General features: G+C 73.5%; 45 protein-coding genes, 1 tRNA gene, 1 rRNA gene and 1 pseudogene (1 of these 48 running past the window's edge). 20 read left to right on the top strand and 28 right to left on the bottom strand.

Features of this window, described 5'->3' with window-relative positions:
- On the bottom strand, positions 1–353 hold the start of the coding sequence (locus tag AB0D01_RS00240) for a class III extradiol dioxygenase subunit B-like domain-containing protein (RefSeq protein ID WP_363052494.1). 367 nt of this gene lie to the left of the window's left edge; the window shows 353 of its 720 coding nt (coding positions 1–353); it begins with the start codon at positions 351–353; its stop codon lies off the left edge, out of view.
- 33 nt (positions 354–386) lie between these two features.
- Positions 387–1,904, bottom strand: coding sequence for a tRNA (N6-isopentenyl adenosine(37)-C2)-methylthiotransferase MiaB (miaB, locus tag AB0D01_RS00235; protein WP_363052492.1), 1,518 nt, complete (start codon positions 1,902–1,904; stop codon positions 387–389).
- A gap of 134 nt (positions 1,905–2,038) precedes the next feature.
- Between miaB and AB0D01_RS00230 the strand changes: the two genes are divergently transcribed.
- Positions 2,039–3,034 (top strand): TAXI family TRAP transporter solute-binding subunit, encoded by a 996-nt coding sequence (locus tag AB0D01_RS00230; RefSeq protein ID WP_363052490.1) that lies wholly within the window; start codon positions 2,039–2,041, stop codon positions 3,032–3,034.
- Here the strand turns inward: AB0D01_RS00230 and AB0D01_RS00225 are convergent.
- The gene (locus tag AB0D01_RS00225; protein WP_363053035.1) at positions 3,024–3,968 is read right to left on the bottom strand and encodes an ROK family protein; all 945 of its coding nucleotides are present in this window, start codon (positions 3,966–3,968) and stop codon (positions 3,024–3,026) included. The genes AB0D01_RS00230 and AB0D01_RS00225 overlap by 11 nt on opposite strands.
- 99 nt (positions 3,969–4,067) lie before the next feature.
- On the bottom strand, positions 4,068–5,255 hold the full coding sequence (locus AB0D01_RS00220; protein ID WP_363052488.1) for a LacI family DNA-binding transcriptional regulator: 1,188 nt from the start codon (positions 5,253–5,255) through the stop codon (positions 4,068–4,070).
- Positions 5,256–5,575: 320 nt separating this feature from the next.
- On the opposite strand from AB0D01_RS00220, the gene AB0D01_RS00215 reads away from it, so the two are divergent.
- Both AB0D01_RS00215 and AB0D01_RS00210 read left to right on the top strand, forming a co-directional pair.
- Positions 5,576–6,835 carry a glycosyl hydrolase gene (locus AB0D01_RS00215; protein WP_363052486.1) on the top strand — a complete coding sequence of 420 codons (1,260 nt, stop codon included), beginning with the start codon at positions 5,576–5,578 and terminating at the stop codon, positions 6,833–6,835.
- Between the two features lie 96 nt (positions 6,836–6,931).
- The gene (locus AB0D01_RS00210; protein WP_363052484.1) at positions 6,932–9,160 is read left to right on the top strand and encodes an endo-beta-N-acetylglucosaminidase; all 2,229 of its coding nucleotides are present in this window, start codon (positions 6,932–6,934) and stop codon (positions 9,158–9,160) included.
- A 43-nt stretch (positions 9,161–9,203) separates the two neighbouring features.
- Here AB0D01_RS00210 and AB0D01_RS00205 read toward each other — a convergent pair whose 3' ends face one another.
- Together AB0D01_RS00205 and AB0D01_RS00200 are read right to left on the bottom strand one after the other, a co-directional pair.
- Complete coding sequence (locus tag AB0D01_RS00205; RefSeq protein ID WP_363052483.1) at positions 9,204–10,628, bottom strand: HAMP domain-containing sensor histidine kinase; 1,425 nt, start codon at positions 10,626–10,628, stop codon at positions 9,204–9,206.
- A gap of 12 nt (positions 10,629–10,640) precedes the next feature.
- Positions 10,641–11,369 carry a response regulator transcription factor gene (locus tag AB0D01_RS00200; RefSeq protein ID WP_363052481.1) on the bottom strand — a complete coding sequence of 243 codons (729 nt, stop codon included), beginning with the start codon at positions 11,367–11,369 and terminating at the stop codon, positions 10,641–10,643.
- Between the two features lie 297 nt (positions 11,370–11,666).
- Here AB0D01_RS00200 and AB0D01_RS00195 point away from each other — a divergent pair, with 297 nt between their 5' ends.
- The 8 genes from AB0D01_RS00195 (at position 11,667) to AB0D01_RS00160 (ending at position 18,094) form a co-directional block, all read left to right on the top strand.
- A complete protein-coding gene (locus AB0D01_RS00195) occupies positions 11,667–12,452 on the top strand; it encodes an amino acid ABC transporter ATP-binding protein (RefSeq protein ID WP_363052479.1) in 786 nt (261 codons plus the stop codon).
- A gap of 98 nt (positions 12,453–12,550) precedes the next feature.
- Positions 12,551–13,405 (top strand): glutamate ABC transporter substrate-binding protein, encoded by an 855-nt coding sequence (locus tag AB0D01_RS00190; RefSeq protein ID WP_363052477.1) that lies wholly within the window; start codon positions 12,551–12,553, stop codon positions 13,403–13,405.
- Positions 13,406–13,488: 83 nt separating this feature from the next.
- Positions 13,489–14,163 (top strand): amino acid ABC transporter permease, encoded by a 675-nt coding sequence (locus AB0D01_RS00185; RefSeq protein ID WP_363052475.1) that lies wholly within the window; start codon positions 13,489–13,491, stop codon positions 14,161–14,163.
- On the top strand, positions 14,160–15,047 hold the full coding sequence (locus tag AB0D01_RS00180; protein ID WP_363052473.1) for an amino acid ABC transporter permease: 888 nt from the start codon (positions 14,160–14,162) through the stop codon (positions 15,045–15,047). Before AB0D01_RS00185 ends, AB0D01_RS00180 begins: the two co-directional genes overlap by 4 nt.
- 238 nt (positions 15,048–15,285) lie before the next feature.
- The gene (locus tag AB0D01_RS00175) at positions 15,286–16,920 is read left to right on the top strand and encodes an FAD-dependent monooxygenase (RefSeq protein ID WP_363052471.1); all 1,635 of its coding nucleotides are present in this window, start codon (positions 15,286–15,288) and stop codon (positions 16,918–16,920) included.
- 32 nt (positions 16,921–16,952) lie between these two features.
- The gene (locus tag AB0D01_RS00170; RefSeq protein ID WP_311318651.1) at positions 16,953–17,039 is read left to right on the top strand and encodes a putative leader peptide; all 87 of its coding nucleotides are present in this window, start codon (positions 16,953–16,955) and stop codon (positions 17,037–17,039) included.
- A gap of 75 nt (positions 17,040–17,114) precedes the next feature.
- Positions 17,115–17,690, top strand: a complete 576-nt coding sequence (locus AB0D01_RS00165; RefSeq protein WP_363052469.1) for a cysteine dioxygenase — start codon at positions 17,115–17,117, stop codon at positions 17,688–17,690.
- Complete coding sequence (locus AB0D01_RS00160) at positions 17,687–18,094, top strand: rhodanese-like domain-containing protein (protein ID WP_363052467.1); 408 nt, start codon at positions 17,687–17,689, stop codon at positions 18,092–18,094. The genes AB0D01_RS00165 and AB0D01_RS00160 overlap by 4 nt, the downstream gene beginning before the upstream one ends.
- A gap of 56 nt (positions 18,095–18,150) precedes the next feature.
- On the opposite strand, the gene AB0D01_RS00155 is transcribed toward AB0D01_RS00160, so the two are convergent.
- The 3 genes from AB0D01_RS00155 to recA form a co-directional block, all read right to left on the bottom strand.
- The gene (locus tag AB0D01_RS00155; RefSeq protein WP_363052466.1) at positions 18,151–20,766 is read right to left on the bottom strand and encodes an ABC transporter permease; all 2,616 of its coding nucleotides are present in this window, start codon (positions 20,764–20,766) and stop codon (positions 18,151–18,153) included.
- A gap of 115 nt (positions 20,767–20,881) precedes the next feature.
- Positions 20,882–21,448 (bottom strand): recombination regulator RecX, encoded by a 567-nt coding sequence (gene recX / locus AB0D01_RS00150; RefSeq protein ID WP_363052465.1) that lies wholly within the window; start codon positions 21,446–21,448, stop codon positions 20,882–20,884.
- A 4-nt stretch (positions 21,449–21,452) separates the two neighbouring features.
- Positions 21,453–22,568, bottom strand: coding sequence for a recombinase RecA (gene recA / locus AB0D01_RS00145; protein WP_363052463.1), 1,116 nt, complete (start codon positions 22,566–22,568; stop codon positions 21,453–21,455).
- Positions 22,569–22,903: 335 nt separating this feature from the next.
- On the opposite strand from recA, the gene AB0D01_RS00140 reads away from it, so the two are divergent.
- On the top strand, positions 22,904–23,860 hold the full coding sequence (locus tag AB0D01_RS00140) for a helix-turn-helix domain-containing protein (protein WP_363052462.1): 957 nt from the start codon (positions 22,904–22,906) through the stop codon (positions 23,858–23,860).
- 68 nt (positions 23,861–23,928) lie between these two features.
- Here AB0D01_RS00140 and AB0D01_RS00135 read toward each other — a convergent pair whose 3' ends face one another.
- The gene (locus AB0D01_RS00135) at positions 23,929–24,837 is read right to left on the bottom strand and encodes a serine protease (RefSeq protein ID WP_363052460.1); all 909 of its coding nucleotides are present in this window, start codon (positions 24,835–24,837) and stop codon (positions 23,929–23,931) included.
- Between the two features lie 294 nt (positions 24,838–25,131).
- Here AB0D01_RS00135 and AB0D01_RS00130 point away from each other — a divergent pair, with 294 nt between their 5' ends.
- On the top strand, positions 25,132–25,557 hold the full coding sequence (locus AB0D01_RS00130) for a hypothetical protein (protein ID WP_363052458.1): 426 nt from the start codon (positions 25,132–25,134) through the stop codon (positions 25,555–25,557).
- An 86-nt stretch (positions 25,558–25,643) separates the two neighbouring features.
- Here AB0D01_RS00130 and AB0D01_RS00125 read toward each other — a convergent pair whose 3' ends face one another.
- Positions 25,644–26,198, bottom strand: coding sequence for an HPP family protein (locus AB0D01_RS00125; RefSeq protein ID WP_363052456.1), 555 nt, complete (start codon positions 26,196–26,198; stop codon positions 25,644–25,646).
- Between the two features lie 172 nt (positions 26,199–26,370).
- Here AB0D01_RS00125 and AB0D01_RS00120 point away from each other — a divergent pair, with 172 nt between their 5' ends.
- Positions 26,371–27,171: a Clp protease N-terminal domain-containing protein gene (locus AB0D01_RS00120; RefSeq protein ID WP_363052454.1), complete on the top strand. Its 801-nt coding sequence runs from the start codon at positions 26,371–26,373 to the stop codon at positions 27,169–27,171.
- Here the strand turns inward: AB0D01_RS00120 and AB0D01_RS00115 are convergent.
- Together AB0D01_RS00115 and AB0D01_RS00110 are read right to left on the bottom strand one after the other, a co-directional pair.
- On the bottom strand, positions 27,083–28,213 hold the full coding sequence (locus AB0D01_RS00115; RefSeq protein ID WP_363053034.1) for an AI-2E family transporter: 1,131 nt from the start codon (positions 28,211–28,213) through the stop codon (positions 27,083–27,085). The two genes, AB0D01_RS00120 and AB0D01_RS00115, sit on opposite strands and share 89 nt — an antisense overlap.
- A gap of 351 nt (positions 28,214–28,564) precedes the next feature.
- Positions 28,565–28,759, bottom strand: coding sequence for a DUF3046 domain-containing protein (locus tag AB0D01_RS00110; RefSeq protein WP_363052452.1), 195 nt, complete (start codon positions 28,757–28,759; stop codon positions 28,565–28,567).
- An 81-nt stretch (positions 28,760–28,840) separates the two neighbouring features.
- Here AB0D01_RS00110 and AB0D01_RS00105 point away from each other — a divergent pair, with 81 nt between their 5' ends.
- Positions 28,841–29,788, top strand: coding sequence for a hypothetical protein (locus tag AB0D01_RS00105; protein ID WP_363052450.1), 948 nt, complete (start codon positions 28,841–28,843; stop codon positions 29,786–29,788).
- On the opposite strand, the gene AB0D01_RS00100 is transcribed toward AB0D01_RS00105, so the two are convergent.
- From AB0D01_RS00100 to AB0D01_RS00090, 3 genes and pseudogenes are all read right to left on the bottom strand, one after another.
- On the bottom strand, positions 29,757–30,065 hold the full coding sequence (locus tag AB0D01_RS00100; protein WP_363052448.1) for an AzlD domain-containing protein: 309 nt from the start codon (positions 30,063–30,065) through the stop codon (positions 29,757–29,759). The genes AB0D01_RS00105 and AB0D01_RS00100 overlap by 32 nt on opposite strands.
- Positions 30,062–30,760: an AzlC family ABC transporter permease gene (locus AB0D01_RS00095; protein WP_363052446.1), complete on the bottom strand. Its 699-nt coding sequence runs from the start codon at positions 30,758–30,760 to the stop codon at positions 30,062–30,064. The genes AB0D01_RS00100 and AB0D01_RS00095 overlap by 4 nt, the downstream gene beginning before the upstream one ends.
- A gap of 210 nt (positions 30,761–30,970) precedes the next feature.
- Positions 30,971–31,808 (bottom strand): annotated as a pseudogene (locus tag AB0D01_RS00090) (AraC family transcriptional regulator).
- Positions 31,809–31,888: 80 nt separating this feature from the next.
- On the opposite strand from AB0D01_RS00090, the gene AB0D01_RS00085 reads away from it, so the two are divergent.
- The 4 genes from AB0D01_RS00085 (at position 31,889) to AB0D01_RS00070 (ending at position 39,184) form a co-directional block, all read left to right on the top strand.
- Complete coding sequence (locus AB0D01_RS00085; RefSeq protein ID WP_363052444.1) at positions 31,889–36,490, top strand: ATP-dependent helicase; 4,602 nt, start codon at positions 31,889–31,891, stop codon at positions 36,488–36,490.
- A gap of 165 nt (positions 36,491–36,655) precedes the next feature.
- Positions 36,656–37,369, top strand: a complete 714-nt coding sequence (locus AB0D01_RS00080; protein ID WP_363052443.1) for a hypothetical protein — start codon at positions 36,656–36,658, stop codon at positions 37,367–37,369.
- Between the two features lie 186 nt (positions 37,370–37,555).
- Entirely contained in the window at positions 37,556–38,377 is an 822-nt protein-coding gene (locus AB0D01_RS00075; RefSeq protein ID WP_363052441.1) for a DNA-formamidopyrimidine glycosylase family protein, read from the top strand.
- Positions 38,378–38,413: 36 nt separating this feature from the next.
- On the top strand, positions 38,414–39,184 hold the full coding sequence (locus AB0D01_RS00070) for an SDR family NAD(P)-dependent oxidoreductase (protein ID WP_363052440.1): 771 nt from the start codon (positions 38,414–38,416) through the stop codon (positions 39,182–39,184).
- On the opposite strand, the gene AB0D01_RS00065 is transcribed toward AB0D01_RS00070, so the two are convergent.
- From AB0D01_RS00065 to AB0D01_RS00025, 9 genes are all read right to left on the bottom strand, one after another.
- Positions 39,132–39,467 carry a hypothetical protein gene (locus AB0D01_RS00065; protein ID WP_363053033.1) on the bottom strand — a complete coding sequence of 112 codons (336 nt, stop codon included), beginning with the start codon at positions 39,465–39,467 and terminating at the stop codon, positions 39,132–39,134. The two genes, AB0D01_RS00070 and AB0D01_RS00065, sit on opposite strands and share 53 nt — an antisense overlap.
- Positions 39,468–39,656: 189 nt before the next feature.
- Positions 39,657–40,037 (bottom strand): helix-turn-helix transcriptional regulator, encoded by a 381-nt coding sequence (locus AB0D01_RS00060; protein ID WP_007266936.1) that lies wholly within the window; start codon positions 40,035–40,037, stop codon positions 39,657–39,659.
- A 109-nt stretch (positions 40,038–40,146) separates the two neighbouring features.
- Positions 40,147–40,653 carry a CinA family protein gene (locus AB0D01_RS00055; RefSeq protein ID WP_363053032.1) on the bottom strand — a complete coding sequence of 169 codons (507 nt, stop codon included), beginning with the start codon at positions 40,651–40,653 and terminating at the stop codon, positions 40,147–40,149.
- Positions 40,654–40,703: 50 nt separating this feature from the next.
- Positions 40,704–41,360 (bottom strand): CDP-diacylglycerol--glycerol-3-phosphate 3-phosphatidyltransferase, encoded by a 657-nt coding sequence (gene pgsA, locus AB0D01_RS00050; protein ID WP_363052438.1) that lies wholly within the window; start codon positions 41,358–41,360, stop codon positions 40,704–40,706.
- Entirely contained in the window at positions 41,357–42,856 is a 1,500-nt protein-coding gene (rimO, locus tag AB0D01_RS00045; protein WP_363052437.1) for a 30S ribosomal protein S12 methylthiotransferase RimO, read from the bottom strand. The genes pgsA and rimO overlap by 4 nt, the downstream gene beginning before the upstream one ends.
- Before the next feature lie 125 nt (positions 42,857–42,981).
- Complete coding sequence (locus AB0D01_RS00040) at positions 42,982–43,896, bottom strand: RodZ domain-containing protein (RefSeq protein ID WP_363052435.1); 915 nt, start codon at positions 43,894–43,896, stop codon at positions 42,982–42,984.
- A gap of 273 nt (positions 43,897–44,169) precedes the next feature.
- Entirely contained in the window at positions 44,170–47,010 is a 2,841-nt protein-coding gene (locus AB0D01_RS00035; protein WP_363052433.1) for a DNA translocase FtsK, read from the bottom strand.
- A gap of 193 nt (positions 47,011–47,203) precedes the next feature.
- Positions 47,204–47,884, bottom strand: coding sequence for a response regulator (locus AB0D01_RS00030; RefSeq protein WP_363052431.1), 681 nt, complete (start codon positions 47,882–47,884; stop codon positions 47,204–47,206).
- Positions 47,885–48,114: 230 nt separating this feature from the next.
- Positions 48,115–53,640 (bottom strand): HAMP domain-containing protein, encoded by a 5,526-nt coding sequence (locus tag AB0D01_RS00025; protein ID WP_363052429.1) that lies wholly within the window; start codon positions 53,638–53,640, stop codon positions 48,115–48,117.
- Between the two features lie 228 nt (positions 53,641–53,868).
- Between AB0D01_RS00025 and AB0D01_RS00020 the strand changes: the two genes are divergently transcribed.
- Positions 53,869–56,394: a SpoIIE family protein phosphatase gene (locus AB0D01_RS00020; protein WP_363052427.1), complete on the top strand. Its 2,526-nt coding sequence runs from the start codon at positions 53,869–53,871 to the stop codon at positions 56,392–56,394.
- An 18-nt stretch (positions 56,395–56,412) separates the two neighbouring features.
- Here the strand turns inward: AB0D01_RS00020 and AB0D01_RS00015 are convergent, their stop codons facing one another.
- The 3 genes from AB0D01_RS00015 to rrf form a co-directional block, all read right to left on the bottom strand.
- Positions 56,413–57,051, bottom strand: a complete 639-nt coding sequence (locus AB0D01_RS00015; RefSeq protein WP_363052425.1) for a hypothetical protein — start codon at positions 57,049–57,051, stop codon at positions 56,413–56,415.
- A gap of 96 nt (positions 57,052–57,147) precedes the next feature.
- A tRNA-Thr gene (locus AB0D01_RS00010) sits at positions 57,148–57,220 on the bottom strand.
- A gap of 5 nt (positions 57,221–57,225) precedes the next feature.
- Positions 57,226–57,342 (bottom strand): 5S ribosomal RNA (gene rrf / locus AB0D01_RS00005).
- Positions 57,343–57,479: the final 137 nt, after the last annotated feature.

The following is a 57,479-nucleotide window of genomic DNA, read 5'->3' as shown; positions in this document are numbered from 1 at the left end:
CCTTCGACGGGCGCGGCGCCCCAGCGGGCCCGGTCCAGCAGCCAGGCGCCCACGGCGAGCGCGGGGGGCAGCAGCCGGGGCCCTTCCTCGCCTTCGCCGAGGCGCACCTCGGGAGCTTGGCCGGGGCCGAGCCCGAAGGCGCGGAATCCACCCCGGGAGCCCTGCGGGTAGGGCCCGGCGTGGTCGTCCTCGGTGGCCCCCACGACGACCAGGAGGTCGGGTCGGGAGGCGGCGAGCACGGCGAGCGCGTCGGAGCAGGCGGTACGGGCGTCGTCCAGTTCGGCGGCGGCGCCCGCGGCGACCTCCGGCACGAGGAGCGGCGGGGTGGGGCAGACGGCGGCGGCTACGAGCATGATCCGCAGCCTAGTCGCCCCGCCGGTCGACGGTCAGTCGATCGCGCAGCCCGAGGTGGCGACGGGCAGCGGGGCCGGCACGCCGAGGGTCGGGATGCCGAGCAGGACGCCCTTGGGCTGCGCCGGGGCGGCGTTGCGCTTCTCCCAGGCGTCGCCGGCGCGGGTGCGGCGCACGGAGAGGGTCGGGCCCTCGGCGAGGAGGTGGTGCGGGGCGGCGTAGGTGATGTCGACGGTGACGACGTCACCGGGGCGGACGTCCTCGTCGGGCTTGGTGAAGTGCACCAGCCGGTTGTCGGGGGCGCGGCCGGAGAGGCGGGCGGTGGCGCCGTCCTTGCGGCCCTCGCCCTCGGCGACCATGACCTCCAGGGTGCGGCCGACCTGCTTCTTGTTCTCCTCCCAGGAGATCTCCTCCTGGAGGGCGACCAGGCGCATGTAGCGGTCCTGGACGACTTCCTTGGGGATCTGCCCGTCCATGTCGGCGGCGGGGGTGCCGGGGCGCTTGGAGTACTGGAAGGTGAAGGCGTTCGCGAAGCGGGCCTCGCGCACGGCGTGCATCGTCTGCTGGAAGTCCTCCTCGGTCTCGCCGGGGAAGCCCACGATGATGTCGGTGGAGATCGCGGCGTGCGGGATCGCGGCGCGGACCTTCTCGATGATGCCGAGGAAGCGCTCCTGGCGGTACGAGCGGCGCATCGCCTTCAGGATCGGGTCGGATCCGGACTGGAGCGGCATGTGCAGCTGCGGCATCACGTTCGGGGTCTCGGCCATGGCGGCGATGACGTCGTCGGTGAAGTCGCGCGGGTGCGGGGAGGTGAAGCGGACGCGCTCCAGGCCCTCGATCCGTCCGCAGGCGCGCAGCAGCTTGCTGAAGGCCTCGCGGTCGCCCAGGTCGGAGCCGTAGGCGTTGACGTTCTGGCCGAGCAGGGTGATCTCGGAGACGCCCTCGGCGACCAGGGCCTCGACCTCGGCGAGGATGTCGCCGGGCCGGCGGTCCTCCTCCTTGCCGCGCAGGGCGGGGACGATGCAGAAGGTGCAGGTGTTGTTGCAGCCGACGGAGATCGAGACCCAGGCGGCGTACGCGGACTCGCGGCGGGTCGGGAGCGTGGAGGGGAAGGCCTCCAGGGACTCGGCGATCTCGATCTGGGCCTCCTCCTGGACGCGGGCGCGCTCCAGCAGGACGGGCAGCTTGCCGATGTTGTGCGTGCCGAAGACCACGTCGACCCAGGGGGCCCGCTTGACGATGGTGTCGCGGTCCTTCTGGGCGAGGCAGCCGCCGACGGCGATCTGCATGCCGGGGCGCTTGGTCTTCATGGGGGCGAGGCGGCCGAGGTTGCCGTAGAGCTTGTTGTCGGCGTTCTCGCGGACGGCGCAGGTGTTGAAGACGACGACGTCGGCGTCACCGTCGGCGCCCTCGGGGGCGCGGACGTAGCCGGCGTCCTCCAGCAGACCGGAGAGTCGCTCGGAGTCGTGCACGTTCATCTGGCACCCGTAGGTGCGCACCTCGTAAGTTCCCTTGGGGTCCACTGCCGGGCTCCGGTCGCTGCTGCTGGTCATGCAACAAGGGTAGGCGGTAGCCGGGAGACCTCCGGCCGCGCGTACGGGTGCGGGGTCGTGGGCGGGGCCGTGCGCGGGTGCGGTGGGAGGTCCGTGCCGTGACAGGAGGCCGGAGGGGTGGCAGGATCGCGCGCATGTTCCGCATACCTCCCCGTTTCGGCCGGCGCCGCGTCCTCCAGGGCTTGGCCGCCGTGCTGGTGGTGCTCGCGGGGCTCCTGTGGTGGCTGAAGCCCTTCGGTGAGCGGGAGCTCACCGGTGACCTGACCTTCAGCACCGGTGTGCGTACGGGCGTCTACCACCGCTACGGCCAGCTGCTGGAGCAGGCGCTCGCCCAGGACATGCCGGAGGTCCGGGTCCGGCTGGAGACCAGCGAGGGCTCGCAGCAGAACCTCCAGCGGGTCGCGGCCGGTGAGGCGGATTTCACGGTGGCGACGGCGGACGCGGTCGGCAAGTACCGGGCCGACGGCAAGCCGGGCGCGGACCGGCTGCGCGGTTGCGCGCGGCTGTACGACGACTACGTGCAGCTGGTGGTGCCCGCCGGGTCCGCGGTGCAGTCGGCCCACGACCTGCGCGGCAAGCGGGTCGCGGTGGGTCAGGAGGGGTCGGGCGTCCGGTTGATCTCGGAGCGGCTGCTCAAGGCGGCCAAGCTGGACCCCGTACGGGACGTCACCGCGGTGGGCATCGGGATCGACACCATGCCGGCGGAGCTGGAGGCGGGCCGCATCGACGCCTTCTTCTGGTCCGGGGGGCTCCCGACGAACGCGGTGCGCGAGCTGTCGGAGCGCTTCGACATCCGGCTCGTCCAGCTCGGCGACCTGTTGGAGCGGCTCCAGGCCAGCGGCAGTCCGGCCCGCTACTACCGGGCCGCGGTGATGCCGCAGGACGCCTACGCGCGGGCCCGCAACACCTCGGCGGTGGCCACGGTGGCAGTTCCGAACCTGCTGGTCACGCGGGAGGACACCGGGGCGGAGCTGACGGAGCGGTTCACGCGGACGGTGATCCTGAGCCGGGACCGGATCGGGCACGAGGTGCACGCGGCGCAGCTGGTGGACCTGCGGACGGCGATCTACACCGATCCGCTGGACCTGCACGAGGGCGCGCGGCGCTACTACCGCTCGGTCAAGCCGTAGGGCCCGTCGGCCTCGGCCCGGCCTGCAGCATCATGGCGGCGGCGGCCGCGCCGATGAGTCCGGCGTCGGTGCCGAGGGCGGCCGGGACCACCTTGACGCCGCGGGCGAAGGACAGGGTGGCGTAGGCGGCCAGGTGCCGGCGGATCGGCCGGAAGAGGGTGTCCCCGCAGGCGGCGACCCCGCCGCCGATGACCGCCACGTCGGTCTCGACGAGGGTGGCGGTGGCCGCGATGGCGGCGGCCAGGGCGCGTCCCGCGCGGTCGAAGGCGGCCAGGGCGACCGGGTCGCCCGCCTCGGCGGCGGCCGCGACGCCGGCGGCCGTGGGGTCGGGGCCGGTCCAGTTCCGTTCGCGGGCCCAGCGGGCGATGGCGGTGCCGGAGGCCAGGGATTCGACGCAGCCGTGGCCCCCGCAGACGCAGGGGTCCCCGTCGACGGCGACGCTGATGTGACCGATGTGGCCCGCATTGCCGGTGGGGCCGGTGTGGAGGCGGCCTCCGATGATCAGGCCGCCGCCGACGCCGGTGGAGACGACCATGCACAGGGCGTTGTCGTGGCCGCGCGCCGCTCCGAGCCAGTGTTCGGCGGCCGTCATGGCGACCCCGTCGCCCGCGAGGACGGTGGGGATCCGGGCGCCGCGGGCGCTCAGTTCGGCGGCGACGCGGGCCTGGACGGGGAAGCCGCGCCAGGCGGCGATGTTGACGGGGCTGACCGTGCCCAGGGAGGTGTCGACGGGGCCGGCGCTGCCGATGCCGCAGCGTACGGCCCGCTCCCACAGGGGGTCCTCGGCGAGGTCGGCGATCACTTCGGTGACGGCCGCCATGACGCCCTCGGCGTCCGTGCCGCGCGGGGTGGGGCGGCGGGTGGCGGCGGTCAGGGTGCCGTCGGGGTGGACGAGCGCGCCCGCGATCTTCGTGCCGCCGATGTCGATCGCCACCGTCGGGCCGGTGGCCGCGGTCGCGACGGCTCCGGCGCGCGGCACGGGGAAGGCTGAGGTGGGAGTGGTCACGGTGGCGCTCCTGAAAGGGGTCGGATTTCAGTATGCGGCCGGGGGCGGGGCCGTACTCTCGCGGGGCTCCAGCCGGGGCGGCTCGCTCTCGCGGGTGCGGGGCGCTCCCCCGGCGAGGAGGGCGAGGAGCTCCTCGGCCGCGAGCCGGCCGAAGGCGGCCGTGTCGCGGACCAGGGCGGTCAGCCGCGGGTGGGTGACCCGGCACAGGGGCGAGTCGTCCCAGGCGACGACGGAGAGCCGGCCGGGCACGGGGATGCCGAGTTCGGCGGCCACCGCGCTGCCGGCGACGGCCATCACGTCGTTGTCGTAGATCAGGGCGGTGGGCGGCTCCGGTTCGGCGAGGACGCGGCGGGTGGCGGCGGCCCCCTCGGTGTCGGAGTAGTCGGTGGGGACCGAGCGCACCCGGGCGGCGGGCAGGCCGAGTCGGGCGGCCTCCTCGCGCAGCGAGGCGACGCGGCGGTCGGTGTGCGCGAGGCCGGGCAGGCCCGCGATGTGGGTGATGCGGCGGTGGCCGAGGGCATGGAGGTGTGCGAGTACGTCGGCCATGGCGCGGGCGTCGTCGGAGCGGACGGCGGAGAGCCCGCCGCCCGCGCCGGGCGCGGGCGGCGCGGGCGGGTCGGCCGCCCTTTCGGACCCGGGCGCCGTGACGAACGGCGGGGCGTCGGCGGACGCGGGCGCGGAGGCCGGGGCGGGGGCCGCGGCGGGCCCGGGAGCCGCGGCCGGCGCGGTTTCGCTGCCCGGTGGGGGTGCCTGGCCGCCGACCAGTACGGCGGGCAGCCCCAGACGGGCCAGCAGTTCCGGGCGCGGGTCGTTCGTACGCGGGTCCACGAGGAGGACCCCGTCGACGCGCCGCTCGGCCCACCACCGGCGGTGGACGACGCATTCGGCGTCGACGTCCTCGACCACCTGGAAGAGGAGGGCGATCCCGGCGGCCGCGAGCACCTCCTGGATCCCGGAGACCAGTCGCAGGAAGAAGGACTCGACGCCCAGGGTGTGCGCGGGCCGGGCCAGGACGAGCCCGACGGCACCCGAGCGTTCGCCGGACAGGGCGCGGGCGGCGCTGTTGGGGAGCCAGCCCAGTTCCTCGGCGACGCCGCGGATCCGGGCGCGGGTGGCCTCGGACACCCCCGGACGGCCGTTCAGCGCGAAGGACACCGCGCTCTCGGACACCCCGGCCCGGCGGGCGATGTCCTTGATAGTGGGTCTGCGGGCCATGCCTGCCTCATCCCTCGGTCCCTCGGTGCCGCGCACTGCGATGGGCAGACCGTACGCGACACCGGCCTGGAAGATGACCGGAATGCCGCTGCCCATTCACGCGTACGCCCTGGTCGGACCGGTTCACTAAACCGCATTAGTCCACCCGGTGTGACCATAAGGGACCCCCGCCCCGACCGGACTGAAGCGCATAAGTGCCGGTGGACCGCCCACGGTCCCTCGGCCCTCGATTTCGAACGGCGAGGGCCCTGTTGACTCCCCCTCGGAAGAGCGGCAGTTTATGGGCACCCGGTGAATTCCACTGAACTCCAGGACCTTTCATGCCCCGTGCCGCCCGCACCCTCCGATTCGGCGTGAATTACACCCCGAGCCGGGGCTGGTTCCACCACTGGCTGGACTTCGACCTCGACGAGGTGCGGGCCGACCTCGACTCGATCGCCGCGCTCGGCCTCGACCACGTCCGGGTGTTCCCGTTGTGGCCGCTGTTCCAGCCCAACCGGACGCTGATCCGGCCGCGCGCCGTCGAGCAGTTGGTCGCGCTCGCCGACGCCGCCGCCGAACGCGGCCTCGACGTGGCCGTCGACGGGCTCCAGGGGCACCTGTCGAGCTTCGACTTCCTCCCCTCCTGGATCACGACCTGGCACCGGCGCGACCTCTACACCGATCCGGACGTGGTGGCCGCGCAGGAGGAGTACCTGCGCACGCTGGCCGCCGCCCTCGCCGACCGGCCCCACTTCCTCGGCATGACCGTCGGCAACGAGATCAACCAGTTCTCCGGCCCTCCCCACCCCGACCCGTACCGCGTCTCCCCGGCCGGCGCGGCGCGCTGGCTGGAGCGGATGCTCGCCGCCTGCGAGAAGGGCGCTCCGGGCCGGCTGCACGTGCACGCCGAGTACGACGCCGCCTGGTACCGCGACGACCACCCCTTCACCCCCGCCCAGGCGGCGCGCTCGGGCGCGGCCACCGCCGTGCACTCATGGGTGTTCAACGGCACCGCCCAGCGCCACGGCCGGAGCGGGACGGCCACCGAGCACCACGCCGCGTACCTGATCGAGCTGTCCAAGGCCTGGGCCACGGATCCCCACCGCCCGGTGTGGCTCCAGGAGGTCGGGGCGCCCGCGCCGCTGATCGGGCCCGAGCACGCGGCGCGGTTCACCGAGGCCACCGTCGCCTGCGCGCTGGACTGCGCGGACGTGTGGGGGGTGACCTGGTGGTGCTCGCACGACGTGTCCCGCGAGCTGGCGGACTTCCCCGAGCTGGAGTACGGGCTCGGGCTGCTCACCAACGCCCGCCGGGTCAAGCCCGCCGGCGCCGTCCTGGCCGGAATCGCCGACTCCTGGCGGCATCGGGAGCACCGGCCCGCCGTACGGACCACCGCGCTCGCCCTCGACGTCGGCGGGGCCGAGGAGGCCCCGGGGCGGTCGGTGTGCGCGCCGGGCGGGGCGTTCTTCGAGGCGTGGGCCGCGCTGACGGAGCGCGGGGAGCGCCCGGCCGTGGTCCTGGAGGAGCTGGCCGGGGACGCGGCCCATCTGTCCGCGCGCGGCATCACCGAGGTCCTGCGCGTGCACGACGTCCCGTGAACCCGTGCCGACGCGACCGCCCCGACGGGACCCGGCACGACCCGACCCTGCGCGACCCGACCCGAGGCCATCCCGACCCCCGCGTGAGGAGCCCGCATGTCCGAGACCGGCGCAGGCGCCGATCCCCGTACGCCCGCCCCGCACCCGTCCCCGTCCCCGCACCCGTCCCCGTCACCGTCACCGTCACCGTCACCGATACCCGAACCGCTCCGGCCGGGCCGGCGGGCGGTGCTGACCGCCGGGGTCGCCGGGGCCGGGGCGGTCCTGCTCCCGCCCGCGCCGGCGAGGGCCGCGCCGCCGGGCCCCGGCCCGTCCGGCGGGGCGTCGGGCGGCCCGGCCACGAGGGGCCCGGCGGGCGCCGCGGCCCCGTCCGGCCTCGCCCCGTACGCCTCCTACTGGTTCCCGGACTCGCTCCCACACGGCGAGCCCGGGCCCGGCATCGTGTGGCGCTCCCTGAAGGCCTGGACCCCGGGTGCGGATCCGGACCTGGCCCACAACACCGCGACCGTGCCCCTCGCGCCCCGGTTCACGCCCGTCCCGCCGAACCGCGACGCCCGCGCGGACCGGGCGCGCGTCTCGGCGCTCGTCTCCTTCGGGCCGACCTCCGCCAACCCCTCGCAGGGTTCGGCGACCGCCGACCACTACGCCCTGACGCACTGGGCGTACCTCGACGAGCTGGTGTTCTGGGGCGGGTCCTCCGGTGAGGGCATCGTCCTCGCGCCGAACGCCCCGGTCGTCGACGCCGCCCACCGACACGGGGTGCCGGTCCTCGGCAACGTCTTCCTGCCGCCCGTCGCCTACGGGGGTGACCTGCGCTGGACCCGGGATCTCGTGCAGCGGGACCCGGCGGGCGGCTTCCCGCTCGCGGAGCGCCTCGTCGAGGTGGCGCGGACGTACGGGTTCGACGGGTGGTTCGTCAACGCGGAGACGGACGGCGGCGACAGCGCCCTGGCGCGCGACATGCGGGAGTTCCTGAAGGCGCTGCGGCTGCTGGGAGCCCCGCACGGGTTGCGCGTGACCTGGTACGACGCCATGAACAGCACCGGGCGGGTCGGCTGGCAGGGCGCCCTCAACGCGCTCAACCAGGAGTTCTTCGAGGACCGGGCGGGCCCGGTCGCGGACACCCTGTTCGTCGACTTCCGCTGGTCGGCGGCCTCGCTCGACTCCTCCGGCGCGCTCGCCGAGCGGCTGGGCCGCTCCCGGTACGCGCTGTGGGCGGCGGTCGACCTGGAGTCCGCCGGCTGGGACTCCCCGGTGCGCTGGGACGCGATCGTCCCGCGCGGGCGGGAGCACGTCGTCAGCCTCGGCTTCTACCGGCCCGAGTGGACCCGCAACCACCTCGCCGACCGCTCCCCCGGCGCCTTCCACCGCGCCGACGACCGGCTCTGGACGGGCGAGTCGCTCGACCCGGCGCGGCCCGCGCCCGGGGCCCGTTGGCGGGCGCCCGCGACGGTGGTGGCCGACCGGTCCACGGTCGGGTCCCTGCCCTTCGGCTGTTCCTTCAACACCGGGCACGGGCTGCGCTGGTACGACGGCGGCCGGGTGGTCTCGGAGGCGCCGTGGAACCACCTCGGGCTCCAGGACCGGCTCCCGGGCCGGCGCTGGGCGGTGGAGAGCGCCGGTTCGCGCCCGGAGGTCACCCTGGACTTCGCGGACGCGTGGCGCGGTGGTTCGAGCCTGCTGGTGTCCGGGGCCCTGACCGCCCCGGCGACGGTGGCGCTGCACGCGACGCGGCTGCCGCTGACCCGTGCCACGGTCGCGGAACTGGTCCACCGGCCCGGGTCGCGGCCGGGGCCCGGCTGCGTCGAGCTGGGGGTCGCGACGAGCGAGCCCGCCGCCCCGGGCGAGCCGGTGGCGTACGCGTGGTTCGCCGCGCCGCCGGGCGGTGGCTCCGGCTGGCGGACCTCGCGGATCCCGCTCGCGCCGCTGGCCGGGAGGACGGCGTACGCGCTCGCCGTACGGATCACCGCGCCCGGGAAGGAGCCGGTGTCCTGGCGGCTCGGGGCCCTGACGGTACGCGACACCACCGCCGGACGGCGCCCGGCCCCGCCCCCGCACCTGGAGGTGGGCGCCCACGCCCGGCGGGACGAGGAGGTCGAGCTGAGGCTGTCGTGGGGGCGCGCGCCGGGCCCGGTGCGCCACTACGAGCTCCACCGCGTGCTCCCCGACGGCGCCCGCCGCTTCCTCGGCGGCACCTGCGGTACGGCGCTGTACCTGCCCTCCGTGCGCCGCGCGGGCCGGGAGCAGGTGACGGTCTTCGAGCTGCGGGCGGTCGACGAGGTCTACGCCGCCTCCGCCCCGGCCCGCACCACGTTCCGCTGGTAGCCGGGGCCGCCGGCCACGTGCGCCCGGCCGCGTCGGCCGGCGGTCAGCCCTGGGCGGTGTCGGCCTGCGGGTCGGTGCGGGGCACGGCCACGGTCACGCGCAGCCCGTGCGGCGGGTTCGTCTCGTAGGAGAGGGATCCGCCGCCGGCGGCGAGCAGGGCGCGGGAGATGGACAGGCCGAGCCCGGAGCCCTTGATGTTCTGGTGGCGTCCGCTGCGCCAGAACCGGTCGCCGACCCGGTGGAGTTCCTCCTCGGTGAGGCCGGGTCCGCGGTCGGCGACGACGACGAGGGCGCTGCGTCCGGCCGCCGACACGGAGACCTCGACCTCCTCGCCGGCCGGGGTGAACTTCAGGGCGTTGTCGATGACGGCGTCGAGGGCGCTGGACAGGGCGATGGGGTCGGCCCAGCCGGTGACGGCGGAGCGGCCGGACCCGGTGAGGCGTACGCCCTTCTCCTCGGCGTACGGGCGCCAGGCGTCGACCCGTTCCCCGGCGAGGGCGCCGATGTCGGTGAGGCTGATCTCGGCGGAGGCGTGTTCGGCCAGCGCCAGGTCGAGGAGGTCGTCGAGGACCTGGGCGAGGCGTTTGCCCTCGGTGCGCACCGAGGCGATCTCCTCGTTGCCCTCGGGGAGTTCGAGGGCGAGGAGTTCGATGCGCAGGAGCAGTGCGGCGAGCGGGTTGCGCAGTTGGTGGGAGGCGTCGGCGACGAACGCCCGCTGCTGTTCCAGTACCTCTTCGACGTTGTCGGCCATCTCGTTGAACGAACGGGCCAGGCGTCGCAGTTCCGGGGGGCCTCCGGAGGCGGCGACGCGGGAGTTCATGCGGCCGGTGGCGATGCCGTGGGCGGCGGCGTCCAGGGTGCCGACGGGCTTGAGGACCCAGCTGGTCAGGCGCAGGGCGGCGCCGAAGGCGAGCAGCATGGCGGCGGCCAGCCCGCCGGCGATGATCAGCCAGCCGCGCAGGATGCGTTCGCGCATCAGGTCGGTGGGTGATTCGGTGGCGACGACGGCGACGACGTCGCCGTCCAGGACGACGGGGGAGGCGACGAGGAGCTTGCCGTGGGTCTGCCAGGGCCAGACCTGGCCGGGGTCGTGGCTGCGCCGGCCGGCGAGGGCCTCCTGGTAGGCCCGGTGGCCCTCGCCGGACTCGGGCAGCTGCCACCAGCCGGGGGCGCGGGCCATGGCGTTCTCGTCGCGGCCGAAGATGCCGACGCGGATGCCGTACAGCTCCTGGTAGCGGGCGAGTTCGAGTTGGAGGGTGGCGAGGCGTTCGTCGGCTCCGGTGGCGCCGGAGCCCTCGGCGTCGATGACGAACTGGGCGAGGGCGGCGAAGCGGGCGCTGTCGTCGATGCGGTCGACGACGACCCTCTGTTGTTGGGCGGCGGCCAGGCTGACGGCGAGCGGGAAGCCCAGCGCGAGCAGGACCCCCGCCATCAGGATGACGAGGAGGGGGAGCAGCCGGGCGCGCACGGCGGGTCCCCGCTAGGGCGCGGCCGGGGTGACGAGCCGGTAGCCCACCCCGCGGACGGTCTCGACGAGGGCGGGCATGCCCAGCTTGGAGCGCAGTGAGGCGACGTGCACCTCCAGGGTGCGGCCGGTGCCCTCCCAGCTGGTGCGCCAGACCTCGCTGATGATCTGTTCGCGGCGGAAGACGACGCCGGGCCGCTGGGCGAGCAGGGCCAGCAGGTCGAACTCCTTGCGGGTGAGCTGGACGTCCTTGCCGTGCACGCTGACGCGGCGGGTGGGCAGCTCGATGTCGACGGGGCCGAGCCGTACGAGGGCGGGGGCCGTGGCGGTGGCGCCGGAGCCGGGGCCGGTGGTCTCGTCGGCGGCGGGCCCGGTGCGCCGGGCGACGGCGTGGATGCGGGCGAGGAGCTCGCCGGTGTCGTAGGGCTTGACGACGTAGTCGTCGGCGCCCATGTTCAGGCCGTGGATGCGCGAGCGGACGTCGCCGCGGGCCGTGACCATGATCACGGGGGTGCTGGTGCGCTTGCGGATCTTGCCGCAGACCTCGTACCCGTCCTGGTCGGGCAGGCCGAGGTCGAGCAGGATCACGCCGAAGGGGGTGACCTGGGGGGTGTCGGCCGGCAGGAGCGCCTGGAGGGCCTCCTCGCCGTTGCGGGCGTGCGTCACCCGGAAGCCGTGCCGGGCGAGGATCGCGGACAGGGCGGCGGCGACGTGGTCGTCGTCCTCGACGAGCAGCAGTCTCACAGCGGTCCCCTTTCCTGTTCTCGGCGCCGGGACGGGGCGTGGCCCACGGAGCACGACCCACGACGGGCCACCCTGCATCCACGCCCATGGAGAGTGTCACGTCAAGGGGGTTCCGGCCCGGTCGGTCTTCCGTTATGCACCCGGTACGCGTACATCGTGCACCAGTCGGGGACCGCGCACGGAGCGTATACGGCCGAGGCCGTTTCGTTATGCTCAATTCTCCCTCAGATGTGGTGACGGTGTGCGCGCGTCGTCACTACTGTCCTCCCAACCGACGGAGGACGGAGCAAGAAGCCGATGAGCGGAGTATCAGTGACCAAGGACGTGCAGGACGCGGCCGGTGCCGCGGACGGCCTGGTCGTACTGAGCAACGTCAACAAGCACTTCGGCGCGCTGCACGTGCTTCAGGACATCGATCTGAGCATTGCCCGCGGTGAGGTCGTCGTTGTGATCGGTCCCTCGGGATCGGGCAAGTCCACGCTGTGCCGGACGATCAACCGTCTGGAGACGATCGACTCGGGCAGCATCACGCTGGACGGGAAGCCGCTGCCGGCGGAGGGCAAGGAACTGGCCCGGCTGCGTGCCGACGTGGGCATGGTCTTCCAGTCCTTCAACCTGTTCGCGCACAAGACGGTGCTGCAGAACGTGATGCTGGGTCAGCTCAAGGTCCGCAAGACGGACCCGGCGACGGCCACGGAGAAGGCGAAGTCGCTGCTGGACCGGGTGGGTGTCGGCTCGCAGGCCGACAAGTACCCGGCGCAGCTGTCCGGTGGCCAGCAGCAGCGCGTGGCGATCGCCCGCGCGTTGGCGATGGACCCGAAGGTGATGCTCTTCGACGAGCCCACCTCGGCGCTGGACCCGGAGATGATCAACGAGGTGCTGGAGGTCATGCAGCAGCTCGCGGCCGAGGGCATGACGATGGTCGTCGTCACGCACGAGATGGGCTTCGCCCGCTCGGCGGCCAACCGCGTCGTCTTCATGGCCGACGGCAAGATCGTCGAACAGGCCACTCCCGAGCAGTTCTTCAGCAACCCGCGCAGTGACCGCGCCAAGGACTTCCTTTCGAAGATCCTGCACCACTGACGCTCTCGTCTGGTAGTGATCCGGTCGACAGAGCACGCCGTCGCGCACGACGGGCCCCGCTCGTCGTTCAACAACGTCTCACCCGAGGGAAGTTCACCATGAAGGTTTCCAAGGTCGGTGCGGCCGTCGCCGCGGCCGTCGTCCTCGCCATGACCGCGACCGCCTGTGGCGGCGGCAGCGACAAGGCCGCCTCCGACGCCGGCCCGTCGGGCGGCGGCGGCAAGGACAAGGTCGTCATCGGCATCAAGTTCGACCAGCCCGGCCTGGGCCTGAAGACGCCGGACGGCAAGTACACGGGCTTCGACGTCGACGTGGCCACGTACGTGGCCAAGGAGCTCGGCTACCAGCCGGACCAGATCGAGTGGAAGCAGGCCGTCAGCGCCGAGCGCGAGAACCTGATCGCCAACGGTGACGTGAAGTTCATCGTCGCCACCTACTCGATCAACGACAAGCGCAAGGCGAAGGTCGACTTCGCCGGCCCGTACTTCCTGGCCCACCAGGACCTGCTGGTCCGCGCGGACGACTCGAGCATCACCAAGGTCGAGGACCTCAACAAGAAGAAGCTCTGCTCCGTCACCGGCTCCACCTCGGCGCAGAACATCAAGAAGGACCTGGCCAAGGAAGCCGACCTCCAGGAGCTCCCGGGCTACTCCGAGTGCCTGACCGGCCTGGAGAACAAGTCCATCGACGCCCTGACCACGGACAACTCCATCCTGGCCGGCTACGCGGCGCAGGAGAAGAACAAGGGCAAGTTCAAGCTCGTCGGCCTGAACATGAGCAACGAGAACTACGGCATCGGTCTGAAGAAGGGCGACAAGGACCTTCAGACCAAGATCAACGCCGCGCTCAAGAAGATGGTCTCGGACGGCTCGTGGGAAGCGGCCGTGAAGAAGAACCTGGGCCCGGCCGACTACAAGAACGAGCCTGCCCCGCAGATCACCGAAGGCAGCTGATTTCCCGGTGAGGTGCGCCGCCCCCCGCCCACCGCGGGCGGCGGCGCACCTCACCGGCCATCCTGGGGAGAGCGCAGGGCATCGTGTTCGATTTTCTTGATTCCGGGCAGTACGACGTGCTCGGAGCCTTCTGGGTGACGGTTCAGCTCACCCTCTACTCGGCGGTCGGGTCGCTCATATGGGGCACCGTCCTGGCCGGGATGCGGGTCAGCCCGGTCCCGCTGATGCGGGGCTTCGGCACCGCCTACGTCAACCTGGTGCGCAACACCCCGTTGACCGTGCTGATCATCGCCTGCTCCCTGGGTCTGAGCCAGACCCTCGGCATCAACATGGGCGGCGAGACCTTCAAGGAGACCGGCTTCCGCCTCGCGGTGTTCGGCCTGATCGCCTACACCGGCACCTTCGTCTGCGAGGCCCTGCGCTCGGGCATCAACACCGTGCCGGTCGGCCAGGCGGAGGCGGCGCGCGCCCTGGGGCTGAGCTTCTTCCAGGTGCTCACCCTGATCGTGCTCCCCCAGGCCTTCCGGGCGGTCATCGCACCGCTCGCCAACGTACTGATCGCACTCACCAAGAACACCACGGTGGCGGCGGCCATCGGCGTGGCCGAGGCGGCCCTGCTGATGAAGGAAATGATCGAGAACGAGGCCGACGCGCTCTTCGCCGTCTTCGGGATCTTCGCCCTCGGTTTCTGTCTGCTGACCCTGCCCACCGGTCTGCTGCTGGGCTGGGTGGCCAAGCGAGTGGCGGTGAAGCGATGAGTTCCGTGCTGTACGACACCCCGGGCCCCAAGGCCAAGGCCCGCAACTGGATATACAGCGGCGCGTTCGTCGTGCTGTTCGGGCTGGTCCTGTGGTGGGCGCTGTCCCTGATGGCCGAGAAGGGCCAGCTCGCCGCCGACAAGTGGTCCCCCTTCGTCACCGACGGCCAGATCTGGACCACCTTCCTCATCCCCGGCCTGCTGGAGACCCTCAAGGCCGGCGTGATCGCCATGGTCATCGCCCTGCCGCTGGGCGCGCTGCTCGGCATGGGACGGCTCTCCGACCACGCCTGGGTGCGGGGTCCGGTCGGCGCGTTCGTCGAGTTCTTCCGCGCCATCCCGGTGCTGATGCTGATGCTGTTCGGCAGCGCCTTCTTCGTGCAGTTCACGCCCGTCACCTCCGACGTGCGCCCCCTGTACGCCGTGGTGACCGGCCTCGTCCTCTACAACGCCTCGGTCATCGCCGAGATCGTCCGGGCGGGCGTGCTCTCCCTGCCGCGCGGCCAGACCGACGCGGCCAAGGCGATCGGCATGCGCAAGGGCCAGACCATGGTCCACGTGCTCATTCCGCAGGCCGTCACGGCGATGCTGCCCGCCCTGGTCAGCCAGCTCGTGGTCATCCTCAAGGACACGGCCCTCGGCGGTTCGCTGCTCGGCCTCGCCGAACTGCTCTCGATGAACCGGCAGATCTCGGCGAACTACAGCAACACGATCGCGACCCTCGTCGTGATCTCGCTGATCTACATCGCGGTGAACTTCGCCCTCACCACCTTCGCCTCCTGGATGGAGCGCAGGCTGCGCAGGTCGAAGAAGGGCTCCGGCACGGTGGACGGCGCGGCGCGGGTCGACGACCTGGCCACGGGCGCCGCGGCGACCGGCGCCTGAGTCGGGCCGGGGGCCCCTCGGTCCCCGCCGCCTGAGCTCCGGCCCTCCCGTCCGGGGGCCGAAGGGGCTGACGTAGAGTCAGTCGTCGTGCGTGACCCGTGTGGTGCGGCGGATTCCTCCGCCGCACCACACGTCGTCCCACCACACGCCGTCCTCCCGACCGGGGTCACTTGACGCGGGCACCTTCAGTGGGTTGCATACGTTCTGTGATCACATACCGGACATCGGGAGCCGCATCATGGACCCGGTGATCGTCGTCGGCGCGGGTCCCGTCGGGCTGTCCCTGGCCCTCGCCCTGGCCGGCCACGGCGTGCCCAGCGTCCTGCTCGACGAAGGGCCCGGCAAGGAGGAACCCCGGCCCGCCCGTTCCGTCGTCCTGCACGCCGACACCGCCGCCATGGCACACCGGCTCGGATGTACGACGCTGCGCGACGAAGGCGTGCCCTACGCCGCCTGGCGCACCCTGCGGCGCCGCCAGGAGAGCGGGCGCGTCACCTTCGACGACCGCCCCGCGCCCCTGCACCTGCCGCAGCACGCCCTGACGCGCGGGCTGCGCGACGCCGCGGGAGCCGAGCCGCTCGTCCGGCTGGTCACCGACCACAAGCTGGAGTCCCTGGAGCAGGACGGTCGCGGCGTCACCGCGCACTCCCGGGGGCCCGGCGCCACCCGATGGCGCGGCAGCCACCTGGTCGGCTGCGACGGGGCCCGCTCCACCGTGCGCAAGCTCCTCGGCATCCGCTTCCCGGGCCGGACCGCGGTGGAACGCCACGCCGTGGCCGCCCTGCGCGCCGAACTGCCCTGGCCGGGCGAGGCGTTGCTGCACCGCAACCCGCCCTCGGGCCCCGCGGAGATCACCGCCCGGCCGCTGCCCGACGGGGTGTGGCGCCTGGACTGGCTGCTGCCCGCGCGCGGGGAACTCGTCACGCCCGACGCGCTGGTCCTCCTCATCCGCGACACCCTGGCGGGCTGGTGCGGGGGCACGACTCCCCCGTACGACCTCATCGACACCGGCGTGCACACCCTCCACCACCGCCTCGCCCGACGCTGGCGCGACGGCCGGGCCTTCCTCGCCGGGGACGCCGCGCACCTGCTGGGCGCGCTCGGCACCCAGGGCGTCGAGGAGGGGCTGCGCGACGCGGAGAACCTCGCCTGGAAGCTGGCCCTGGACTGGCACCAGGGCGCCTCCGAGGCCCTGCTCGACAGCTACGAGGACGAACGCCGCACCGCCGTGGCCGCCCGGCTGCGCGCCGCCGACCAGGCCATGCCCGCCCTGCGCGGCGGCAGCGGCCTGCGCGGCCTGCTGCCGGGGTCGGCCCGTTCCGCCGAGACCCTGCTCACCGACGGCCACCTGGGGCGGGGCCCGCTGGGCGCCGAGCCCGTGTACGCCCCGCCGGTGGCCGTCCGCGAGGTCCCGACGGCCACGGAGCCCGGCGGTCCGGTGGTCGACGTCCCCGTGACCGCGCCCGACGGGGCCACCGTCCCGCTGCGCGACATGCTGGGCCGGGGCCGCCTGCTGGTGCTGCTCGTCGCCCCCGGCACGGGGGTGTGGGACCGGCGGCACTGGGTGGGCGCCGGGTTGATGCCCCGGCTCGCGGCGGCGGTCACCGCCCTGCCGGTGCCGGCGGAGCTGCTGGTCGCCGACGACTACCCGGGCGCCCCCGCGCACACCGTGCTGCTCGTCCGGCCCGACGGGCACCTGGCGGCCACCTTCGCGGGCGTGCGCCCGGCGGAGCTGTACGAGGCCGCCGACGCGGTCCGGGCCGGGGCCCCCGAGCGGGCCGACACCCCGGGCGGGCGGGGCGGCCCGGAGCGGGCCGGCGGGCCCCGCACGGCGGACTCCCCCTCCACCGCGCCCACAGTGGTGATCGATTGACGCTCACGGGGAGTCGTGGTTCACTCGCCGACATGACCGGCAACGACGTACGCCTGTGGCGGAGGGTCCATATGGACCTGCTCCGCTACGCGGGCTGCGTGTGTCGCCCTTCCTGCTGACTCGCCTTCCCTCCGCGCGCCCGTGTGCCCCCTCGCGGCCCGGCGCGCCCTTCGCGAACCCAGGACGGTCATCCCATGTCTGCGCCCGCATCGACGCACGCCCCCGCCCCGAAGCACACGGCACCCGCTCACCTTCCCGCCCCCGGCCGTACGCCCGGCGCCCCGACGGCCGCCGAACTCCTCGACTTCGCCCTGCGCACCGCCGCCGACCCGGCGGTCGTGGACTCCCTGCCCCTCGACCCCGAGGGCCGCACCTGGATCCGGCTGGACGGCCCCGGCGGCAGTGAGGCCTGGCTGATCGGCTGGCCCCCCGGCGCGGGCACCGGCTGGCACGACCACGCCGAGTCGCGGGGCGCGTTCGCCACCGCGCGGGGCCGGCTCACCGAGCGGTCCCTGAGCGTACGACTGCCCTCGGAGGGCTGGCAGTCGCTGGAGCTGGCCCCGGACGTGGACCGCACGCGCGGCCTCGACGCGGGCGTCGGCCGGGCCTTCGCCGAGCACCACGTCCACGAGGTGCTCAACGAGTCCCCCTCCGAGCACGCGATCTCCGTGCACGCGTACTACCCGCCGCTCCCCCTGATCCGCCGGTACGGCCGCAGCGGACCGGTCCTCACCCTGGAGCACGTCGAGCGCCCGGCGGACTGGCAGTGAGCGCCCCCGGCGTCGGCATCGACGAGCTGCTGGAGCGGATCCGCGAGGGCTACACCCGCGTCGGTCCGCAGGAGGCCTACGACGCCTTCCTGGGCGGGGCCCTGCTGGTCGACATCCGCTACCAGGCGCTGCGGGAACGGGACGGGCTCATCCCCGGCGCGGTGGTCATCGAGCGCAACGAGCTGGAGTGGCGCCTGGACCCCCGGGGTTCGCACCGCATCCCGCAGGCCTCGGACCACGAGCTGCGGGTCGTCGTGATCTGCAACGAGGGCTACGCCTCCACCCTGGCGGCGGCCTCCCTGCACGCGCTGGGGCTGCGCCGCGCGACGGACCTCACCGGCGGGTTCCAGGCCTGGCGGAACGCGGCCCTGCCCACCACCCCGCCCGTCGGCACGACGGCGTAGCCGCGTCGGGCGGGCGGGGTCGCCGACCCCCGCCCGCCCGACGCCCCGCCCCGGTGCTACGCCTTGGACATCGCCACCTCCACCGGGGGCGTCCGCAGGGCGACCCGTCCCGGCAGGGCCGTCGCGCCCAGCGCCAACAGTCCGGCCGCGCCCACCACCACCGCGTACGCGAGCGGCAGCACGGTCGGGGCCGCCGAGCCGGTCATGCCCACGCTGAACGCGGTCAGCACCGCCAGCGCGATCCCCGTCCCCAGCACGGCACCGATCAGCAGCACGGCCAGCGTCTCCGCCCGCAGCATCTGCCGCACCTGCCACCGCTTCGCTCCGGCCAGCCGCAGCATCGCGAACTCGCGCAGCCGCTCGGCGGTCGACATCGCCAGCGTGTTGACCACCGCGATGGCGGTGAACGCGAGCACCAGGCCCATCACCAGCAGGTTGATCTCCGCCCCGGCGGCCTGCCGCTCCGCCCGGGCCTCGTCCGCGTCCGCCGCGGACAGCACGGCGACGCCCGGGTAGCCCCGTACGGCCTCGGTCAGTGCCTGCCGGCCGGTGCCCGGTTCCGCCGCCACGAGGACGGTGGCGGCCAGCGGGTTGTCGACGTGCGCGGCGACCAGGTCGCGCGGCAGCGTCAGGTCGCCGAAGCCCAGCCCCCGCGCGTAGACGGCGGACACCGTGAGGGTGACCGGCGTCCCGTCGCCCAGGGCCAGGCGCAGCGGGCTGCCGGGCTCCAGGCCGAGCTGCCGCGCGGCGAGTTCGCTGACGGCGACGTCGCCCTCGCCGAAGCCGTCGAGGCCGCCGCGCACGACGCCCGGGTCCCAGGTCCGGGTCAGGCCGGTCGGGGTGACGCCCTGGGCGGCGTACTTGGTCAGGCCGACCCGCACCGAGGTCCGCACGATCTCGGTGGCCGCCGTGACCCCGGGCGTACGGCGGATCCGGTCGACGGCCTCCGGGCCGACCCCGGGGCCCTGGGCGGCCAGCACCCACGGCGCCCGGACGCCCTCGCGGGCCTGGGTACGGGCGGCGTCCCCGAGGGTCGGCGCGATGAACAGCACGGTGCAGGTCATGCCGATCAGCAGCGCGAGCGGGGTGACGGCGGAGGCCATCCGCGTCGCGTTGCCGCGCAGGTTCGCGCCGGCCAGCCGACCCCCGGCGCCCGCCAGCCGCAGCGGCCCGGCGAGGAGGGCCGCGGCGGCGCGGACCAGCAGCGGTCCGAGCAGCGAGACGGCGCCGGCCAGCACCACCACGGCCAGGAAGGTCACCGGGGTCGAGGCCGGTTCGGTGCGCAGGGAGGCGAGGACGACGACCAGCACCGCCCCGCCCGCCAGCAGGACCAGCCCGATCAGCGTCCGGACCAGGCCGGGGCGGCCCCGGTCCACGGCGGCCTCGACGAGGGCTTCGGCGGGCCGGATGCGGGCGACGCGCCGGCCGGTGATCCGCGCGGCGGTCCAGGCTCCGAGCAGGCTCGCCGCGACGGCGGCGAGCACCGGGAAGATCCCGGCGGTGGGTTCCAGGGTGGCGGGGACCACGCCTTCGGCGACGAAGCGCTCGTGCAGCCAGGAGGCGAGGGGAAGCCCGGCGAGGGCACCGGCGACACCGGCGGCCAGTCCGACGATCAGCGCCTCCCGCCCGATCAGCCGGCGGACCTGCTTCGGGGTCGCGGCGACCGCGCGGAGCAGGGCCAGTTCGCGGTGGCGCTGCTGGACGGAGAGGGCGAAGGTGCCGACGACCACGAGGACCGCGACGAGGAGGGAGGTGCCGCCCATGGCGCCGCCCATCGACACCAGCTTGACGCGGGCTCCGGCGGCGTCGAGGAACTCGACGGGGCCGCGGGCGTCACCGGTGGAGACGACGGCGGCGGCCCGCGCCGGCGGGGCCTGCGCTCCCTCGACCCGCGCTCCCGCGTCCCGCGCGCCGGAGGCCCGTTCGGCGTCGCGCAGCGCCTGACCGATCCGCCCGGCGAGCACCCGCGGATCCACCCCGGGCGCGGGGAGCACCCCGATCGCGGAGACCCGCCCGGCGCGGGCGGCGAGCCGCTCGGCCTCGGCGTCGCCGAAGAACAGCGCGCCCTGGTGGGCGAGGTCGCCCCGCGCCGCCCGGGCGACACCGCTGACGGTGTACGCCTTCGGCTCGCCGCCGGCCTGGACCGTCAGCCGGGACCCGGGCTTCAGCGCGGCCCGCGCGGCCAGGCCCCGCTCGACGACGACCTCGTCGCCGCCGCGGGGTCCGGCGCCCTCGGTCAGGGTGAAGGGGGTGAGGACGGCGGAGGTCCAGGCGTGTCCGTACGAGGGCGCGCCCCCTGCCGCGGCGCCCGCGACCATCGCGGTGGCCGGGAAGGTGAGCTCGGGGACCACCCGGGCGGCTCCGGGGACCGCCCGGACCGTGTCCGCGGTCGCGGCGGGCAGCCAGGCCCGCTCGGTGACGGGCTTGGCCTTGTGCTTCGTCTTGGTCTTGCCCTTCTTCTCCTTGACCGTGGTCTGGTGCACGTTCTGGTCGGCGGAGACGACGATCGGCGTGCCCGCGTAGCGCTCGGTGGCGATCTTCCCCCGGAGCCCGGTCTCCAGGAGGGTGCCGCAGGCGGTGACCAGAGCGGCCGCGCACAGCAGCGCGACGAAGGCTCCGAGGAAACCGGCCTTGCGGTCCCTGACGGTCTGAAGGGCGTAACGCAGCATCATGCGGAAAACTCTGCCGCCCGGCCCGCGCCCTGACATTGGAGCGCCCCGGCGTCCCCACCCGGGGGGTAGCCCCACCCCCGCGCGCCCTCCCCCGAGGGCCCGCGCCGGGCCGGGCTCAGCCCGCCGGGTCGCCGTAGCCCAGGTCGTCGGCGTCCTCGCCCTCCGCCTCCAGCGCGCGCCGCACCACCCGCAGGGCCATGCCCTCCGGGTACCCCTTGCGGGCGAGCATCCCGGCGAGGCGCCGGATCCGCTTGTCCCGCTCCAGCCCGCGCGTGGCCCGGAGCCTGCGCTCCACGAGCTCCCGCGCGGTCTGCTCCTCCTGCTCGGAGTCCAGCTGCTCCAGGGCCTCCTGGACGAGGGTGGTGTGCACCCCCTTGGTCCGCAGCTCCTGGGCGAGTGCCCGGCGGGCCAGGCCCCGGCCCCGGTGCCGGGACTCGACCCAGGCCCCGGCGAAGGCGGCGTCGTCGATCAGGCCCACCTCCTCGTACCGGGAGAGGACCTCCTGCGACACCTCGTCGGGGATGCCCCGTTTCGCGAGGGCGTCCGCGAGCTGACGCCGGGTACGGGGCATCCCGGTGAGCAGGCGCAGACAGATCGCCCGCGCCTGCTCCTCGGGACTCTGGGGCGGCAGCTCCTGGCGGCCCTCCCGGCCTCCGGCGCCGCCCCTCTCCTGTTCCCGCACCGGGTCAGCTCTTGGCGGCGGCGGCCTTGGCCGGCGTCTTGGCCTTCGTCGCGGGGGCGGGAACGGCTGCCGCGGCGCCGTCCGCCGGAGCGGCGGCCGTCTCCTCGGCGGTCGCTTCGTCCTTGCGCACGCCGACGCCGAGCTTCTCCTTGATCTTCCGCTCGATCTCGTTGGCGAGGTCGGGGTTGTCCTTGAGGAAGTTGCGGGCGTTCTCCTTGCCCTGGCCCAGCTGGTCGCCCTCGTACGTGTACCAGGCGCCGGCCTTGCGGATGAAGCCGTGCTCCACGCCCATGTCGATCAGGCCGCCCTCGCGGCTGATGCCCTGGCCGTAGAGGATGTCGAACTCGGCCTGCTTGAACGGCGGCGCGACCTTGTTCTTCACGACCTTGCAGCGGGTGCGGTTGCCGACCGCCTCGGTGCCGTCCTTGAGGGTTTCGATGCGACGGATGTCGATGCGCACCGAGGCGTAGAACTTCAGCGCGCGACCACCGGTGGTGGTCTCCGGCGAGCCGAACATCACACCGATCTTCTCGCGGAGCTGGTTGATGAAGATCGCGGTGGTCTTGGACTGGTTCAGCGCACCCGTGATCTTGCGGAGGGCCTGGCTCATCAGGCGGGCCTGGAGACCCACGTGCGAGTCGCCCATCTCGCCCTCGATCTCCGCGCGCGGGACGAGCGCCGCGACGGAGTCGATGACGATCAGGTCGAGCGCACCGGAGCGGACCAGCATGTCGACGATCTCGAGCGCCTGCTCGCCGGTGTCCGGCTGGGACAGGATGAGGTTGTCGGTGTCGACGCCGAGGGCCTTGGCGTACTCGGGGTCGAGGGCGTGCTCGGCGTCGACGAAGGCGACGGTGCCGCCGGCCTTCTGCGCGTTCGCCACGGCGTGCAGGGTCAGGGTCGTCTTGCCGGAGGACTCCGGGCCGTACACCTCCACCACGCGGCCGCGCGGCAGACCGCCGACGCCGAGGGCGATGTCCAGCGCGGTCGACCCGGTCGGGATGACGTCGATGGGGTCGTTCGGCTTGTCGCCCAGGCGCATGACGGCGCCCTTGCCGAATTGCCGTTCAATCTGTGCGAGCGCGGCGTCGAGAGCCTTCTCGCGGTCGGTGCCTGCCATGGGTTCCACCCGGTTTGCTTGAGTCGATCGCTTCACGCCATTGACGCTAACGCCTGCCACTGACAATGCGCTTCCACGTCCGTTTCGGCTGTGGATAACTCATCAGAATGGATGTTCGATTTCCCTGTCAAGCGCGCCGCGCCGCCCCCGGCCCGGGCGGAGTCCGGTGCCCCCGTACAACGACGGACGGGACCCGCGGTGGCGCGGCGCCGCACACGGGAAGGACACCGGGAGGGCACGGGAGGGCACGGAAGGCCGCCCCGGCACCGCCGACCCCGCCGGCACCGATCCCCACGACCACGGGAAAACGGCCGGCCCGCCGGCATACTCCGGGCATGCCCGCCTTCACCACCGTCGCCGCGTACGTCCCGCCCGGAGTCGGCATGCTGGCCGTCGGCATCGTCGCGGAGGTGTTCGGCCCGCACGGGGAGGCGGTGCCCGGCTTCGACTTCGCCCTCTGCGCGGACCGGCCCGGAAACGTACCGACCGACCTCGGCGTACCGCTGGCGATCGGGCACGGCCTGGACCGGCTGGCCGCCGCCGATCTGGTGATCGCCCTCCCGGGGGCCGGTTTCCGTACGCCGCCCGCGCCCGCCGTCCTCGACGCCCTGTCGGCCGCGCACGCGCGCGGGGCCCTGGTCGCCGCGCACTGCGTCGGCGCCTTCGCGCTCGCCGCGGCCGGCCTCCTCGACGGCCGTCGGGCCACCACCCACTGGCGCTTCGCCGGGCTGCTGGCCCGGAGCTATCCGGAGGTCACCGTCGAGCCCGAGGCCCTGTACCTCGACGAGGGGCGCGTCACCACGGGCGCGGGCGCCGCCGCGGGCTTCGACCTGTGCCTGCACCTGATCCGACGGGAGCACGGGGCCGCCATGGCCAACCACATCGCCCGGGACATGGTGCTGCCCTCCCACCGGGACGGCGGCCAGGCCCAGTACCTGGCCGCCCCGGTCCCGGAGGACGGTGAGGACGAGCGCCTCGCGGACGTCCTCGCCTGGGCCCGCGCGCACCTGCACGAGCCGCTCCCGGTGGCGGAGTTGGCCCGCCGGGCCGTGATGAGCAAACGGTCCTTCGCCCGGCGCTTCGCCGCCGCCACCGGCACCACCCCGCACGCCTGGCTGCGGGAGCTGCGCCTGAGCGCCGCCGAGGAGCTGCTGGAGACCACCGACCTGCCGGTCGAGGAGGTCGCCCGCCGGGTGGGCTACGGCAGCGCGGCCGTCCTGCGCGAACGGTTCGTGGAGCGCCGGGGCGTACCGCCCCGCGCCTACCGCCGCTCCTTCACCCACAGGGGGTAGGGCCGCGCCGGGTCCCCCCGCCCGACCGCCGTGACCGTCGGGCGGGGGGACCTGACGCGTCCGGGCCGTTACGGCTTCGGCACGGCGCACCCGGGGCGGTTCAGGTCGATCTGGCTGCCGGGGCCGATGCAGGGCACGAGGGTGTACGTCTGCTGGCCGTAGTTGATGCCCCGGCGCACGGTCACGTTGCCGCTCTGGTCGACCTCGCAGGGGTTGTTGTCCGTGCAGCGTCCGCCGCTCTCGTTGCCCGTGTTGTTGACGGCGACCACCTTGCCGGTGGTGGTGTCGATCACGGGCGAGCCCGACGTGCCGCCGATGGTGTTGCAGGAGGAGGTGTAGCGGACGGAGTCCTTCCAGGTCCAGGCGCCTTCCTTGAGCCGGTAGGCGAAGCCGTCGACGTTGCAGCTGTAGGTGCGCTTCCAGTACCCGGACACCACCTTGATGGCGGAGCCCTGGGCGGGACGGACGTCGTTCAGCGTCAGCGCGCTGATGCCGTACTGGCTCTGGATCTGCGCGTAGGTGGTGGTGAGTTGGTAGAGCGAGACGTCCGTGTCCGTCATCGTCCCGTACGCGATCTTGTTGGCCCGCAGCGTCGCCACCTTCGAGCCGGCGGCGTTGAGCAGCGAGAACGTACGGCTGGAGGAGCGGTTGACGATGACCTCGCCGGCGGCGGGGAACCCGGTCTCCAGGCAGTGCCCGTTGGAGAGGACGAGCGCGGGGTCGTTCGGCTGGGAGCCGGGGGCGCGGACGACGGAGCCGGAACAGTTGCTCAGCGCGACCGTCCCGGCGTAGGTGACGGCGGCGGCCGAGGCGGAGTCGGTGGCGGGGCCCGCGGCGGCGGGGGCCGCGACGGCCGGGGCGGAGGCGGGCGTTGCGGCGTCGGGGCGGTCCGCGCCCTGATGGGAGGCCACGGCGGGCGCCGCCGCGACTCCGGTCAGGAGCAGGGAGAGCACGACGCCGGCGAGAGGCTTGTTCATGTGGGGGTTCCCCTCTGGTGACGATGCGACCGAAGATCCTTCGGTTGTCATGCGCATTGTTTGTCCGGGGAATCCAACTCACAAGAGGGCATGGGGAGTTGCGGAACGAGGCCGGCCGGAAACGCTCTTGCCCCCTTCCGGCGCCAATCGCCCCAACACCCACGAGGCGGGCGGAGGGCATCATTCCGGGGCGCTTGGGCCACGTCCTCGGGCCGCCCGACCCCCCGCCGCACGGGGCCGGTACCCTGCGGTGCCCCCGACCGGGGGACCGTGAAATTCCGCTCAGGAGGACCCATGGCCGTCAAGAAGGCCACCATCCAGCAGCAGGTGGCGGACGCCCTCGCCCAGGCGAACCCCACCGACCGACCCATCGTCACGATCCAGGCCGTCGCGGGCCCCAGCGTGTGGTTGATGAGCATGCTCGGCCTCATCGGCCAGGCCTTCCTCACCTACTACTTCGTGACCGTCACCGAGCAGGCCGTGGTGCTCCACCGGGCGAGTCGGATGAGCAACCGCCCGCAGGAGATCGTGTTCGCGATACCGCCGGCCGAGGCCGTCGGCACCGTGAGCGAGATCAAGCGCAACGCCATCTGGAGCTCGTTCCGCATGCAGCTCCCCGGCCAGGCCGCGCCGACCCGGATGAACGTGCACCGCAACTGGCGGGGCGAGATGGACCAGCTGTTGGGCCTGCTCGGCGGCCAGTCCCAGCCCGCGGCCTGACGGACCGCACCGCGGCGGAGGGGGACCCGTCCCCAGCCCCCCTCCGCCGCTCCGCCACCCCTGCCCCCGGCCGGGCCGGGGTCACCTCACCACCAGTACACGGGATAGCGGACGGCCCCCCGCCGCGCCCTCGACGCGGCCATGCCGGCCAGCACCAGCAACACCGCCGCCCCCGTCAACAGCGGTACGAAGACGACCGGATCCGGCGCCTGGAGGACCACCACCACCGTGGTCGCGGCCGCCGGCGAATGCGGGGTCCGGGCCAGGGTCATGACCCCCACCGCGACGCCCGCCGCGAGCGCGGCCACCCAGGGCGCGCGCCCCAGCAGCGCCAGCCCCACATAGCCGACCGCCGCGCACAGCAGGTGCCCCGCGACGACGCTGCGCGGCTGGGCCAACGGGAGCGCGGGCACCCCGTAGACGATCGCCGCGCTCGCCGCGATCGGCGGGATCAACACCGGCTCGTGCAGCAGCGCGCCGATCCCCACGAGCGCGAGCAGCGCGGCCGCCGCGACGCCTCCGCTGTGCAGGGCCGCGGCCGGCGCGGGCGAGGCGGGCGCGGGGGCCCGACCGGCGAAGGCCCGCAGGGTGGCGCGGCCGGGCTCCGCGCCGATCCGCTCGGTACTCGTATCCACACTCATGACCGCCAGGTCTACGGCGCCCCCGTATCCCCGGCCTATACGCGCGGGCCGCACGACCGCGACCCCACCCCGCTCCGCCCCGCCGCGCCCCGCCCCCGCCGCGACCCACGACACCCCCCGAGTGACAACTCAGGGTTGACACTCCTCGCAGCGTCAACCTAGGGTTGCCTCCATGACGAACCCTCCCGTGGAACCCGTCCGCATGACCAATCCGGTACGCCTCGACGACCTGATCGAGGCCATCAAGAAGGTCCACACCGACACCCTGGAGCAGCTCAGCGGCGCCGTCGTCGCGGCCGAGCACCTCGGGGACGTCGCCGACCACCTCATCGGCCACTTCGTCGACCAGGCCCGCCGGTCCGGCGCCTCCTGGACCGACATCGGCCGCAGCATGGGCGTCACGCGCCAGGCCGCCCAGAAGCGCTTCGTCCCCAAGGAGGACAAGGCGGCCGACCCGCAGTCCGCCCAGGGCTTCGGCCGGTTCACCCCCCGCGCCCGCAACGTCGTCGTGGCCGCCCAGGAGGAGGCCCGCGCCGGCGGCCACGCGGAGATCCGCACGGAACACCTGCTGCTCGGTCTGCTCGCCGAGCCCCAGGGCCTCGCCGCGCACGCCCTGCGCACGCAGGGGGTCGCCCCCGAGGACGTCCGCGCGGCGGCCACCGCCCATCTGCCCGAGGGCGTGGCGGCGGCCGAGGTCCCCGAGATGATCCCCTTCGACCTCTCCTCGCGGAAGGCCCTGGAGCTCACCTTCCGCGAGGCCCTGCGCCTGGGCCACGACTACGTGGGCACCGAGCACGTCCTGCTCGCCCTCCTCGAACTGGAGGACGGCGACGGCGTGCTGAGCGCGGTCCTCGGCGTCGACAAGGCCGCCGTCGAGGCCGAGATCAGCTCGCTCCTGTCCGGCCTCCTCGACGCCAACGGACCGACCGGACCGAGCGAACCGGGCGAACCCGGCGACCAGCGCCCGTCGTAGCACCGTCGCCGGGCTCGGCGACCTCGTACCGCCTGACGTAGGCACCGAGGAAGGCCTGGAGGGTGGCGACGGCCGGGATCGCGATCAGCGCCCCGACCGCGCCCATCAGGGCGGTGCCCGCGACGACCGAACCGAAGGCCACGGCCGGATGGATGTCGACGGTCTTCGAGGTCAGCTTGGGTTGCAGGACGTAGTTCTCGAACTGCTGGTAGACCACCACGAACCCGAGCACGTACAGGGCGTACCAGGGATTGACCGTGAAGGCGATCAGCGTCGGCAGCGCGCCCGCCAGGTAGGTGCCGATGGTGGGGATGAACTGCGACACCAGCCCCACCCACACCGCGAGGGCGGGCGCGTACGGCACGTCCAGGATCACGAACAGGACGTAGTGCGCGACCCCGGAGATCAGCGCCATCAGGCCCCGGGAGTAGAGGTACCCGCCGGTCTTCGCGACGGCGATCTCCCAGGCCCGCAGCACCTCCGCCTGCTTGGCGGGGGGCAGTACGGAGCACAGCGCGCGGCGCAGCCGGGGGCCGTCGGCGGCGAAGTAGAAGGAGAACAGGCCGACCGTCAGCAGGCGGAAGAGCCCGCCGAGCACGGTGGCCGACACGTCGAGGACCCCGCTCGCGCTGTTCTGGACGTACTTCTGCAACCAGTCGGAGCGCAGCAGGCTGTCCTGGATCTCCAGCCGGGACAGCTCGGTGCGGAAGGTCGAGTTGATCGAGTCGATCACCGAGTCGAGGTAGCGCGGAAAGCCCTCGACCATGGCGACGATCTGCCCGGCGAGCATCGAGCCGAGCAGCGCGAGGAAGCCGGCCACCGCCACGAACACGGTGAGGAACACCAGGAAGGTGGCGAGTCCGCGCCGCATGCCGCGGGCCGCCATCCGGGCCACGGCCGGCTCCACGGCGAGCGCGAGGAAGAACGCGATCAGGATGTTGAGGAGCAGCCCGATCAGCTGGTGGAAGGCCCAACTGCCGAGCTGGAAGCAGGCCACGAGGGCCAGTACGAGGATCACCGCGCGCGGCAGCCAGCGCGGCATGCGGGCGTCCGCCCCGGCCGCGCCGGGCACCCGGCCCCCGGGACCGCCGGGCCCGGCCGGGTCCGGCGGCCAGGGCGGCGTCGCACCCGCGGCGCCGGCAGCGCCCGCCGCCGCGTCCTCGCGAGCACCCGGGGCGTGCGGCCCGCCTCCCGCCGCGCCCCGCGCCCCGGCCGCCGGCTCCCCGCGCACGTCCCCGGCCTGCGGGTTCTCGGCGGATTCCGGCGTCGCCGGGGTCGTCACGTCCTCGGGGTCCCGGCCGCGCGGGCGGGTCGTCTCGTCTGTCGCTGCCACGCGGCCCAGTCTGTCCCACCGGCCGCCCGAACCACGAAGCGGCCGCCCGGCGGGGCCGGTTCAGCGCAGCGAGGCGGGCACGTCCATCGCCGAACACACCGCGCGCCACACGTCCTTGGTCTCCCAGCCCGCTTCGAGCGCCTGGTGGACGGTGAGTCCGCCGAGCTCGGTCATCACGTGGTCCCGGGCGAAGGAGTCCGCGTAGGAGGAGCCGAAGTGCTCGGCCATCCGCTCCCAGAAAATCGTCAACCGCATGCCCCCAGTATCCCGCCCCGGAGAGTGCACCGGTCCCGTTCGCCCCTCCCGGCCGCCTCTCCTGCGCCTACGGTTTCTCGCATGCCTGGAGACGAAGCCTCCCCGCTGGCCCGCGCCGAGCAGTTCATCTGGCTCACGGCCCGCGTGCTGGAGCAGCGCCGGTTCGCGTTCCACTTCCTCGGCGGCGACGCCGACCCGGTCGACGCGGCCCTCGGCGCGTACCTGGGCGACGACGGCGGCTACGGGCACGCCCTCGACCCCGACCTGCGCGGCCCGCTGAGCCAGCCCCTGCACACGGCGCACGCCCTGCGGATCCTCGACGGCCTCGGCCGGTGCGCGGGCCGGCGCGTGGAGCGGCTGTGCCACCACCTGACCCGGATCTCGACGCCCGACGGCGCGCTGCCGCTGGTCGTCCCCGCCCCGCGCGCCTACCCGACGGCCCCGTACCACCCGGTGCGCGACGACCCGCCGGGCGAGCTGCTGACGACGGGCCCGGTCGTGGGGGTGCTGCACCGCAACCGGATCTGGCACGCGTGGCTGTTCCGGGCCACGGACTTCTGCTGGGAGCGCGTCGAGACGCTGCGCCGGGCGACCCCGTACGAGGTGCTGGGCGCGGTGGCCTTCCTCGACGGGGTGCCCGACCGGCCCCGCGCGACGGCGGCGGCCGACCGGCTGGGCCGGCTGGTGCGCGAGCTGCGCCTCGCGGTGCTGGACCCGGCCCGCGCCGAGGAGTACCCGCCGTCCCCGGGCCGCGCCCCCGGCGAGCCGCTGTTCCCGCACGACTACGCCCGCCGGCCCGAGTCGCTGGCCCGGGGCTGGTTCACCGACGAGGAGATGCGGCGTTCGCTGGACTTCCTCGGCGCCGAGCAGCAGCCGGACGGCGGCTGGCCGGTGCACCGCCGGGCCTGGGCCCCGGGCAGCTCCCTGGAGCGGCGTCCGATCGCGACCCTGGAGGCGCTGCTGACGCTGCGGGCGTACGGGCGGCCCCTGGGCGCGGTCAGCCCCCCAGGGCCCGCACTCCCGCGGTGACCACGACGGCCGCGGCGACCACGACGAGGAACGGGGCCCGCAGCAGCAGGGCGAGGCCGGCGGCGGCCAGCCCGGCGGCGCGGGCGTCGACGACGAGCGCGCTGCCGGTGCTGAAGGTCTGCTGGGCGGTGAGCGCGGCCAGCAGCGCCACCGGCAGCAGGGCGGCCAGCCTGCGCACCGTCGGCCGTTCCAGGGCGGCGGCGGGCACGAGCAGCCCGGCGAGCTTGACGGCGTAGCAGCCGACGACGGTGAGCCCGATGGCGATCCAGACGTTCACGGGCGGCGTCCCTTCATCCACAGCACGGCGGGCGCGGCGAGCGCGGCGACCAGGACCGGCACCCCGGCGGGCAGCACCGGCAGGAAGCCCAGCCCGAGGACCAGGGCGAGGGCGGCGACGGCCCGCTCGGTGCCGGTCTTGAGCATCGGCGCGAGCAGGGCCAGGAACACGGCGGGCCCGGCGGCGTCCAGCCCCCAGGCGGCGGTGTCGCCGATGGCCTCGGCGCCGAGCGCGCCGAGCAGGGTGGTCAGGTTCCACAGCACGTAGAGCGTGAGCCCGGTGACGGTGAAGCCGAGCCGGGCCGACTTGCGGTCGGGCTGGGCGAGGGCCACGGCGGTGGTCTCGTCGATCACCCAGTGGGCGGCGAAGGGCTTCGCCGCGCGGGGCAGCGCGAGCAGCTGCGACAGGCGCAGGCCGTAGAAGGCGTTGCGGGTGCCGAGGAAGAAGGCGCCGGCGGCGGCGGTGAACGGGTTGCCGCCCGCCGCGAGGGCTCCGACCAGCGCGAACTGCGAGGCGCCGGTGAAGACCAGCAGGCTCAGCACGCAGGCCTGGAGGGCGCTGATGCCGGCTCCCGCCGCGGTCACGCCGAAGGCGAATCCGGACAGCCCTACGGCCACCCCCACGCCGAGCGCGTCCCGTACCACGGCGGCGCGCGGCCGGCCGGCGTCGACCCCCGCAGGGGTCTCCTGTGTCACGATCCGAGTTTCTCCCACGCCCCGAACGTACGCAGGCCGGCGGGTCGGGGTCTTGTACGTTCTTGCACGTCGCGGCGGCCTCCGCCGCGTCCGCGCCCGCTTCGCCCCCTAGGGCACCGGCCGCGGGCCCGCGGCCGGAACGAGGCCCGCACCGCGTCCGCGCCCGCCCGGACGCCCCCGCACGCGCCCCCGCGCCGGGGGGGCGGCGCGTCAGTCCTCCCGGGCCCGCTCCCTGCGGTAGGCGCCCGGCGGGACGCCCACGATGCGGGTGAAGTGCCGGTTCAGGTGCGGCTGGTCCGTGAACCCGACGGCGACGGCCGCCTCCGCCGGGGCCGTGCCCGCGTCGAGGAGCGCGCGCCCGCCGGACCCGGGCGTCGGTGAGCCAGGTGTGCGGCGGCATCCCGTACCGCGCGCGGAAGGCCCGCAGCAGGGCGAAGGGGCTGGTGCCGAGCTCCGCCGCGAGCCGCTCCAGGGAGGGCGGGTCCGCCATCCGCCCCTCCAGCACCTCCCGGGCCCGTTCGGCGTCGGCCGCGCCCGCGCCGCGGGCCGTACGGGCGGGCAGCGGGCCCGCGTGCCGGCCAAGCATCCGCGCCACCACGCCCCGCAGCAGGGTGTCGGCGGCGAGCGCGTTGCCCGACTCGGCGGCCCGGTGCACCTCGGTGATGGCCCGCGAGGCCTGCGCGTCGGCGACCATGTCGGTGGTGAAACCGGGGGTGCCGCGCAGGGTGCCCAGCTCGGCGGCGACCTCGGTGATCAGGGCGCGGGAGGGGTAGAGGGTGGCGTAGGCCCAGCCCTCGGGCACGCCGGCGCGCGCCGTGTGCGCGACCTCCGGGTTGATCAGCACGACGCTGCCCGGCCCGGCCCGGACCACTCCCCCGGGCAGGCCGATCTCCTCGACGCCGCCGGTGACGGCCGCGATGACGTACCCGTCGTGGGCGTGGCGCGGGAAGGTGTGGCGCACGTAGTGGGCGCGCAGCAGGTCGAGGCCGGGCAGCTGCGCGTACCGCCAGTGCCGTGCCCACTCCCCGTTGCCCTCGGCGCTCCCCATCCCCCCATTCTGCGCCCCGCCCGGCGCCGGTGTTTGCCCAGGTCCGGGGCGTTGTCGGTGGGCGGGTGCAGGATGGTGGGATGGCACGCTCCGCGCTCGACTCGTTCTCGCCCGCGACCCGCTCCTGGTTCTCGGGGGCCTTCGACTCGCCGACGGCCGCGCAGGAGGGGGCCTGGCGGGCCATCGGCGAGGGGGCGGACGTGCTCGTCGTGGCCCCGACCGGCTCCGGCAAGACGCTGGCCGCGTTCCTCGCCGCCCTGGACCGGCTGGCGTCGACCCCGCCGCCCGCCGAGGCCCGCAAGCGCTGCCGGGTGCTGTACGTGTCGCCGCTGAAGGCCCTCGCCGTCGACGTGGAGCGCAACCTGCGCAGTCCCCTGACCGGGATCCGGCAGGAGTCGGCGCGGCTCGGCCTGCCGGAGCCCGAGGTCCGGGTGGGGATCCGTTCCGGGGACACCCCGCCCGCCGAGCGCCGGGCGCTGTCGACGAGACCGCCGGACATCCTGATCACCACGCCCGAGTCGCTGTTCCTGATGCTGACCTCCTCGGCCCGGGAGGCCCTGGCGGGCGTGGAGACGGTGATCCTGGACGAGGTGCACGCCGTGGCGGGCACCAAGAGGGGCGCCCACCTGGCGCTCTCCCTGGAGCGGTTGGACGCGTTGCTGCCGCGGCCGGCGCGCCGGATCGGCCTGTCGGCGACGGTCCGTCCGGTGGAGGAGATGGCCCGCTACCTGGCGCCGCGCGGCCGGGTGGAGATCGTGCAGCCGCCTTCGGACAAGGAGTTCGACCTGTCGGTGGTCGTCCCGGTCGAGGACATGGGCGAGTTGGGCGGCTCCCCGGCCTCCGAGGGCCGCGAAGGGGGAGATCGGCCGTCGATCTGGCCGCAGGTCGAGGAGCGGATCGCGGACCTCGTCCAGGCCCACCGCTCGACGATCGTGTTCGCCAACTCCCGCCGCCTCGCGGAGCGGCTGTGCAACCGGCTCAACGAGATCGCGTACGAGCGGGCGACGGGCGAGACCCTCGGCCAGGGGGCGCCCCCGCCCGCCGAGATCATGGCCCAGTCGGGCGCCGCGCACGGCGCCCCGCCGCTGCTGGCCCGCGCGCACCACGGCTCGGTGTCCAAGGAACAGCGGGCACTGGTCGAGGAGGACCTCAAGGCGGGCCGGCTGCCGGCCGTGGTGGCGACGTCGAGCCTGGAGCTGGGCATCGACATGGGCGCCGTCGACCTGGTGGTGCAGGTGGAGTCGCCGCCGTCGGTGGCCTCCGGGCTCCAGCGGGTGGGCCGCGCCGGGCACCAGGTCGGCGCGGTCTCCACGGGCGTGGTGTTCCCCAAGTACCGCGGCGACCTGGTGCAGGCGGCCGTGGTGACCGAGAGGATGCGCGTCGGCGCCATCGAGTCCCTGCGCGTCCCCTCCAATCCGCTCGACGTCCTGGCCCAGCAGCTCGTCGCGATGACGGCGATGGACACCTGGCAGCTGGACGACCTGCTGGCCCTGGTGCGGCGGGCCGCGCCCTTCGCCGCACTGCCCGAGTCGGCGTTCACGGCGGTGCTGGACATGCTGGCGGGCCGCTACCCCTCGGACGCCTTCGCCGAGCTGAGACCGCGGGTGGTGTGGGACCGGGTGGCGGGGACGATCACCGGCCGGCCGGGGGCCCAGCGCCTCGCGGTGACCTCCGGCGGCACGATCCCCGACCGGGGACTGTTCGGCGTGTTCCTCGCGGGCTCCGACCCGAAGAAGGGCGGCGGCCGGGTCGGCGAGCTGGACGAGGAGATGGTGTACGAGTCCCGCGTGGGGGACGTGTTCACCCTGGGCACCACCTCCTGGCGGATCGAGGACATCACCCGCGACCGGGTCCTGGTCACCCCGGCCCCCGGAGTGCCGGGCCGGCTGCCCTTCTGGAAGGGGGACCAGCTGGGCCGCCCCCTCGAACTGGGCCGGGCGGTCGGCGCGTTCCTGCGCGAGCTGGGCGCGCTCGGCGCCGAGGACGCCCGGCTGCGGCTGCTGGCGGCCGGACTGGACGCCTGGGCCGCGGAGAACGTCATCGCCTACCTCGCCGAACAGCGCGAGGCCTGCGGGCACGTGCCGGACGACCGGACCATCGTCGTGGAGCGCTTCCGCGACGAGCTGGGCGACTGGCGCGTCGTGGTCCACTCCCCGTTCGGCGCGCAGGTGCACGCCCCGTGGGCGCTCGCCCTCGGCGCCCGCCTCGCCGAGCGCTACGGAATGGACGCGCAGGTCATGCACGCCGACGACGGCATCGTGCTGCGCCTGCCGGACGCCGACCTGCTCGGCATGGACCTCCTCGACCACGATCCGGCGCACGTGGCGGCGCCCTCCTTCGAGTTCGACGACGGACAGGCCCCCCTGGGCGCCGCCGACGTCACCTTCGACCAGGGCGAGATCGGCGGGATCGTCACCGACCAGGTGGGCGGCTCCGCCCTGTTCGCCTCCCGTTTCCGCGAGTGCGCCGCCCGCGCCCTGCTGCTGCCGCGCCGCGACCCCGGCCGGCGCACGCCGTTGTGGCAGCAGCGCCAGCGTGCGGCGCAGCTGCTCCAGGTGGCCTCGGAGTTCGGTTCGTTCCCGATCGTGTTGGAGGCCGTACGGGAGTGCCTCCAGGACGTGTTCGACGTGCCGGGGCTGACCGAGCTGATGGGGGACGTCGAGGCCCGGCGGGTCCGTCTGGTCGAGGTCACCACGCCCGAGCCCTCCCCCTTCGCCCGCTCCCTGCTGTTCGGTTACGTCGCCCAGTTCCTCTACGAGGGGGACTCGCCGCTCGCCGAGCGCAGGGCGGCGGCGCTCTCGCTGGACTCCCGGCTGCTGGCCGAGCTGCTCGGCCAGGCGGAGCTGCGCGAACTCCTCGACGCCGAGGTGCTGGAGGAGCTGGAGCGCGAGCTGGGGTGGCTCACCGAGGAGCGGCGGGCCAAGGACGCCGAGTCGGTGGCCGACCTGCTGCGCCTGCTGGGCCCGCTGACGGAGGCTGAGTTGGCCGCGCGGGGCGCCGAGGCGGCCTGGGCGCGGGAGCTGGAGACGGCCCGGCGGGCCATCAGGGTGCGGATCGGCGGCGCCGAGCACTGGGCCGCGGTGGAGGACGCCGGCCGGCTGCGGGACGCGCTGGGCACGGCGCTGCCGGTCGGGGTGCCGGAGGCGTTCACCGAGCCGGTGAAGGATCCGCTGGGCGATCTCCTGGCCCGGTACGCCCGGACGCACGGGCCGTTCACCACGGCCGTCGCGGCGGCCCGCTTCGGCCTGGGCGCGGCGGTGACGGAGGGCGCGCTGCACCGGCTGGCGGCGGCGGGCCGGCTGGTGCAGGGCGAGTTCCATCCGGCGGGCATCGGCCAGGAGTGGTGCGACGCGGCGGTGTTGCGCAGGCTGCGGCGCAGATCGCTGGCCGCGCTGCGCCAGGAGCTGGAGCCGGTGCCGCCCGCGTCGCTGGCCGTCTTCCTGCCGCAGTGGCAGCACCTGGGCGGCGGGCTGCGCGGGATCGACGGCCTGGCCCGGGCGGTGGAGCAGCTCCAGGGCGCGCCGGTCCCGGCGTCGGCGTTGGAGCGGCTGGTGCTGCCCTCGCGGGTGGCGGGCTACGCCCCGGGCCTGCTGGACGAGTTGACGACCAGCGGGGAGGTGGTGTGGGCGGGGGCCGGGGCGCTGGCGGGCAAGGACGGCTGGATCTCCCTGTACCTGGCGGAGGCGGCCCCCCTGTTGCTGCCCGAGCCGCACCCGCTGGAGCTGACGGAGCTGCACCGGGCCGTGCTCGACGCCCTCGCGGGCGGTTACGGCCTCTTCTTCCGCCAGCTCACCGACGCCGTGCGGGCCCACCGGCCGGAGGTCTCGGACGCGGCCCTGTCCTCGGTGGTGTGGGACCTCGCCTGGTCGGGCCGGCTGACGAACGACAGCCTGGCGCCGCTGCGGTCCCTGTTGGGCTCGGGCCGCACCGCCGGCGCCACCGCGCACCGGGCCCGGCGTACGGTCCCGCGCGGCCGGTACGGCACGCTGGGGGCCACGGTGACCCGTAGCGGACCGCCCACGGTCTCCGGCCGCTGGTCGCTGCTGCCGGCGCCGGCGCCCGACCCGACGCACCGCGCCCACGCCCTGGCCCGGACGCTGCTGGACCGGCACGGGGTGGTCACGCGGGGCGCGGTGGCCGCGGAGGGCGTCGAGGGCGGCTTCAGCGCGGTCTACCGGATCCTGTCGGCGTTCGAGGACAGCGGGCAGGCCCGGCGGGGGTACGTGGTGGAGGGGCTGGGCGCGGCCCAGTTCGCGATGGACGGGGCGGTGGACCGGCTGCGGGCGGCCGAGCATACGCCGCCCCCGTTGGCGGCGGTGGTCCTCGCGGCCGCCGATCCGGCGAACGCCTACGGCGCGGCCCTGCCCTGGCCGGAGCCGCCGGCCGGGGCCACGCACAAGCCGGGCCGCAAGGCGGGCTCGCTGGTGGTGCTGGTCGACGGGGAGCTGACGCTGTACCTGGAGCGCGGCGGGAAGACGCTGCTGGCGTGGCCGCCGGAGCCGGCGGATCCCCGTCTGGCGGCGGCCGCGGCGGCCCTGGTGGCGGCCTCCCGCTCGGGCGGTCTGCCGACGCTGACGGTGGAGCGGATCAACACGGCGGCGGCCCTGACCTCGCCGTTCGGCTCCGCCCTGGAGACGGCCGGGTTCCACGCCACCCCGCGGGGGCTGCGCCTGCGCGACTGAGCGCGCCCGACGGTATCGACCGCGCATCTTATGTCTTGGGCATGTCACGAGTCGGTCGCCGGATGCCGGCAGGGCGACCGAATCGCTTATCCGTGCTTTATCAAGGTGGTCACACACGTCGCGTTCGACGCAGTGGAACGCACACCACCATGGGGGACAAGAGAAGTGAGCACCATCAGCATGCGCAAGACCACCCTGGCCTCGGTCGGTCTGGCGGTCGCCGGCACCCTCGTCCTGACGGGCTGCAAGGACGGCAACGAAGAGCTCTCCCCCGCCCAGCCCTCGGCGGCCGCGTCGGCCGGCCAGTCCTCCGCCCCCTCCGACCCCGCCGCGCAGCCCGCCGGCTCGGCGGCCCCGAGCACCGGCGCGAGCGCCAGTGCCCCGGCCGGCGGAGCCGAGGCGGGCGCGGGCGGCACGGCCAAGTCGGGCCAGACCTTCAAGATCGGCGAGGCCGCGACGGTCCCGTTCAGCTACGGCAACAACAAGGGCGGCCAGATCGCCCTGGCCGTCACCGCGATCGAGCAGGGCGACCCGGCCGACCTGGACGTCCTCAAGCTGGGCGACAAGGTCAAGGGGATGATCCCCTACTACATCCGCTACTCGGTCAAGAACACCGGCACGACGGACCTGTCCTACTCCTCCGTGGGCCACATCAAGGGCCTCCTCGGGGACGGCTCCGAGGCACAGGGCGTCTCGATCATCGGCAAGTTCGAGAAGTGCCCGAACGAGTCCCTGCCCAAGGGGTTCACCAACGGCAAGACCCAGACCAGCTGCGCCGTGGCCCTGGCCCCGTCCGCGCAGACCAAGGTCTCCGGCGCCGAGTACTGGGGGGACCCGTACAACTCGCTGAACAAGAACAAGGGCCTCGTCTGGAAGTAGGGGCCCCGGCGCCGCCCACCGGCCGCCCGAGGACCGACCCCCGGGGCGAGGACCCGCCCCGGGGGGGGGCCGCCCGCCCCCTCCCCGCCACGACACGCCCCACGACGCCACCGCGCCACCGCGCCGGCACGACACCCGCCCGGGCTCCCCGCCCCGCCTCGGGGCCCCGCGAGGGACAATGGCGGGGTGCCCGAAGGAGACAGCGTCCACCGCGCGGCGGCCCGCCTGCACGCCGCCCTCGCCGGCAGCCCGCTGACCGTCTTCGACCTGCGCGTCCCCCGCTTCGCCACCGCCGACCTCACCGGCCGCACCACCCTCGACGTCACCCCGCGCGGCAAGCACCTCCTCGCCCGCATCGAAGGCGGCCTCACCCTCCACAGCCACCTGCGCATGGACGGCGCCTGGCACGTCTTCGCCCCCGGCCGGCCGTGGCACGGCGGCCCCGTCCACGAGATCCGGGCCGTGCTGGCCACCGCGCACGCCACCGCCGTCGGCTACCGCCTGCCCGTCCTGGAGCTGCTGCGCACCCGCGACGAGGACCGGGTGGTGGGCCACCTGGGCCCCGACCTCCTCGGCCCCGACTGGGACCCCGCCCGCGCCGCGGCGAACCTCCTGGCCGACCCCGGGCGCCCGCTCGGCGAGGCCCTGCTGGACCAGCGCAACCTGGCGGGCATCGGCAACATCTACAAGGCCGAGCTCTGCTTCCTCGCCCAGGTCACCCCCTGGACCCCGGTCGGCGCGCTCCCCGATCCGCCGACCACCCTGCCCCGCCTGGCGTCCGCCGCGCAGCGCCTGCTGGCCGCGAACATCGGCGACTCCGACCGGTCGGGCCGGCGCAACACCACCGGCAGCCGGCGCCCGGGCCGGGAGCTGTTCGTCTACGGCCGCGCCCGCCGCCCCTGCCTGCGCTGCGGCACCCCCGTCCGCGAGGCCCCCCAGGACGACCGCCCCACGTACTGGTGCCCCCGCTGCCAGACGGGGCCGACCCCGAACGACCCCGCCGCATAGTTGACGACCCGTCAGGTCCGCTCGTACGGTCCCGGCATGCCCACACCCCACGCCCCGTACGACCTGACCGGCCGCACCGCCCTCGTCACCGGAGCCGCCGGCGGCATAGGCCGCGCCACCGCCCTCCTCCTCGCCGGCGCCGGCGCGGCCGTGCACTGCGCCGACCGCGACGAGCGCGGCCTCGCCGACACCGTCGACCTGATCGCCGCGGCCGGCGGCCTCGGCCGCGCCCACCCCCTCGACGTCACCGACCGGGCCGCCCTGCGGGCCGCCGTCGCCGCCGCGGGCCCCCTCGACATCACGGCCGCCATCGCGGGGGTCATGCACACGAGCAGCGTCCTGGAGACCACCGACGAGGACCTCGACCGGATCCTCGACATCAACTTCAAGGGCGTCCTGCGCACCTGCCAGGAGGCGGTCCGGGCCATGATCGCGGCCGGCCGGCCCGGTTCGGTGATCACCATGGCCTCCGGCGCCGTGGACGCCGCCCAACCCGGCCTGCTCTGCTACAGCGCGGCCAAGGCGGCGGTGGTCCAGCTGACCCGGACCCTCGCCACGGAGAGCGGCCCGCACGGGATCCGCGTGAACGCGGTCGCTCCGGGGTGGATCCGCACCCCCATGACCGCCCGGCACGACCCCGTGGTCCAGGAGCAGACGGAGGCGGCCATGGTCCGGATGTCGCCGCTGCGGCGGGTCGGCGAACCCGAGGACATCGCTCAAGCGGTCCTCTACCTGGCCTCCGACGCCTCTTCGTTCATGACGGGCCAGATCCTTCGCCCGAACGGGGGAGTGTCGATGCCCTGGTGACCTCCCGGCCCCCGCGCGGACGCCACCCCGCGACGCCCTCGCCCCTCGCCCCGTCGGGCCCCGCGCCCGCCCCGCCGGCATCCCGGGCGGCATTCCCCCGCCGCCGGGCCACCGGCCGCCAGGGCGCGCAGTGCACCGGCAGGAGCCCCAGCCCCCAGCCGCCCACCGCCACCGCGCCCTCCACGGGCCCGGCCTCGTCCGGCGCCAGCGCCAGCCTCAGGACGGCCCACCACCACAGGGCGCCCACGGCCACCGCGAGGGCCACGGTCGGAGGTATGTGCAGTAACCGCCGCACGGCGACCTCCCAGCGGGCCGGTTCACGGACGGCCCCATCCTCCCGCACCGCCCCCGCGCCCGCACCCAGAACACCCGCGCGGCGCCCCGCCAACGACCCCGGCACGGCGAAGGGCCCCGGCCGGTGCTTCACGCACCGTCCGGGGCCCTCACCACGCTCACACGCTCACGTGTGCACTCAAGCGGCTACGACGTTCACCGCTTCCACGGGTGCCTTGATGGTCACCCGTTCGGGTCCGCCCGTGACCGAGGCCACGGAGACGGAATTGAGCATCGGGCGCACCGGTGCCGGCACCGGTTCGCTTGCAGCGGCCGACTGCGCAAGCTCCGCCAGCGACAGCTCGTCGCTGACTTCGCGCATCAGCTCGGACATCCGTACGTCCAACGCGTCGCAGATCGCGGAGAGCAGCTCGGAGGACGCCTCCTTCTGCCCCCGCTCCACCTCGGAGAGATAGCCGAGAGAAACTCGGGCGGACGAGGAGACTTCGCGCAGAGTACGGCCCTGGCGCTGGCGCTGCCGACGCAGCACGTCACCCAGCAGGCGACGGAGCAGAATCATCGGTGGCTCCCTCCTCTGACCGTGTAGCCGTAACCTTCACGCCCCACCGTACCGCCTCGCGCCGCGGCCGTGCGGGGAGCGATGTCGTGTTCACTCAGGGCTGCAAACATCAAATCCCCCCGTTCTGTTCCGTATCCTGCCCCCGCAGATTCTCGCGGAGTTCGCTCGAGAGAAGTTCGAGCACTGTGCGTGCACTCTCCCTACGGATTTCCGCACGGGAGCCGTTCAACCACAGACGGACCGTTTTCCTGCCCGACGGGCCCGCGACGGCGACGAAAACGGTGCCCACCGGCTGCCCGTCCTGGGGGTCGGGACCGGCCACTCCCGTCGTCGCGATCCCCCACGAAGCGCCCAGCGCACGCCGTACCCCGACGGCCATCTCCTGCGCGACCTGCGCGTTCACCGCGCCGTGCGCCGCCAGCAGTTCCGCGTCCACCCCGAGCACCCGGTGCTTCAGCTCGGTGGCGTAGGCGGTGACCGAGCCGCGGAAGGAGCGCGAGGCCCCGGGCACCGACGTGAGCTCGGCGGCCACCATCCCGCCGGTCAGGGACTCCGCCACCGCGAGGGTCTGGTCACTCTGCGCGAGCAGCCGCAGGACCTCTTCGGCCACCCGCACGCCGGCTTCCGCCGCGAGCGCGGCGTCCGGCGACTCCCCCGCCCCGTATGTCACCTCTCGGCCCGCTCCGCGGCCAATCCGGCCCGGCGCAGCACGATGGCCTGCCGTACGTAGTCCAGGCCCGTCACGACGGTCAGCACGACGGCCACCGCCATCACCCAGAACCGCAGGGTCGCCAGCGGCCCGGTCAGGGCGAGCACGTACATGCCCACGGCCGTCCCCTGGGCGAGGGTCTTGAGTTTCCCGCCCCGGCTGGCGGGGATCACGCCGTAGCGGATCACCCAGAAGCGCATCAGCGTGATGCCGAGCTCCCGGCCGAGGATCACCCCGGTCACCCACCAGGGCAGCTCACCGAGCCACGACAGGCAGACGAGCGCCGACCCCATGATCGCCTTGTCGGCGATGGGGTCGGCGATCTTCCCGAAGTCGGTGACCAGGTTGTACGTCCGGGCGAGGTGCCCGTCGAAGATGTCCGTGATCATGGCGACGGCGAAGGCCGCCCACGCCAGCGCCCGCCAGACGGGGTCGTATCCCCCGTCGGCGAGCAGCAGCAGGACGAATCCCGGCACGAGCACGAGCCGGATCATCGTGAGGATGTTGGCGATGTTCCACAGGCTGGCCTGGTTGACGGCCGCAGCCCCGAGCTTCGCGCCGGGTACGGGCCGGCGGCCGGTCCCGCCCGCCGCAGATGCCGGGACTCCGGTCATCCGGCCGCCTCCTCAAGATCCACGCCCAGGGGCTCGGCCACGAGGTCCACACCGAGGGTGCCGACCACCTTTGCCGTGACGATACGCCCCGGGACCAGGCCCGTGCCGTCGGTGAAGACGACCTGGCCGTCGGTTTCGGGTGCCTGGTGGGCGGCGCGGCCGTAGGCGCCCTCGCCGTCCTCGTCCAGGGACTCCACGGACTCGACGAGGACCTCCAGGGTCTCCCCGATCCGCTCCTCGGCGCGCTGCGAGGTCAGTTCCTCGGCGAGGCGCTGCATGTGGGCCAGGCGCTCGGCGATCGTGTCCTCGTCGAGCTTGTTCTCGTAGGTGACGGCCTCGGTGCCGTCCTCGTCGGAGTAGCCGAAGACGCCGATGGCGTCGAGCCGCGCGTGGGTGAGGAAACGCTCCAGCTCGGCGAAGTCCGCCTCGGTCTCGCCGGGGAAGCCGACGATGAAGTTGGAGCGGACGCCGGCCTGCGGGGCCTTGGAACGGATGGTGTCCAGCAGTTCCAGGAAGCGGTCGGTGTCACCGAAGCGGCGCATGGCGCGCAGCACGTCGGGGGCCGAGTGCTGGAAGGACAGGTCGAAGTACGGGACGACCTTGGGCGTCGAGGTCAGTACGTCGATCAGGCCGGGGCGCATCTCGGCGGGCTGGAGGTAGCTGACGCGGACGCGCTCGATGCCGTCCACGGCGGCGAGCTCCGGCAGCAGGGTCTCCAGCAGGCGGATGTCGCCGAGGTCCTTGCCGTACGAGGTGTTGTTCTCGGAGACCAGCATGACCTCCTTGACGCCCTGCTCGGCGAGCCAGCGCGTCTCGCCCAGCACGTCGCTGGGGCGGCGCGAGATGAAGGAACCGCGGAAGGACGGGATGGCGCAGAAGGAGCAGCGGCGGTCGCAGCCGGAGGCGAGCTTGACCGAGGCGACCGGGCTCTTGTCCAGCCGGCGGCGCAGGGGCGCGCGCGGCCCGGAGGCGGGCGCGAGGCCGTCGGGGAGGTCGGCGGGCGCGGGGGCGGGCTCCTCGGCGGGCGCCTGCGCGTGGCCGGGCAGGGACACGTCGGCGCTCTGGCGCTCGGCGGGGCTGATCGGCAGCAGCTTGCGGCGGTCGCGCGGGGTGTGGGCCTCGACGCTGCCACCGTTGAGGATGGTCTGGAGGCGGTTGGAGATGTCGGCGTAGTCGTCGAAACCGAGGACTCCGTCGGCTTCGGGGAGCGCTTCGGCGAGTTCCTTGCCGTAGCGCTCGGCCATGCAGCCGACGGCGACGACGGCCTGGGTCCTGCCGTGATCCTTGAGATCGTTGGCTTCCAGCAGGGCGTCTACGGAGTCCTTCTTGGCGGCTTCGACGAAGCCACAGGTGTTGACGACGGCCACATCCGCGTCGGAGGCGTCCTCGACGAGCTCCCAGCCATCCGCCGCCAAGCGGCCTGCGAGCTCCTCCGAGTCCACCTCGTTACGGGCGCAGCCAAGAGTGACAAGGGCGACGGTACGGCGTTCGGGCATGGACTCAAGACTACTTCGTCCCGGCGCCGACCCCCGCCTCACATCCCCCGACAGCAAGATCCCCGGGGCCGGCGGCCGGTGCCGCGCGGGATCCCGGGGATCTGGAATTTCTTGTTCCGTGCTGGTCAGCCCGCCTGGGCCTGGCCTTCGGCCGGGTCGTTCCTCGTGTAGGTGAGACGTTCGACCTGTCCCGGCTGGAAGTCGTCCTTGATCTCCTTGCCGTTCACGAACAGCTTGACGGCCCCGGCGTCGCCGAGTACGAGGTCGACGGACTCCTTGTCGGTGAACGTCTTCGACTCGCCCTGCGCGAGGGTGCCGTCGAACAGCAGTCGGCCGCTGTGGTCCTTCGCGGAAATCCAGCTCTCGCCGGTGTCGGCCGTCAGGACGACCGTGACGAGGTCCTTGGGAGCCGCCGCGATGGCGCTGTCCGAGGGCTCGGGCTTGGGTGCCCGGGGGGTCTGCCCGGTGGTGTCGGCCGGCTTCCCCGCGGGCTGCTGGGGCTGCGTGGCCGGCTTTCCGGCGGGTCGGGCGGCGGCGGAACCTTCCGCCACGGGCCGCTTGCCGCCGTCGTCGCCGCCGCCGAAGGCCGTGAAGCCCACGAAGCCGATCACGGCGACGATGGCGGCGACCATGGCGGCGGTCCAGTTGGGTCGCTGCCGTTCGGGACGGATGCGCTCGGCGTCGAACATCGGCGCGGCGGGGGTGGGTGCCGGCCGACCGCCGTGGGCCGCGTCGTAGCTCTCGATCAGGGGTGTCGGATCGATGTTCACGGCGCGGGCGAGGGTTCGGATGTGGCCTCGGGCGTAGACGTCGCCACCGCACCGCGTGAAGTCGTCCTCCTCGATCGCGTGCACGATCGGGATGCGCACGCGGGTGGTGGAACTGACCTCGTCGACGGTGAGCCCGGCGGCGATCCGGGCCTTCTTGAGGACCGTCCCGATGGACGGTTCCTCGGCGGGGGGCTTGACGAGGCGGTCCTCGGACCGGTCGTCGGTCGAAGGCCGCTCTTCTTCGGGGGAGTTGGCGTTGCCGATGGACACGTGGGCGCCTTTCGAGCGTGTAGCCACCTGCTGGATTACCAGTCTAGGGGGGTGACGAAAGGGTGGGGCAACCGGAGGGTCCGCTCCCTACGCCATCCGAATGGCTTCGGGAACACCCGCGGCTGCCTCCCTCAACTTGACGCACGCCCAAGGGAAACGGTTGCCCGCGGATCCCATACGGTCGAGTGAGCCCGGCGGGCGCCGTCCGGTCCCTGTTCCCCCCGCGGTCCCCCGCCGTCGCCCCCGCCCCCGCGCGAGCCCCCCGCCCCGGCCCTACGCCGGGCCCTCGCCCCGGATCACCGCGAGCACCCCGTCCAGTTCGTCCGGCTTGACCAGTACGTCGCGCGCCTTCGAACCCTCGCTCGGGCCGACGACCCCCCGCGACTCCATGAGGTCCATCAACCGCCCGGCCTTGGCGAAGCCCACCCGCAGCTTGCGCTGGAGCATCGAGGTGGAGCCGAACTGGGTGGAGACCACCAGCTCCGCCGCCTGGCACAGCAGGTCGAGGTCGTCGCCGATCTCCTCGTCGATCTCCTTCTTCTGCTTCTGCCCGACGGTCACGTCGTCCCGGAAGACGGGCGTCATCTGCTCCTTGCAGTGCCCGACGACCGCCTGGACCTCCTCCTCGGTGACGAAGGCGCCCTGGAGGCGGATCGGCTTGTTCGCGCCCATCGGCAGGAACAGCCCGTCACCCTTGCCGATCAGCTTCTCCGCGCCGGGCTGGTCCAGGATGACGCGGCTGTCGGCGAGCGAGGAGGTCGCGAAGGCGAGCCGCGAGGGCACGTTCGCCTTGATCAGGCCGGTCACCACGTCCACCGAGGGCCGCTGGGTGGCGAGCACCAGGTGGATGCCGGCCGCGCGGGCCAGCTGGGTGATGCGGACGATCGAGTCCTCCACGTCGCGCGGGGCGACCATCATCAGGTCCGCGAGCTCGTCGACGATCACCAGCAGGTACGGGTACGGGTTGAGCTCGCGCTCGCTGCCCGGCGGCAGGGTGATCTTGCCGTCCCGGATGGCCTGGTTGAAGTCGTCGATGTGCCGGAAGCCGAAGGCGGCCAGGTCGTCGTAGCGGAGGTCCATCTCCTTGACCACCCACTGCAGGGCCTCGGCGGCCCGCTTCGGGTTGGTGATGATCGGCGTGATCAGGTGCGGAATGCCCTCGTAGGCGGTCAGCTCGACCCGCTTGGGGTCGACCAGCACCATCCGCACCTCCTCCGGGGTGGCCCGCACCATGATCGAGGTGATCAGGCAGTTGATGCAGGAGGACTTGCCGGAACCGGTGGCGCCCGCGACCAGGACGTGCGGCATCTTCGCGAGGTTGGCCATGACGTAGCCGCCCTCGACGTCCTTGCCGAGCGCGACCAGCATCGGGTGGTCGTCCTCGGCGGCGTCCGCGAGGCGCAGGACGTCACCCAGGTTGACCATCTCGCGGTCGGTGTTCGGGATCTCGATGCCGACGGCCGACTTGCCCGGGATCGGGCTGATGATGCGCACGTCCGGGGAGGCCACGGCGTAGGCGATGTTCTTCGCCAGCGCCGTGATCCGCTCGACCTTGACCGCCGCGCCGAGCGTGACCTCGTAGCGGGTGACCGTCGGCCCCCGGGTGAAGCCGGTGACCTGCGCGTCGACCTTGAACTCGGTGAAGACGTTCGTCAGCGAGGCGACGACCGCGTCGTTCGCGGCGCTGCGGGTCTTGCCGGGCCCGCCCTTCTCCAGCAGGTCCAGCGAGGGCAGCGCGTACGTGATGTCCCCGCGCAGCTGGAGCTGCTCGGCGCGCGGCGGCAGCGGCTGGGCCGGCGGCGGCGTCTTCGTCAGGTCGGGCACCGACAGCGTCCCGGACACCGCGGCGGTCCGCTCGTGCGGCGCGTCGGAGTCCTCGGCGCCGCCGGGGGGCGGACCGGCCGCCACGGTGGGGGGCGCGGTGGGCACGGGGGGCGCGGTGGGGGGCGCGGTGGGCACGGGCGGGACCTCCGCCCGCGCGGGCGGCACGGGGGCGGTGATCTCCACGCTGTCGTGCTCGCCGGAGATGCCCTGGGTGAGGTCGGCGACCAGCGCGGACGGCGGCAGTCCTCCGTAGACGGCCCCGTCCAGCGCGGCGGCGGCCGCAGCGGCCACGTCGACGGCGTCCATCTCGCGCTCCCCCGGCCGCCCGGCGCCGCGCCGCGGCCGGCGCCGACGGGCCAACGCGGCCTCCTCGGCGGCGTCGACCGGGTCCTCCGGCGCGCCCGGCGCCCCGGTACGGGCGCGCCACTGTTCGGCGTCGTGGCGGTCCTGGCGGTCCCGGCCGGCGCCCTCGGGCTCCCCGTACCCCTCGTCGTACTCGTTCGGCGCGATGATCCCCAGGCGGATGCCCAGCTTCCGCAGGCGCTGCGGGATGGCGTTGACCGGGGTCGCGGTGACCACGAGCACCCCGAACAGCGTGAGCAGCACCAGCATGGGCACCGCCAGCGGGGCGCCCATGGTGAAGATGAGCGGCTTGGAGGCGCCCCAGCCGATGAGCCCGCCCGCGTTCTGCATGGCGGTGGTGCCCTCGTCGCGGCCCGGCGCCCCGCAGGCGATGTGCACGAGCCCGAGGACCCCGACCACCAGGGCGGACAGGCCGACGCCGATGCGGCCGTTGGCGTCCGTCTGCTCGGGGTGGCGGATGAAACGTGCCGCCATGACGGCGAGCAGGATCGGCACGAGCAGGTCGAGGCGGCCGAAGGCGCCGGTGACCAGCATCGTCACCAGGTCCCCGACGGGCCCGCTGAGGTTCGACCAGGTGCCGGCGGCGACGATCAGCGCGAGCGCCAGCAGCAGCAGCGCGACGCCGTCCTTGCGGTGGGCCGGGTCCAGGTTCTTGGCACCGCGACCGACACCGCGCAGGACCGCGCCGACGGCGTGCGCGATGCCGAGCCAACAGGCGCGCACCAACCGCAGCACGCCCCCGGTCGGGGACGGCGCCGGTTTGGCGGCGACCTTCTTGACCGGGGGACGCTTGGCCGCCGCGGCCTTCTTCGCGGGCGGCTTGCGGGCGGGAGCAGCCTTCTTGGCCGGCGCCGTCGTACGGCCGGTGCGGCCCTTCGCGGCGCCGGCGGTGCTCGGGGAACCCTTGCCGGACGTACTTGAGGCCATGGGGCCGAGGTTACCGGTGCGCACGCCGGTGGACACGCGTGCCCACCCCTTCACCCGTTCGTGTCGCCCCGTACGTACGCGCTTTGACGCCGCACCAGACCTGACGCCCGCCCAGACGGATCCCGGCCGGCGCCCGTTCGCGGGGTCGCGCACGGCGCGACCCCGGCCGCGCGCCCCAGGGGAAGACCGCCGCTCAGCCCTGCGCGGGCAACACCGGCGCGACCCCGCCGGTACCCGGCTCCAGCGCGTCCAACGCCCGCCGCAGCCCCGTCAGCTTGCGCTCCAGATGGGCGGCCGTCGCCACCACCGCGGCCTCGGCCGAGTCCTCGCCGAGCTGCTTGGTCAGCGCCTCCGCCTGCTCCTCCACCGCCGCGAGCCGCGCGGAGAGCTCGGCCAGCAGGCCGGCCGTCTCCTTGCTGCCGTCACCGTTGGACCCGCCGCCCTCCAGTTGCAGGCGCAGCAGCGCCGCCTGCTCCCTCAGCTGGCAGTTCTTCGTGTACAGCTCCACGAAGACCGAGACCTTGGCGCGCAGCACCCACGGGTCGAACGGCTTCGAGATGTAGTCCACCGCGCCCGCCGCGTACCCGCGGAAGGTGTGGTGGGGACCGTGGTTGATCGCGGTGAGGAAGATGATCGGGATGTCCCGGGTGCGCTCGCGCCGCTTGATGTGCGCGGCCGTCTCGAACCCGTCCATTCCCGGCATCTGGACATCCAGCAGGATGACCGCGAAATCGTCCGTCAGCAGCGCCTTGAGCGCTTCCTCCCCCGACGACGCCCGGACCAGTGTCTGATCGAGCGCGGAGAGGATGGCCTCCAGCGCCAGCAGATTCTCCGGCCGGTCGTCGACCAGGAGGATCTTGGCCTTCTGCACCATGCCCTGTCCTCCTCGCCCCGGCATGGGGCCTCCCCGGCTCCTGGCTCCGGCCTGTGCGCCGGGCCCCGCCCCAGAGGACGGCATCCTTGAGCCGTCCGTCCTTGTGCCGGTCATCGTAGCCCCAGTCCCGAGATCGCCACACCCTGTCACCAAGATGTCACTGTGCACGAAGCGGAAACGTGACGGGAGGGCGGAAGGTTCCCCCGCGCCCTCCCGTCTTCACGAACCCGTCATCCGTCCCCGCGCATGTGCCCTTCCATCACCGACAGCAGGTAGTCGGGCTCCACGGGCTTGGTGACGTAGTCGGAGGCCCCGGAGTCGATGGCCTTCTCCCGGTCGCCCTTCATCGCCTTCGCCGTCAGCGCGATGATCGGCAGCCCCGCGAACTGCGGCATCCGCCGGATCGCCGAAGTCGTGGCGTACCCGTCCATCTCCGGCATCATGATGTCCATCAGGACCACCGCCACGTCGTCGTGCTGCTCCAGGACCTCGATGCCCTCCCGCCCGTTCTCGGCGTAGAGGACGGCCAGCCCGTGCTGCTCCAGCACGCTCGTCAGCGCGAAGACGTTGCGCACGTCGTCGTCCACGATCAACACCCGCTCACCGTGGAAGTCGTAGTTCCGCGGCGGCGTCGGCAAGGGCTCCTGCGCCTCCCACGCCTCGCCGTCCGACTGCCCCGGCACCTCGGTGCGCGGCAGCGCGGCGGGCACCGGCTTGCGGCGCCGCCGGAACAGCGCCGACGAACCCTGCCCCCCGGACTCCGCCACCGGCAGCGCCGGCCGCACCGGCGCGGCGTCGCGGGAGAACGCTCCCGCGACGGGCAGCTCGGCCGAAGCGGCCGGCAGCTCCGGCATCCGCTCCCCCGCCTCCTCGACCGCCCTGCGGTACTCCCCGCGCGCCCCGCCCGGGGTGGGCGGCGCGTACCCCTGCGGCGGCAGCTCGCTGGGGTGCAGCGGCAGGTACAGCGTGAACGTCGACCCCCGGCCGGGCTCGCTGGCCGCGTGGATCTCCCCGCCCAGCAGCCGGGCGATCTCCCGGCTGATGGACAGCCCGAGGCCGGTGCCGCCGTACTTGCGGCTCGTGGTCCCGTCGGCCTGCTTGAACGCCTCGAAGATCACCAGCATCTTGCTCTCGGCGATCCCGATGCCGGTGTCCGTCACCGAGAAGGCGATCAGGTCCGCGTCCGCGTCGCGCAGCGAACCGGCCTCCAGCAACTGCTCCCGGATCGCCGTCGGCACGTCGCCGCCGGCCGGGCGGATGACCAGCTCCACCGCCCCGTTGTCGGTGAACTTCACCGCGTTCGACAGCAGGTTGCGCAGCACCTGCAGGAGCCGCTGCTCGTCGGTGTGCAGGGTGGCCGGCAGCTCCGGGGAGACCCGTACCGAGAAGTCGAGGCCCTTCTCCGCGGTCAACGGCCGGAAGGTGGCCTCCACGTAGTCGACCAGCTGCACCAGCGCGATCCGGGTCGGCGAGACGTCCATCTTCCCGGCCTCGACCTTCGACAGGTCGAGGATGTCGTTGATCAGCTGGAGCAGGTCGGAACCCGCGCCGTGGATGGTCTCGGCGAACTCCACCTGCTTCGGCGACAGGTTCTCGTCGGCGTTGTCGGCGAGCAGCTTGGCCAGGATCAGCAGCGAGTTGAGCGGCGTGCGCAGCTCGTGCGACATGTTCGCCAGGAACTCGCTCTTGTAGCGCATCGAGACCGCGAGCTGCTCCGCCCGCTCCTCCAGGACCTGGCGGGCCTCCTCGATCTCGGTGTTCTTCACCTCGATGTCCCGGTTCTGCTGGGCCAGCAGCTCGGCCTTCTCCTCCAGCTCCGCGTTGGCGGCCTGGAGTGCCTTCTGCCGGTTCTCCAACTCGTCCGACCGCTCGCGCAGCTGCTCGGTCATCTCCTGCGACTGCTTGAGGAGCACCTCCGTCTTGGAGTTGACGGAGATCGTGTTGACGCTCGTCCCGATCATCTCGGCGATCTGGCTGAGGAAGTCCTTCTGGATCTGCGTGAACGGCTGGAAGGAGGCCAGCTCGATGACGCCCAACGTCTTCCCCTCGAACAGCACCGGCAGGACGATCACGTGCGCCGGCGGCGCCTCGCCCAACCCCGAGGAGATCTTCAGGTAGCCGGGCGGGGTGTTCTCCACCAGGATGGTCCGCTTCTCCTCGGCGACCGTCCCGATCAGCCCCTCGCCCGGCCGGAACGAGATGGGCATCTGGCTACCGGCGTACGCGTAGCTCCCGCGCATCCGCAGCTCGTACGAGCCCTCCCCGGCCCCCTCCGCCCCGATCTCGGCACCGCCGCCCGTGGGCAGCGCCAGGAAGAAGGCACCGTGCTGCGCCGCGACCACCGGGGTCAGCTCGCTCATGATCAGCGAGGCCACGTCGTCCAGCTCCCGGCGCCCCTGCATGAGCGCGGAGATCCGGGCGAGGTTGCCCTTGAGCCAGTCCTGCTCCTTGTTGGCCAAGGTGGTGTCGCGCAGGTTCACGATCATCGTGTTGATGTTGTCCTGGAGCACCTGGATCTCACCGGCCGCGTCCACGTCGACCTTCAGGCTCAGGTCGCCCCGGGTGACCGCCGTCGCCACGGCCGCGATCGCCCGCACCTGACGGGTGAGGTTCCCGGCCATCTCGTTCACCGACTCGGTGAGGTCGCGCCAGGTCCCGTCGACGTCGCGGACCCGGGCCTGACCGCCGAGGATGCCCTCGGTGCCCACCTCCCGGGCCACCCGCGTCACCTGGTCGGCGAACGACGACAGCTGGTCGACCATCGTGTTGATCGTCGTCTTCAGTTCCAGGATCTCGCCGCGCGCGTCGATGTCGATCTTCTTGGTCATGTCGCCCTTGGCGATGGCGGTCGTGACCATGGCGATCTGCCGCACCTGACCGGTGAGGTTGGAGGCCATGAAGTTCACCGAGTCCGTGAGGTCCTTCCACGTGCCCGAGACCCCCGGCACGTGCGCCTGACCGCCCAGCCGGCCCTCCGTACCCACCTCACGCGCCACGCGCGTGACCTCGTCCGCGAACGACGACAGCGTCTTGACCATCGTGTTCACCGTGTCGGCGAGCTGCGCGACCTCGCCGCGCGCCTCGACGGTGACCTTCTTCGTCAGATCGCCGTTGGCGACGGCCGCCGACACCTGCGAGATGTTGCGCACCTGCGAGGTCAGGTTGTTCGCCATCAGGTTGACGTTGTCGGTCAGGTCCTTCCAGATGCCGGTCACCCCGCGCACCCGCGCCTGACCGCCCAGGATGCCCTCGGAGCCCACCTCGCGCGCCACCCGCGTCACCTGCTCCGCGAAGGACGACAGCTGGTCGACCATCGTGTTCACGGTGGTGACCAGTTCGAGGATCTCGCCCTTGGCGTCGACGGTGATCTTCTTCGACAGGTCGCCGGTGGCGACCGCCGTGGTCACCTCCGCGATGTTGCGCACCTGCGAGGTCAGGTTGTTCGCCATGAAGTTGACGGACTGGGTGAGGTCCTTCCAGGTCCCCGAGACCCCCTTCACCTCGGCCTGACCGCCCAGGATGCCCTCGGTGCCCACCTCACGGGCCACCCGCGTCACCTGCTCCGCGAAGTTCGAGAGCTGGTCGACCATCGTGTTGAGGGTGTTCTTCAGCTCCAGGATCTCGCCGCGCGCGTCCACGTCGATCTTCTGCGACAGGTCACCGCGCGCCACCGCCGTCGCGACCTGCGCGATGTTGCGGACCTGCGAGGTCAGGTTCCCCGCCATGCCGTTCACCGAGTCGGTCAGGTCGCGCCACACCCCGGCGACGCCCGGCACCTGCGCCTGACCGCCGAGCCGACCCTCCGTACCCACGTCCCGGGCGACCCGGGTCACCTGCTCCGCGAACGCCGACAGCTGGTCGACCATCGTGTTGATGGTGTTCTTCAGCTCCAGGATCTCGCCGCGCGCGTCCACGTCGATCTTCTGCGACAGGTCACCGCGCGCCACCGCCGTCGTCACCTGCGCGATCTGGCGCACCTGCGAGGTCAGGTTCCCCGCCATGAAGTTGACGGAGTCCGTCAGCTCCTTCCAGGTGCCCGACACCCCCTCCACCCGGGCCTGACCGCCCAGCCGGCCCTCCGTACCCACGTCCCGCGCCATCCGCGTGACCTGGTCGGCGAACGACGACAGCTGGTCCACCATCGTGTTCACGGTGTTCTTCAGCTGGAGCATCTCGCCCGAGACGTCGACGGTGACCTTCTGCGACAGATCGCCGTTCGCGACCGCCGTCGTCACCTGCGCGATGTTGCGCACCTGCCCCGTCAGGTTGCGGAAGGCGGTGTTCACCGAGTCGGTGAGGTCCTTCCACGTCCCCGCCGCACCCGGCACCTGCGCCTGACCGCCGAGCTCGCCCTCGACACCAACCTCACGGGCCACCCGGGTCACTTCGGAACCGAAGGACTGGAGCTGGTCCACCATCGTGTTGACGGTGTTCTTCAGCTCCAGCATCTCGCCGGCCACGTCGACGGTGACCTTCTGCGACAGATCGCCGTTCGCGACCGCCGTCGTCACCTGCGCGATGTCGCGCACCTGCGTCGTGAGGTTGCGGAAGACCGTGTTCACCGAGTCGGTGAGGTCCTTCCACGTCCCCGCCGCCCCCGGCACCTGCGCCTGACCGCCGAGCAGACCCTTCGCCCCGACCTCACTGGCCACGCGCGTGACCTCGTCCGCGAAGGTCCGCAGCGTCTCGGTCATCTGGTTGATCGTCTCGGCGAGCTGCGCCACCTCGCCGCGCGCGCTCACCCGCACCTTCTGCGACAGGTCACCGTTCGCGACCGCCGTCGTCACCTGCGCGATCCCGCGCACCTGGGCGGTCAGGTTGCCCGCCATCGTGTTGACGGAGTCGGTCAGGTCCTTCCACACGCCCGCGACCCCGGGCACCTTCGCCTGGCCGCCCAGCTCCCCCTCGGTACCCACCTCGCGGGCCACCCGCGTCACCTCGGAGGAGAACGAGGACAGCTGGTCCACCATCGTGTTCACGGTGTTCTTCAGCTGGAGCATCTCGCCGGCCACGTGCACCGTGACCTTGCGCGACAGATCGCCCTTGGCCACCGCCGTCGTCACGAGGGCGATGTCACGCACCTGGGCGGTGAGCCGGTACGCCATCGTGTTGACGGAGTCGGTCAGGTCCTTCCACGAACCGGACATCCCGCGCACCTGGGCCTGACCGCCGAGCTTGCCCTCGGTACCGACCTCCAGCGCGACCCGCGTCACCTCGTCGGTGAACGCGGACAGCTGGTCGACCAGGTTGTTGACCGTACGCCCGACCTTCAGGAACTCCCCGCGCAGCGGGTGCCCCACCCCGTCCGGAGTCTTCGTCCGCAGGTCCATCCGCTGGTCGAGGTCGCCCTCGGCCACCGCCGACAGCACCCGGCCCACCTCGGACACCGGCCGGGCGAGATCGTCCACGAGCTGGTTCGAGGCGTCGATCGCCGCCGCCCAGGACCCCTCGCAGGCCCCCGTCTCCAGCCGCTCGCTCAGCTTGCCCTCACGGCCCACCGTCCGCCGGACCCGGGACAGTTCCCCGGTCAGGTGGAGGTTGCGGTCGGCGACCTCGTTGTAGACGGCGGCGATCTCCGCCATCACGCCCTCGCCGGACACCGTCAGCCGCTTGCGGAAGTTCCCGTCCCGCATCGACACCAGTGCCGTGAGCAACCGGTTCAGAGCGGCGGTATCGACCTCCGTCGTCCCGTTCCTCCGGGCGCGTCCGCCCTTCGGGCGCGTTCCCGTACGACGCACCGCCGCGCCAGACTCCACCGTGTCCCTCCCGAAAGGGTCGACCGCTGTTCCACCGGACATCCGAATATCCAGATCCCGGCTCTTCAAGCCTGCCCAGTGTTTCACCCCGGCCGAACACGGCCATAACACTTCGGCACCATCGCACACGGGCCGCACCCTGCGGGTGGAATCCCGTACGACGGCCTCCTGGCGCCCGCGAAGGTAAGTAACCTGGCATCCGATGTCCAACCGCGTCGAAGGAGACTCGTGATCACGGCACGGGCGGCTGCCAGTTTCGACCCTCAAGGGCGCTCGGTCGCCGCCGCCCGCGCGTTCGTCCGCGACACCCTGCACGGCTGGGGCTTCGCCGACATCGTCGACGACGCCGTGGTGCTCACCAGCGAGCTCGTCACGAACGCCGTCGTCCACGCCGGCACCCGCGCCGAGGTCCTGTGCCTGCGCGCCGAGGACGGCGTACGCGTCGAGGTCGCCGACCGCTACCCCGAGCGCGAGCTCCCCCTCCAGCCGCCCGGCCGGCGCCCGTACGCCGACGCCGACCGCGAGAGCGGCCGCGGCCTGATGCTGTGCGCCGCCCTCGCCACCCGCTGGGGCGTCGAGTACACCGCCACGCAGAAGCACGTGTGGTTCCGCCTCGACCTGCCGGACCGGCCGGTCGGTACCCGCTCGGCGGGGCCCGTCGTCCCGGACAGCTTCCTGCCCCTGGCCGAGAGCCGGGTCCGGGTCGCCGTCCTCCAGATCGACGCCGCCGACCAGATCCGCGCCTGGAACGACGACGCCGAGAACATCTTCGGCTACCCCGCCGAGAAGGTCGTCGGCCGCCCGCTCGCCGAACTGGCCGCCTGGCCCCAGACCCCCGGCACCGGCACCGGAATCGCCGAGGCCCTGCGCCTGTCCCGCTGGGAGGGCAGCTACGGCATCCGCGGCGCCGACGGCCGCGTGATCCCCGTCTACGCCTCCCACCTGCGCGTCCGCGACGCCCACGGCGAACCGTCCACCGTCTGCCTCCTCGTCCACGACGACGAGCGCGCCCTGCTCCAGAGCCCCGTACGCCTCGCCTCCTCCGACGGCTCCCCGCACTCCGAGCCCCGCCCCGCGGACCCCTTCGAGGTCTTCATCGGCTCCCCCGCCCCCGACGACCTCGACGGCCTCCTCCAGCGCACGGTGGAGCGGGCCCGCGACATGCTCGACGCGGACGCCGCCTTCCTCCTGCTGGCCACCGACGACGAGACGGAACTGGAGGTCCGGGCCACGACCGGCCTGCCCTCCACCCGCCAGCGCTTCGCCCGCGTCCCCGTCGAGGCCGGCACCGCCCGCTACGGCTCCGCCCGCATGCCCGCCGTCCACGACGACCTCACGGCCGTCCCCGGAGCCATCCCGCTCCTGGAGTCCACCGGCATGCGCTCGGTGATCACCGTCCCCCTCAAGGTCGAGGGCCGCCTCACGGGCTCCCTCGGCGTCGCCGCGGAAGGCCCCGGCCTCTACGACAACGAGGACGCCCTGCGCCTCCAGTTCGCCGCGGACCGCATCGCCCTCGCCGTCGAGTCCGCCCGCCTCGGCGAGCTGGAACGGCTGCGCCGCGGCTCCCTCTCCTTCCTCGTCGAGGCCTCCGACCTGCTGGCCGGCACCCTCGACCGGGACCAGACCCTGGCCCTCATGGCCCAGATGACCGTCCCCACCCTGGCCACCTGGTGCGCCGTCTACACCATCGCCGACCAGGCCTCCGACCCCTACCTCGCCTACGTCCTCCACGAGGACGAGGAACGCATCGACGGCCTGAAGGCCCTCCTGGCACAGGTGGATCCGCCCGAACCGGTCCGCGAGGCGGGCGCCCGCCCCTGGCCCGCCGCCACCTCCGCCGTCGGCGGGGACACGGTGGTCCTGCCGCTGCTGGCCCGCAACCGGGTCATCGGCATGCTCACCCTCGGCCGCCCCCACGAGGAGCACTTCCGCCAGGAGATCCTCGAACTGGCCGACGACCTCTCCCGCCGGGCCGCACTCGCCCTGGACAACGCCCGCCTCTACTCCGAGCGCACCGCGATCAGCCGCTCGCTCCAGCGCAGCCTGCTGCCGCCCGGCTCCCCCGCGATCCCCGGCATGGAGGTCGAGGTCATCTACCGCGCGGCCGGCGAGGGCAACGAGGTCGGAGGCGACTTCTACGACGTCTTCCCGATCCGCGACGGCGCGTACGGCTTCGCCATCGGCGACGTCTGCGGCACCGGCCCCGAAGCGGCCGCGGTCACGGGCCTCGCCCGCCACGCCCTGCGCCTCCTGGCCCGCGAGGGCCTCGGCGGCCCCGCGGTCCTGGAGCGGCTGAACGCGGCGATCCTCGACGAGGGCGCCCGCAGCCGCTTCCTCACCCTCCTCTACGGCGAGCTGCACCCCCAGCCCGACGGCGGCGCCCTGATGAAGGTCGTCTGCGCCGGCCACCCCCTCCCGCTGCGCCTGCGCCCGGACGGCGAGGTCACCCCGTACGCGGAGCCGCAGCCCCTGCTCGGCGTGATCGACGACCTCGACCTCTACGAGCAGACCCTCACCCTGGACCCGGGCGACGTCCTGCTGTGCGTCACCGACGGGGTCACCGAACGCCGCGAGGGCAGCCGCATGCTCGGCGACGACGGCCTGGCCGAGGTCCTCACGACCTGTACGGGCCTGACCGCCGGCGCCGTCGCCTCCCGCGTCCTGCGCGCCGTGGAGCGCTTCGCGGCCGAGCCCGCCTCGGACGACATGGCCATCCTCGCCTTCCGCGTCCCCCACCAGCGCGAGGCCACGTAAGGGGTCCCGCGCCGTCCTTCAGGCGGTGTCCCGACGGGTCGGCTCGACGCCGAGCACGTCGCGCACGTAGTTCTCCACGAATCCGGGGAGCCACGGGTCGGCCGCCATCGCCCGGAAGACGTCCAGGAGTTCTTCGTCGGCCTCGGCGGTCAGCAGAACGATCCGCCAGGTGTTCGTCGGCCGCTCCTCGGTACCCGCCACCCCGTGCTGGACGTGGAACAGCGGCTGCCCCGTGTCCGCCTTCAGCAGGCCGCCCCGCGCGTCGGGAAGTTCCGCCCGCCCGAGGAAGGTGACGACCTGTCGTTCGTGGTCGAGCCACACCTCCTCAAGCACGAGCCCGTACCGCTCGGGGTCGCGCCAGAGCTTCTGGCTCGACTTCCTGACGAACCGGTCGCCCAACGCCCCGCCCGACCGCCCCGGCACCCAGGCCTCCGCGGTCCCCTCCTCCACGACGTACGGGATGAAGGACGCGGGATCGCCGGCCTTCCGTACTTCCATGTCCCAGAGCGAGACCCGTGTCAGGAGCACCGGATGCTCGGTCGCGTACCGCTCCGCGAGCACGCGGTTCACGTCCACGGCCGGCAACTCCACCCGCGTGTGGCGGGCGTCGTTCCAGGCCCTGTCGAACTCGGCCTCGGCCTCTTCCCGTCGCTGCATTCCCTCGTCCTCCCCTTCGATGGCGTCGCACCGGGAACGAGGCTAGAACGCAAAAAAGGCCCCCGCCTGTTGGCGGGGGCCTTTTTGTCAAGTCAGAGCCCTTTAACGGAATCGAACCGTTGACCTTCTCCTTACCATGGAGACGCTCTACCGACTGAGCTAAAAGGGCGGGTTGTTCGGCGGCGTCCTACTCTCCCACAGGGTCCCCCCTGCAGTACCATCGGCGCTGAAAGGCTTAGCTTCCGGGTTCGAAATGTAACCGGGCGTTTCCCTAACGCTATGACCACCGAAACACTATGAAGTTGACCAACCGGGCAATGACACGGTTCGTTACTTCAGAACTAACACAGTGGACGCGAGCAACTGAGGACAAGCCCTCGGCCTATTAGTACCAGTCAGCTCCACCCGTTACCGGGCTTCCACATCTG

Origin of the sequence: Streptomyces sp. NPDC048606 (assembly GCF_040650855.1) — a bacterium.
Classification (GTDB): domain Bacteria; phylum Actinomycetota; class Actinomycetes; order Streptomycetales; family Streptomycetaceae; genus Streptomyces.
The sequence above is the reverse complement of the archived record's forward strand: the minus strand, read 5'-3'. Positions and strand labels throughout refer to the sequence as shown.

Bases quoted from the DNA above. Each gene is read 5' to 3' on its own strand.
- miaB (WP_363052492.1), bottom strand. From the start codon at position 1,904: ATGACCAGCAGCAGCGACCGGAGCCCGGCAGTGGACCCCAAGGGAACT.
- AB0D01_RS00230 (WP_363052490.1), top strand. From the start codon at position 2,039: ATGTTCCGCATACCTCCCCGTTTCGGCCGGCGCCGCGTCCTCCAGGGC.
- AB0D01_RS00220 (WP_363052488.1), bottom strand. From the start codon at position 5,255: ATGGCCCGCAGACCCACTATCAAGGACATCGCCCGCCGGGCCGGGGTG.
- AB0D01_RS00215 (WP_363052486.1), top strand. From the start codon at position 5,576: ATGCCCCGTGCCGCCCGCACCCTCCGATTCGGCGTGAATTACACCCCG.
- AB0D01_RS00210 (WP_363052484.1), top strand. From the start codon at position 6,932: ATGTCCGAGACCGGCGCAGGCGCCGATCCCCGTACGCCCGCCCCGCAC.
- AB0D01_RS00195 (WP_363052479.1), top strand. From the start codon at position 11,667: ATGAGCGGAGTATCAGTGACCAAGGACGTGCAGGACGCGGCCGGTGCC.
- AB0D01_RS00190 (WP_363052477.1), top strand. From the start codon at position 12,551: ATGAAGGTTTCCAAGGTCGGTGCGGCCGTCGCCGCGGCCGTCGTCCTC.
- AB0D01_RS00180 (WP_363052473.1), top strand. From the start codon at position 14,160: ATGAGTTCCGTGCTGTACGACACCCCGGGCCCCAAGGCCAAGGCCCGC.
- AB0D01_RS00175 (WP_363052471.1), top strand. From the start codon at position 15,286: ATGGACCCGGTGATCGTCGTCGGCGCGGGTCCCGTCGGGCTGTCCCTG.
- AB0D01_RS00170 (WP_311318651.1), top strand. From the start codon at position 16,953: ATGACCGGCAACGACGTACGCCTGTGGCGGAGGGTCCATATGGACCTG.
- AB0D01_RS00165 (WP_363052469.1), top strand. From the start codon at position 17,115: ATGTCTGCGCCCGCATCGACGCACGCCCCCGCCCCGAAGCACACGGCA.
- AB0D01_RS00155 (WP_363052466.1), bottom strand. From the start codon at position 20,766: ATGATGCTGCGTTACGCCCTTCAGACCGTCAGGGACCGCAAGGCCGGT.
- recA (WP_363052463.1), bottom strand. From the start codon at position 22,568: ATGGCAGGCACCGACCGCGAGAAGGCTCTCGACGCCGCGCTCGCACAG.
- AB0D01_RS00140 (WP_363052462.1), top strand. From the start codon at position 22,904: ATGCCCGCCTTCACCACCGTCGCCGCGTACGTCCCGCCCGGAGTCGGC.
- AB0D01_RS00135 (WP_363052460.1), bottom strand. From the start codon at position 24,837: ATGAACAAGCCTCTCGCCGGCGTCGTGCTCTCCCTGCTCCTGACCGGA.
- AB0D01_RS00130 (WP_363052458.1), top strand. From the start codon at position 25,132: ATGGCCGTCAAGAAGGCCACCATCCAGCAGCAGGTGGCGGACGCCCTC.
- AB0D01_RS00125 (WP_363052456.1), bottom strand. From the start codon at position 26,198: ATGAGTGTGGATACGAGTACCGAGCGGATCGGCGCGGAGCCCGGCCGC.
- AB0D01_RS00120 (WP_363052454.1), top strand. From the start codon at position 26,371: ATGACGAACCCTCCCGTGGAACCCGTCCGCATGACCAATCCGGTACGC.
- AB0D01_RS00115 (WP_363053034.1), bottom strand. From the start codon at position 28,213: ATGCCGCGCTGGCTGCCGCGCGCGGTGATCCTCGTACTGGCCCTCGTG.
- AB0D01_RS00110 (WP_363052452.1), bottom strand. From the start codon at position 28,759: ATGCGGTTGACGATTTTCTGGGAGCGGATGGCCGAGCACTTCGGCTCC.
- AB0D01_RS00105 (WP_363052450.1), top strand. From the start codon at position 28,841: ATGCCTGGAGACGAAGCCTCCCCGCTGGCCCGCGCCGAGCAGTTCATC.
- AB0D01_RS00085 (WP_363052444.1), top strand. From the start codon at position 31,889: ATGGCACGCTCCGCGCTCGACTCGTTCTCGCCCGCGACCCGCTCCTGG.
- AB0D01_RS00070 (WP_363052440.1), top strand. From the start codon at position 38,414: ATGCCCACACCCCACGCCCCGTACGACCTGACCGGCCGCACCGCCCTC.
- AB0D01_RS00060 (WP_007266936.1), bottom strand. From the start codon at position 40,037: ATGATTCTGCTCCGTCGCCTGCTGGGTGACGTGCTGCGTCGGCAGCGC.
- pgsA (WP_363052438.1), bottom strand. From the start codon at position 41,360: ATGACCGGAGTCCCGGCATCTGCGGCGGGCGGGACCGGCCGCCGGCCC.
- rimO (WP_363052437.1), bottom strand. From the start codon at position 42,856: ATGCCCGAACGCCGTACCGTCGCCCTTGTCACTCTTGGCTGCGCCCGT.
- AB0D01_RS00035 (WP_363052433.1), bottom strand. From the start codon at position 47,010: ATGGCCTCAAGTACGTCCGGCAAGGGTTCCCCGAGCACCGCCGGCGCC.
- AB0D01_RS00030 (WP_363052431.1), bottom strand. From the start codon at position 47,884: ATGGTGCAGAAGGCCAAGATCCTCCTGGTCGACGACCGGCCGGAGAAT.
- AB0D01_RS00015 (WP_363052425.1), bottom strand. From the start codon at position 57,051: ATGCAGCGACGGGAAGAGGCCGAGGCCGAGTTCGACAGGGCCTGGAAC.